At 54.2% G+C, this 56,670-nt stretch carries 55 protein-coding genes and 2 tRNA genes (1 of these 57 only partly in view); 25 read left to right on the top strand and 32 right to left on the bottom strand.

Translation table 11 applies throughout. The annotated features are described in order from the left end of the window. Positions 1 to 46 carry the 3' portion of a phosphoribosyl-ATP diphosphatase gene (locus WNY38_RS16070; protein ID WP_342858377.1) on the top strand. It extends 272 nt beyond the left edge of the window, so only the last 46 of its 318 coding nucleotides appear in the window; its start codon lies beyond the left edge, outside the window; its stop codon occupies positions 44 to 46. A 23-nt stretch (positions 47 to 69) separates the two neighbouring features. Then, positions 70 to 591, top strand: a complete 522-nt coding sequence (locus tag WNY38_RS16065) for a YcxB family protein (RefSeq protein ID WP_342858376.1) — start codon at positions 70 to 72, stop codon at positions 589 to 591. 28 nt (positions 592 to 619) lie between these two features. On the opposite strand, the gene WNY38_RS16060 is transcribed toward WNY38_RS16065, so the two are convergent. The 3 genes from WNY38_RS16060 to rlmB all read right to left on the bottom strand — a co-directional run bounded on the left by WNY38_RS16060 (position 620) and on the right by rlmB (position 2,665). Further along, positions 620 to 1,066, bottom strand: coding sequence for a CoA-binding protein (locus WNY38_RS16060; RefSeq protein ID WP_342858375.1), 447 nt, complete (start codon positions 1,064 to 1,066; stop codon positions 620 to 622). A 238-nt stretch (positions 1,067 to 1,304) separates the two neighbouring features. Continuing rightward, positions 1,305 to 1,775 (bottom strand): YHS domain-containing (seleno)protein, encoded by a 471-nt coding sequence (locus tag WNY38_RS16055; protein WP_342858374.1) that lies wholly within the window; start codon positions 1,773 to 1,775, stop codon positions 1,305 to 1,307. Positions 1,776 to 1,885: 110 nt separating this feature from the next. Then, a complete protein-coding gene (rlmB, locus tag WNY38_RS16050; RefSeq protein WP_342858373.1) occupies positions 1,886 to 2,665 on the bottom strand; it encodes a 23S rRNA (guanosine(2251)-2'-O)-methyltransferase RlmB in 780 nt (259 codons plus the stop codon). 133 nt (positions 2,666 to 2,798) lie between these two features. On the opposite strand from rlmB, the gene WNY38_RS16045 reads away from it, so the two are divergent. The 4 genes from WNY38_RS16045 to WNY38_RS16030 all read left to right on the top strand — a co-directional run bounded on the left by WNY38_RS16045 (position 2,799) and on the right by WNY38_RS16030 (position 10,010). Beyond that, positions 2,799 to 2,882 (top strand) — tRNA-Tyr (locus WNY38_RS16045). A gap of 711 nt (positions 2,883 to 3,593) precedes the next feature. After that, entirely contained in the window at positions 3,594 to 4,532 is a 939-nt protein-coding gene (locus WNY38_RS16040) for a hypothetical protein (protein WP_342858372.1), read from the top strand. Between the two features lie 161 nt (positions 4,533 to 4,693). Continuing rightward, entirely contained in the window at positions 4,694 to 7,921 is a 3,228-nt protein-coding gene (locus WNY38_RS16035; RefSeq protein WP_342858371.1) for a hypothetical protein, read from the top strand. Between the two features lie 202 nt (positions 7,922 to 8,123). After that, the gene (locus tag WNY38_RS16030; RefSeq protein WP_342858370.1) at positions 8,124 to 10,010 is read left to right on the top strand and encodes a monovalent cation:proton antiporter-2 (CPA2) family protein; all 1,887 of its coding nucleotides are present in this window, start codon (positions 8,124 to 8,126) and stop codon (positions 10,008 to 10,010) included. A gap of 43 nt (positions 10,011 to 10,053) precedes the next feature. Here the strand turns inward: WNY38_RS16030 and cobT are convergent, their stop codons facing one another. Further along, a complete protein-coding gene (cobT, locus tag WNY38_RS16025; protein WP_342858369.1) occupies positions 10,054 to 11,058 on the bottom strand; it encodes a nicotinate-nucleotide--dimethylbenzimidazole phosphoribosyltransferase in 1,005 nt (334 codons plus the stop codon). Positions 11,059 to 11,153: 95 nt separating this feature from the next. On the opposite strand from cobT, the gene cobS reads away from it, so the two are divergent. Continuing rightward, on the top strand, positions 11,154 to 11,903 hold the full coding sequence (cobS, locus tag WNY38_RS16020) for an adenosylcobinamide-GDP ribazoletransferase (protein ID WP_342858368.1): 750 nt from the start codon (positions 11,154 to 11,156) through the stop codon (positions 11,901 to 11,903). A gap of 76 nt (positions 11,904 to 11,979) precedes the next feature. Here cobS and WNY38_RS16015 read toward each other — a convergent pair whose 3' ends face one another. The 5 genes from WNY38_RS16015 to WNY38_RS15995 all read right to left on the bottom strand — a co-directional run bounded on the left by WNY38_RS16015 (position 11,980) and on the right by WNY38_RS15995 (position 17,080). Then, positions 11,980 to 12,498, bottom strand: coding sequence for a CarD family transcriptional regulator (locus tag WNY38_RS16015; RefSeq protein WP_342858367.1), 519 nt, complete (start codon positions 12,496 to 12,498; stop codon positions 11,980 to 11,982). A 388-nt stretch (positions 12,499 to 12,886) separates the two neighbouring features. Then, entirely contained in the window at positions 12,887 to 13,225 is a 339-nt protein-coding gene (fdxA, locus tag WNY38_RS16010) for a ferredoxin FdxA (RefSeq protein WP_342858365.1), read from the bottom strand. 56 nt (positions 13,226 to 13,281) lie between these two features. Then, positions 13,282 to 13,668: an RNA-binding S4 domain-containing protein gene (locus tag WNY38_RS16005; protein WP_342858364.1), complete on the bottom strand. Its 387-nt coding sequence runs from the start codon at positions 13,666 to 13,668 to the stop codon at positions 13,282 to 13,284. A gap of 3 nt (positions 13,669 to 13,671) precedes the next feature. Continuing rightward, positions 13,672 to 16,500 (bottom strand): helicase-related protein, encoded by a 2,829-nt coding sequence (locus tag WNY38_RS16000; protein WP_342858363.1) that lies wholly within the window; start codon positions 16,498 to 16,500, stop codon positions 13,672 to 13,674. Positions 16,501 to 16,531: 31 nt separating this feature from the next. Next, the gene (locus WNY38_RS15995; RefSeq protein ID WP_342858362.1) at positions 16,532 to 17,080 is read right to left on the bottom strand and encodes a hypothetical protein; all 549 of its coding nucleotides are present in this window, start codon (positions 17,078 to 17,080) and stop codon (positions 16,532 to 16,534) included. 96 nt (positions 17,081 to 17,176) lie between these two features. Between WNY38_RS15995 and WNY38_RS15990 the strand changes: the two genes are divergently transcribed. The 3 genes from WNY38_RS15990 to WNY38_RS15980 all read left to right on the top strand — a co-directional run bounded on the left by WNY38_RS15990 (position 17,177) and on the right by WNY38_RS15980 (position 20,564). Next, positions 17,177 to 17,467, top strand: a complete 291-nt coding sequence (locus tag WNY38_RS15990; RefSeq protein WP_342858361.1) for an SCP2 sterol-binding domain-containing protein — start codon at positions 17,177 to 17,179, stop codon at positions 17,465 to 17,467. 92 nt (positions 17,468 to 17,559) lie between these two features. Further along, a complete protein-coding gene (locus WNY38_RS15985; protein WP_342858360.1) occupies positions 17,560 to 18,516 on the top strand; it encodes an alpha/beta hydrolase in 957 nt (318 codons plus the stop codon). Between the two features lie 176 nt (positions 18,517 to 18,692). Next, on the top strand, positions 18,693 to 20,564 hold the full coding sequence (locus tag WNY38_RS15980) for a M3 family oligoendopeptidase (RefSeq protein WP_342858359.1): 1,872 nt from the start codon (positions 18,693 to 18,695) through the stop codon (positions 20,562 to 20,564). Between the two features lie 67 nt (positions 20,565 to 20,631). Here WNY38_RS15980 and WNY38_RS15975 read toward each other — a convergent pair whose 3' ends face one another. From WNY38_RS15975 to WNY38_RS15955, 5 genes are all read right to left on the bottom strand, one after another. Then, positions 20,632 to 21,072 carry a GFA family protein gene (locus tag WNY38_RS15975; RefSeq protein WP_342858358.1) on the bottom strand — a complete coding sequence of 147 codons (441 nt, stop codon included), beginning with the start codon at positions 21,070 to 21,072 and terminating at the stop codon, positions 20,632 to 20,634. Beyond that, complete coding sequence (locus tag WNY38_RS15970) at positions 21,073 to 21,390, bottom strand: DUF4389 domain-containing protein (RefSeq protein ID WP_342858357.1); 318 nt, start codon at positions 21,388 to 21,390, stop codon at positions 21,073 to 21,075. 2 nt (positions 21,391 to 21,392) lie between these two features. Continuing rightward, positions 21,393 to 22,394 (bottom strand): Gfo/Idh/MocA family oxidoreductase, encoded by a 1,002-nt coding sequence (locus WNY38_RS15965; protein ID WP_342858355.1) that lies wholly within the window; start codon positions 22,392 to 22,394, stop codon positions 21,393 to 21,395. Positions 22,395 to 22,508: 114 nt separating this feature from the next. Beyond that, entirely contained in the window at positions 22,509 to 23,405 is an 897-nt protein-coding gene (gene rpoH, locus WNY38_RS15960) for an RNA polymerase sigma factor RpoH (protein WP_342858354.1), read from the bottom strand. Between the two features lie 236 nt (positions 23,406 to 23,641). Continuing rightward, complete coding sequence (locus tag WNY38_RS15955) at positions 23,642 to 24,679, bottom strand: RluA family pseudouridine synthase (RefSeq protein WP_342858353.1); 1,038 nt, start codon at positions 24,677 to 24,679, stop codon at positions 23,642 to 23,644. On the opposite strand from WNY38_RS15955, the gene WNY38_RS15950 reads away from it, so the two are divergent. Further along, entirely contained in the window at positions 24,678 to 25,016 is a 339-nt protein-coding gene (locus tag WNY38_RS15950; RefSeq protein ID WP_342858352.1) for a DUF6476 family protein, read from the top strand. The genes WNY38_RS15955 and WNY38_RS15950 overlap by 2 nt on opposite strands. 267 nt (positions 25,017 to 25,283) lie before the next feature. Further along, positions 25,284 to 25,577 (top strand): putative quinol monooxygenase, encoded by a 294-nt coding sequence (locus WNY38_RS15945; RefSeq protein WP_342858351.1) that lies wholly within the window; start codon positions 25,284 to 25,286, stop codon positions 25,575 to 25,577. Positions 25,578 to 25,919: 342 nt separating this feature from the next. Here the strand turns inward: WNY38_RS15945 and WNY38_RS15940 are convergent, their stop codons facing one another. Beyond that, positions 25,920 to 26,723 carry an inositol monophosphatase family protein gene (locus tag WNY38_RS15940; protein ID WP_342858350.1) on the bottom strand — a complete coding sequence of 268 codons (804 nt, stop codon included), beginning with the start codon at positions 26,721 to 26,723 and terminating at the stop codon, positions 25,920 to 25,922. Between the two features lie 663 nt (positions 26,724 to 27,386). On the opposite strand from WNY38_RS15940, the gene WNY38_RS15935 reads away from it, so the two are divergent. After that, positions 27,387 to 28,937, top strand: coding sequence for a GNAT family N-acetyltransferase (locus WNY38_RS15935; RefSeq protein ID WP_342858349.1), 1,551 nt, complete (start codon positions 27,387 to 27,389; stop codon positions 28,935 to 28,937). Between the two features lie 251 nt (positions 28,938 to 29,188). Here WNY38_RS15935 and yaaA read toward each other — a convergent pair whose 3' ends face one another. Further along, entirely contained in the window at positions 29,189 to 29,956 is a 768-nt protein-coding gene (gene yaaA / locus WNY38_RS15930) for a peroxide stress protein YaaA (protein WP_342858348.1), read from the bottom strand. 207 nt (positions 29,957 to 30,163) lie between these two features. Further along, positions 30,164 to 30,240: transfer RNA gene (locus WNY38_RS15925), tRNA-His, on the bottom strand. 193 nt (positions 30,241 to 30,433) lie between these two features. Between WNY38_RS15925 and WNY38_RS15920 the strand changes: the two genes are divergently transcribed. Continuing rightward, the gene (locus tag WNY38_RS15920; protein WP_342858347.1) at positions 30,434 to 30,622 is read left to right on the top strand and encodes a DUF6324 family protein; all 189 of its coding nucleotides are present in this window, start codon (positions 30,434 to 30,436) and stop codon (positions 30,620 to 30,622) included. Positions 30,623 to 30,652: 30 nt separating this feature from the next. Then, entirely contained in the window at positions 30,653 to 31,516 is an 864-nt protein-coding gene (locus tag WNY38_RS15915) for an aminoglycoside phosphotransferase family protein (RefSeq protein WP_342858346.1), read from the top strand. Positions 31,517 to 31,551: 35 nt separating this feature from the next. On the opposite strand, the gene WNY38_RS15910 is transcribed toward WNY38_RS15915, so the two are convergent. Then, positions 31,552 to 32,082, bottom strand: a complete 531-nt coding sequence (locus WNY38_RS15910) for a DNA topology modulation protein FlaR (RefSeq protein ID WP_342858345.1) — start codon at positions 32,080 to 32,082, stop codon at positions 31,552 to 31,554. Between the two features lie 302 nt (positions 32,083 to 32,384). On the opposite strand from WNY38_RS15910, the gene WNY38_RS15905 reads away from it, so the two are divergent. Beyond that, positions 32,385 to 32,798, top strand: coding sequence for an SRPBCC domain-containing protein (locus WNY38_RS15905; RefSeq protein ID WP_342858344.1), 414 nt, complete (start codon positions 32,385 to 32,387; stop codon positions 32,796 to 32,798). 317 nt (positions 32,799 to 33,115) lie between these two features. On the opposite strand, the gene WNY38_RS15900 is transcribed toward WNY38_RS15905, so the two are convergent. The 4 genes from WNY38_RS15900 to WNY38_RS15885 all read right to left on the bottom strand — a co-directional run bounded on the left by WNY38_RS15900 (position 33,116) and on the right by WNY38_RS15885 (position 35,309). Then, the gene (locus WNY38_RS15900; protein WP_342858343.1) at positions 33,116 to 33,430 is read right to left on the bottom strand and encodes a hypothetical protein; all 315 of its coding nucleotides are present in this window, start codon (positions 33,428 to 33,430) and stop codon (positions 33,116 to 33,118) included. A gap of 237 nt (positions 33,431 to 33,667) precedes the next feature. After that, positions 33,668 to 34,159 carry a transcription antitermination factor NusB gene (nusB, locus tag WNY38_RS15895; protein ID WP_342858342.1) on the bottom strand — a complete coding sequence of 164 codons (492 nt, stop codon included), beginning with the start codon at positions 34,157 to 34,159 and terminating at the stop codon, positions 33,668 to 33,670. Next, positions 34,156 to 34,698, bottom strand: coding sequence for a 6,7-dimethyl-8-ribityllumazine synthase (locus WNY38_RS15890; RefSeq protein ID WP_342858341.1), 543 nt, complete (start codon positions 34,696 to 34,698; stop codon positions 34,156 to 34,158). Before WNY38_RS15890 ends, nusB begins: the two co-directional genes overlap by 4 nt. After that, positions 34,698 to 35,309 (bottom strand): riboflavin synthase, encoded by a 612-nt coding sequence (locus tag WNY38_RS15885; protein ID WP_342858340.1) that lies wholly within the window; start codon positions 35,307 to 35,309, stop codon positions 34,698 to 34,700. Before WNY38_RS15885 ends, WNY38_RS15890 begins: the two co-directional genes overlap by 1 nt. Positions 35,310 to 35,543: 234 nt before the next feature. Between WNY38_RS15885 and WNY38_RS15880 the strand changes: the two genes are divergently transcribed. From WNY38_RS15880 to WNY38_RS15870, 3 genes are all read left to right on the top strand, one after another. Beyond that, entirely contained in the window at positions 35,544 to 36,800 is a 1,257-nt protein-coding gene (locus WNY38_RS15880; RefSeq protein WP_342858339.1) for a capsule biosynthesis protein CapA, read from the top strand. Positions 36,801 to 36,979: 179 nt separating this feature from the next. Beyond that, positions 36,980 to 38,110: a polysaccharide biosynthesis/export family protein gene (locus WNY38_RS15875; protein WP_342858338.1), complete on the top strand. Its 1,131-nt coding sequence runs from the start codon at positions 36,980 to 36,982 to the stop codon at positions 38,108 to 38,110. 7 nt (positions 38,111 to 38,117) lie between these two features. Further along, complete coding sequence (locus WNY38_RS15870; protein ID WP_342858337.1) at positions 38,118 to 40,106, top strand: capsular polysaccharide biosynthesis protein; 1,989 nt, start codon at positions 38,118 to 38,120, stop codon at positions 40,104 to 40,106. Position 40,107: 1 nt separating this feature from the next. On the opposite strand, the gene ribD is transcribed toward WNY38_RS15870, so the two are convergent. From ribD to WNY38_RS15855, 3 genes are all read right to left on the bottom strand, one after another. Then, positions 40,108 to 41,220: a bifunctional diaminohydroxyphosphoribosylaminopyrimidine deaminase/5-amino-6-(5-phosphoribosylamino)uracil reductase RibD gene (ribD, locus tag WNY38_RS15865; RefSeq protein ID WP_342858336.1), complete on the bottom strand. Its 1,113-nt coding sequence runs from the start codon at positions 41,218 to 41,220 to the stop codon at positions 40,108 to 40,110. A gap of 6 nt (positions 41,221 to 41,226) precedes the next feature. Next, positions 41,227 to 41,694 (bottom strand): transcriptional regulator NrdR, encoded by a 468-nt coding sequence (nrdR, locus tag WNY38_RS15860; protein WP_342858335.1) that lies wholly within the window; start codon positions 41,692 to 41,694, stop codon positions 41,227 to 41,229. Positions 41,695 to 41,840: 146 nt separating this feature from the next. Beyond that, entirely contained in the window at positions 41,841 to 42,260 is a 420-nt protein-coding gene (locus WNY38_RS15855) for a secondary thiamine-phosphate synthase enzyme YjbQ (protein WP_342858334.1), read from the bottom strand. 114 nt (positions 42,261 to 42,374) lie between these two features. Here WNY38_RS15855 and WNY38_RS15850 point away from each other — a divergent pair, with 114 nt between their 5' ends. Beyond that, positions 42,375 to 42,893 (top strand): hypothetical protein, encoded by a 519-nt coding sequence (locus tag WNY38_RS15850; protein ID WP_342858333.1) that lies wholly within the window; start codon positions 42,375 to 42,377, stop codon positions 42,891 to 42,893. A 22-nt stretch (positions 42,894 to 42,915) separates the two neighbouring features. On the opposite strand, the gene WNY38_RS15845 is transcribed toward WNY38_RS15850, so the two are convergent. The 5 genes from WNY38_RS15845 to dnaG all read right to left on the bottom strand — a co-directional run bounded on the left by WNY38_RS15845 (position 42,916) and on the right by dnaG (position 49,016). After that, entirely contained in the window at positions 42,916 to 43,413 is a 498-nt protein-coding gene (locus WNY38_RS15845) for a hypothetical protein (RefSeq protein WP_342858332.1), read from the bottom strand. 36 nt (positions 43,414 to 43,449) lie between these two features. After that, positions 43,450 to 43,722, bottom strand: a complete 273-nt coding sequence (locus WNY38_RS15840) for an HlyU family transcriptional regulator (protein WP_342858331.1) — start codon at positions 43,720 to 43,722, stop codon at positions 43,450 to 43,452. An 88-nt stretch (positions 43,723 to 43,810) separates the two neighbouring features. Continuing rightward, positions 43,811 to 44,611, bottom strand: a complete 801-nt coding sequence (locus tag WNY38_RS15835; protein ID WP_342858330.1) for a hypothetical protein — start codon at positions 44,609 to 44,611, stop codon at positions 43,811 to 43,813. Next, on the bottom strand, positions 44,612 to 46,609 hold the full coding sequence (gene rpoD, locus WNY38_RS15830) for an RNA polymerase sigma factor RpoD (protein ID WP_342858329.1): 1,998 nt from the start codon (positions 46,607 to 46,609) through the stop codon (positions 44,612 to 44,614). It abuts the gene before it with no gap. Between the two features lie 184 nt (positions 46,610 to 46,793). Then, positions 46,794 to 49,016, bottom strand: a complete 2,223-nt coding sequence (gene dnaG / locus WNY38_RS15825; protein ID WP_342858389.1) for a DNA primase — start codon at positions 49,014 to 49,016, stop codon at positions 46,794 to 46,796. 591 nt (positions 49,017 to 49,607) lie between these two features. Here dnaG and WNY38_RS15820 point away from each other — a divergent pair. Genes WNY38_RS15820 through WNY38_RS15810 form a run of 3 tightly spaced genes read left to right on the top strand, consistent with a single transcriptional unit; the run spans position 49,608 to position 52,375 of the window. Next, positions 49,608 to 51,245, top strand: coding sequence for a pilus assembly protein TadG-related protein (locus WNY38_RS15820; RefSeq protein WP_342858328.1), 1,638 nt, complete (start codon positions 49,608 to 49,610; stop codon positions 51,243 to 51,245). After that, the gene (locus WNY38_RS15815) at positions 51,242 to 51,790 is read left to right on the top strand and encodes a TadE family protein (protein ID WP_342858327.1); all 549 of its coding nucleotides are present in this window, start codon (positions 51,242 to 51,244) and stop codon (positions 51,788 to 51,790) included. The genes WNY38_RS15820 and WNY38_RS15815 overlap by 4 nt, the downstream gene beginning before the upstream one ends. A 12-nt stretch (positions 51,791 to 51,802) precedes the next feature. Then, complete coding sequence (locus WNY38_RS15810; protein ID WP_342858326.1) at positions 51,803 to 52,375, top strand: TadE/TadG family type IV pilus assembly protein; 573 nt, start codon at positions 51,803 to 51,805, stop codon at positions 52,373 to 52,375. A gap of 200 nt (positions 52,376 to 52,575) precedes the next feature. On the opposite strand, the gene WNY38_RS15805 is transcribed toward WNY38_RS15810, so the two are convergent. Next, on the bottom strand, positions 52,576 to 53,124 hold the full coding sequence (locus tag WNY38_RS15805) for a hypothetical protein (RefSeq protein WP_342858325.1): 549 nt from the start codon (positions 53,122 to 53,124) through the stop codon (positions 52,576 to 52,578). A gap of 270 nt (positions 53,125 to 53,394) precedes the next feature. Here WNY38_RS15805 and WNY38_RS15800 point away from each other — a divergent pair, with 270 nt between their 5' ends. Then, positions 53,395 to 53,682, top strand: a complete 288-nt coding sequence (locus tag WNY38_RS15800; protein ID WP_342858324.1) for a hypothetical protein — start codon at positions 53,395 to 53,397, stop codon at positions 53,680 to 53,682. Positions 53,683 to 53,818: 136 nt separating this feature from the next. Then, positions 53,819 to 55,129, top strand: a complete 1,311-nt coding sequence (locus tag WNY38_RS15795; protein ID WP_342858323.1) for a homoserine dehydrogenase — start codon at positions 53,819 to 53,821, stop codon at positions 55,127 to 55,129. 185 nt (positions 55,130 to 55,314) lie between these two features. Here the strand turns inward: WNY38_RS15795 and WNY38_RS15790 are convergent, their stop codons facing one another. Further along, positions 55,315 to 56,568, bottom strand: a complete 1,254-nt coding sequence (locus WNY38_RS15790) for an MFS transporter (RefSeq protein WP_342858322.1) — start codon at positions 56,566 to 56,568, stop codon at positions 55,315 to 55,317. Positions 56,569 to 56,670: the final 102 nt, after the last annotated feature.

Raw genomic sequence — 56,670 nt, 5'->3', positions numbered from 1 at the left:
TGCTGGCGTGTCTGGCATCGCTGAGAAAGCTGCCCGCAAACCTTAAACCTGTTTTATGAGACGTGATCCATGCCCCTGAATTTTGTCGCCAAACCCACTGATTTCGACATGTATAAAGGCAGCAAAGAGGTTTTACGCGCGCGCAGTTCTTGGCTGTATCGCTTGCGGTTTGTGTGGTTTCCGATTTGCGCTCTCGGCCCACTTGCAGCCATGTATTTTTTGCCAAACGGCCTGCCGATGTGGATGACAAACATCACACCCATTTTGGCGATGATGAGTCTGATGTTGTTCATGTGGGTGATGCTGCAAAAGCGCATTGCGCGCAATCACTCCATTAAAAACGCGAAGTCTTTTGTGACGCCTACGGCCTATACCCTTGATGAAAAAGGCTTTACCCAAGAAAGCGCGGTCGAGCTGCACCGTGTGCGCTGGGACGCGTTTATCGCTGCACAAAACACATCTCAAGGCATTGCGCTTTTAATTGCCGATGCCCAATTCGTTACCATCCCCAAAACCGCGTTCGAGTCCAAAGAGGCGCAAGCGAAAACATTAGTTACGATTCAAGACTGGATCAAAGCCGCCAAGGTTTAGCGTGCCGTAAGCCTAGCCGATCAAAGGCTCAGCTTGTGAAAGGCAAAAGGCCAAGACGCGGAATTTCAATGTTCGGACAGCGATCCATCACCACTTCAGCCCCTTGCGCACGGCCCAGGGCGGCAGCTTTGTCATTGATGATATCAAGCTGCATCCAGATCGTTTTAAGACCGCGCAAATGCTCCAGTGCCTCTTCGACAACCGGTAAAACATCTTCAGACCTTCTGAAGATATCTACCATATCAACCGGTTCAGTGATTTCGCGCAAAGTGGCCACGCATGTTTGTCCAAACAGCTCTTTGCCCGCCTGCCCCGGATTGACGGGAATCACCTTATATCCGTGAGCCGTCAAAAAATTGCCCACGCGGTTTGACGCCCGCTCAGGTCGCGGCGAAGCTCCGACCATCACGATCACACGTGTCGAGGTTAGGATACGTGCAACGTCGGGGTCACTCAGACGATCTACATAGCTCATAAGATAAAGATAGCGCTGCTTTTGAAAAAAACACCAGTGTTTTGCGCAAAAAAAGCCCGAGCCAGGGGAGAGGCTCGGGCAAAGTGTGGAACGAGGGACAATGGAGCAACGCGCGGGTTCCAATACGCGTCTCGTGTTATACAGTTAGGTCTCAAAGGGTCTTATGGAAGAGCGTGTAATATATTTGTGAACACACTGTTAACACGCGTGATCAATAGACTGTTTCGAAATTCAACACTTATTGCGCGCTCAATGCCGGCCAGTTGGCTTCAGCCAAGGCGATGTTGGCATCCGTGTCTTCCAACCAAATGGTGCGCACTGTTTTATTAAAGTTCAGGTACAGCTTGCCGTTGTGAATGGTCCAAGCCTCTGGGTCACCGTCTGCCAGACCACCCTTGGCAGCTGCATAAGCGCAATATCCGCCAAATTCTGGTGCATAGGCTGTTGGATCGGCGACGAATTTGTCTTTGTTCTCAACAGATGAAAAATGCCAGACCTCACCAGCCCATTCAGCTGCATGGGCCGCATCGCCTTGCACATAGGCGTTTTCAGTAAAATAAGCGACGGGATCAGCACCACGAATAGCGACACCATCTTTGGTGTAAATTTTCATCGAGGCGGTATCACCAGCAAAGCTGGCGAATGGGGCCAAAACGGCACCCGCAACGGGGACAATGGCAAGAGAGAGCAGAGAACGACGTGTGATCATGGTGATTTCCTTTTGTGTCTGACAAAAGGATGAGGGTTGGGGAACCCAAAGAGAAGCCCCCCAACGCAAGCGTGACTGCGCGTTATCGAACGTCAGTCAACGTCACGGATTTAACGTTTGGACGCGGAATACAGTGCAACAGCAGCGGCATTTGACACATTGAGCGAGCCAAAGTCGCGTTTGTAGGGAATTTTCACCAACACATCACAGGTCTCTTTGGTTTTTTGACGCAAACCTGGCCCTTCAGCCCCCATCACAAGTGCGACAGGTCGCCCCGACAAGTCCGCCAAGGCATCATCCAACTCGACCTCAGCCGTACCGTCTAAGCCCAAACAAACGAAACCCATGTTTTGCAATTCGGTCATGGTGTCCGACAAGTTGCGCACCCGCAGGTAAGGCTGACGTTCCAGCGCACCGGACGCGGTTTTCGCCAAAGCGCCGGTTTCAGGTGTCGCGTGGCGCGCAGTGGCAATCACGGCTTCGGCCCCGAACACTTCGGCAGAGCGCAAAATCGCGCCCACGTTATGCGGGTCAGTCACTTGATCAAGCAAGACAACCGTTGGCACGCCCTCGCCTGCGCCCAGACAAATCTCTTCGACGGAACCCCAAGCCAAAGGTTTGACTTCCAAAGCTGCACCTTGGTGTACAGATTGGGCATCAATCGGCACGTCAAATTTGCGCGGCTCGACAATTTCGGGATCCATACCAGATTTGTCGATGTCTTCGGCCAATCTGTCATAGGCGTTTTTGGTCACAACCAGCTTAAGCTTTTCACGATCAGGGTTGCGCAAAGCATCGCGCACCGCGTGCAATCCAAAGAGCCAAACCGTTGTTGCGGCGGCTTTGCGTTTGTGTTGCTCTTTTTCGACGACCCATTGGGGTTTTTTCATGACCAGATATCCCGTTTTTGCCTGCGTCCCTTCCTTGCCTTGCTGTTTGTTGAGATACAAGCAATTTTCCTGTTGACGCCCCCCCACTCCACTTGTATCCACCCCGCACACAACGGTGCTAACGCACCCGAGTGGGCGACGGGCTGCAAGGTGCGGCAGCGGATTGTAACTCCGCCGGGGAGACCCACGCCTGGTTCGATTCCAGGGTCGCCCACCACTTATCCCCCTCTAAAATTTAAGAGATTCCTTTGGGACATTGGTGGCCCTTATTACGGGGGTTTGCGCATATCGTGCGGATGCGCTCAGCTGACTTGCTCAATTAATTTGTACAGCAGCACGCGCATAAGTGGCGGCTTCAACCGTCTCATCGCCGAACGTCACCCTCACATTGATGGCTTCAATCGTCTGCGGCGCAAATGGCACCAAAATCGCATCCAGCCTTTCGACCTTTAGCGCGTTGGGTCTTTAGCGCGGTGGGTTGCGCCTCATCAATGTAGCAAGATTCAGCAACAAATTCGATCATCTCGCCGCCGTTGACTGCATAGTTGACTGCATATTCGATTTGGGAATGCCACAAGGCCACGCCAAAAGGTTGCTAAAGTACAAAAGATCACGCCCCTCATACAATCTAACCGCAATACAATTTACTTTGATCGCCTATAAAATAGGCTTCACTTCCGCGGTGGTTGTAAAGTTCGCACCAAAAGCAGGCGAAATCGTTGTGGACGCCAATGCGATAGGCAAAAAACGTGTCATGAAAATCATCTTTTACACAAGGTGCATTTGTCGTCTTTCGATCACGGGCAAATCAGCCTATAGTTAAAGTAATTGTGGTCCTGATCAGAGAGATGATAGACACAGTATGCTAGGTACGTCTAAAAAGCCGAATTCATTCAATATTGTTGTGATAGGCCAAAACGGGCGCCTCATGTATGAAGCTCTTTTGTTCGCCGCATCATTGCGACAAAACGATCCTGATTTTAAAGGACGTTTGTTTATTGCAGAACCGCAACCCGGCCCCAGTTGGAACGGAGATCCGCGAATCCGTCACACGGATTTGCTGTCAGCGCTCGCTCGTCTAGGTGCTGAAATTTTGCCATTCGAGACCGTGCATTTCGGACAGTCTTACCCTTATGGCAACAAAATCGAAGCGCTCAAAGCCTTGCCCGAAGGCGAGCCTTTCGTGTTTTTCGACACAGACACTTTGATCACAGGCCCTGTGTCCGGCGTGCCGTTTGATTTTGACCGTCCTTGCGCCTCTCTCAAAGCAGAAGGCACTTGGCCGGAGATCGAACTTTACGGTCCGGGGTATGGCGAAATTTGGAAATCGCTTTACGACAAATTCGGGTTGGAATTTGAATCGACACTCGATTTGAACCAGCCAGATGAGTATTGGAAACGCTACATGTATTTCAATGCGGGCTTTTTCTTTTACAAATGCCCGAAACTCTTTGGCGAACGCTTTACCCAATATGCGACAGAAATCTTAGCCGATCCGCCCACAGAAGCCATGCTGCAAAGTTTCGATCCCTGGTTGGACCAAGTTGCCTTGCCGCTGGTGATTCATTCTTTTGGCGGCGAACGCTGCACGCTGCCTGAGAACACGCTAGATGGTGCGCTATCGTGCCATTACCGCACATTCCCGCTTTTGTTCGCCCGAGAAAGCGACGATGTGGTCACCAAACTGCGCCAAGCGTCTGAGCCCAACTGGATCAAGAAAGTGCTCAAAGAATATGAGCCCATCAAACGTATTGTCTATCAAAACAAAGGCGATAGAATTCGCGACATGTTTGACCGCGAAAACCTGCCCCGCCGCGAAAAGATGATCCGCAACCGTATTAAAAAAGCCAATATGTGGATGCGATAATCTAAATTTGCGTACGGTGCCTGTAAGTGCCATCTATCCGCGACAAACCGCCAAGTGACAAAGTTCAGTTTTTCTTTGATTGCGCGGGGTCTTAAGGTAGCTGTTGTACAGCACAGTCACCGGCCGCATCTTGCGCGGCAAAAGCAGGTTACGCGAAGAGTATGAAGCCGAATTTCGCTCTAAATTTCACCCATACGGGCATCACGTTGTTGCATCGCGCCTCCAGCGGATGGCATGCCATGGGCGAAGTGTCGTTGGAAGACCCCGAGTTGCACGCCACTTTGGCGCGCCTGAGAAGCACTGCGACCGCAATTTCGGCCGCTGGGCTGTCCACAAAATTGGTCATTCCCAACAGCCAAATTCTGTATCGCACCATTCCAGACGCTGGACGGAACAAATCCAAGCGCAAAAAAATCATCGAAGACGCGCTGATTGGCGCGACCCCTTATGCGTTGGATGAGCTGGTCTATGATTGGAACGTTGCAGGTGATGACATACAAATCGCTGTGGTTGCGCGCGAGACTTTGGAAGAAGCCGAAGGATTTGCCCGTCAGCATCGTTTTAATCCGCTATGTTTTGTGGCCATCCCCGAAGACGGAACCTTTGATGCTGAACCATTCTTTGGCCGAGCTAAAACCGCGGACGCGCTGATCGGGAAGGGCACGAAAATCGACCGTGACCCGATGGCTATTCAAGTTTTGACCTCCCATCGCATGACGCAATCAAGGGCCACCCCTGTATTGACAGCTGCCATCGCAGATGACCATTCGTCCACCGATGAGGTCGTAAGCGCATTAGAGACTGAGACTGAGACTGAGACTGAGACTGAGACTGAGACTGAGACCAGTGTGACAACTGGCATAAGTGTCAACACACGATCACGGAGGGGGGACGTCGATCAAGACTCGCCCGCAAAAGTTGAGCCCAATCCAGAACCTCAAGACTTAATGCCAGACAATATCGTCGACACAACGCCCAGAACAGATGAAGGCACGAGTGCAATCATTGGGGACGTCGATGAGACAGACACCTTAACAGCAAAAAGCGACCCCAACGCGCCGAATCCTGAAGACATCGCGCCCATCACAGAGAACGCGGATGACACTTCACATCATGCCGATGCCGATGCCGATGCCGATGCCGATGCCGATGCCGATGCCGATGCCGATGCCGATGCCGATGCCGATGCCGATGAACCAAAGCCAGCGCCTCTCCGTTCGAGCAAGCAAAAAAACGCAGCAAATACGAAAGGCATCGACACAGATCCGCGCGCAATCGCGGCCGGCGAAGACTTGAACAATGTCATCGCACCAAAGCCAGACAGCACAGCTACAGATGCCCTAAACCCTGACACGGTGCCCCCTGCAGGGTTTCAATCGATGCGCGCCTCTTTGGCGGCAACACAACCCGATGATGCGCCAGATGCGTCGGTCTCACGTTTGTCAAAAGCCCCCTCACGCGTTTTATCGACTGTCGCCCCACCACCAGAGATTAGCGTGCCAAGCCTACGCGTCACAGACAAAAGCATTCCAAATGACGACGGCGCGCCGATGGCTGAGGCAATCGATGATGCACCGCTCAAACCTCGGGGCGGCAGCTCGGGCGGTATTTTGCGAGCGCAAAAAGGCGAAGACGTCAAACCCAACAAGTCTGCGCCGCTTCCCGAACCGCCAGCGATGCCAGCCCTCACCGCGCGCCGCGTCGAAACCATACCGGCAACACCAGAAAAACAACGTTTCCAGATCGGCGCCCCCGGAACGGCCAAGCGCGAAGATCGCGCTGGCTTAGATACGGCGGTTACTCTCGAGACTGCCCCCAAACCTACAACCGCTGCCTTGCGTACAAAACTGGCGCAAGGCGGCACAACTGCGATGGCCACGCTGCAAGCCCGCAACACAAAGAAAGCAGCGCAGGCGCAGGCCAAAATGGAAACCAAGATGGCGCTGGACAGTACGTCTGCCCCCCTTGAGGACCTCAGCATTGAGACTGACACTGGCCCCAAACCTCTGTCGGACAGCGCGGCAGGCCTTTTGATCACCGAGGGCGCAAGTGCGCCAAAATTCAACGTTTTTGGCGCGCGCAAAACCGCACCAAAACCCAAACGCGTTTTTCTTGGGATCGCGCTCACGGTTGGACTTTTGCTTTTTATGGCGCTTGTGGCACTATGGGGGTCTTTGAGTACGTCAGACATCTCCGCCCCGGTCATAGACGCCACGCAGATTGAAACCACCTCGCAGATTGCACCGAGTTTAGCCCCAAACCCGGATGAAACAGATCTGCTGCAAGAGCTTGAGACGTCTGTTCGGACCGATACAAACAAAGATGATGTTGTGGATTTGGCGTTTGAGCCCCCATTGCCGTCAGCGGATGAACCTGTTGATTTGGAGGAGATCGCACGACAATATGTAGCCACCGGGGTCTGGCCATTGGCACCAGACAGCGGTTCAATCGTCGAAGAAGATAACACTTCAGATCTATATATTGCCTCAATTGATCCAAAAATTCTGTCGCAAGACGCGGTGGCATTGCCCGATGCCCAGCCTCATCAAATCGACGCACAACCCAGCGCAACAGCGGGGCCAGCCCCAGCAGGCACCACCTATAACTTTGATGAACGTGGGCTGGTGCGTGCGACACCCGAAGGGGCGATCACCCCGTCAGGTGTGACGGTGTTCGCGGGCACGCCACCAACCGCACCAGCCGTCAGCCCAAGAGGTCGCGACGCGGCCCCCACTGATACAGCAAGCACCGAAAGCGCTTCAGCACGTGCTCTTTTGGAAGGACTTTCCCCGCGTTTTCGCCCTGAAGGCTTGATTGAGCGCAGTGAACAGGCAAATTTGGGCGGGTTGACGCGCGCCCAGCTTGGTGCGTTTCGTCCCAAAGTAAGACCACAATCGGCGCAACAAAGCGCACAATCGGACGCTGAAGCCGAAGGGGCCACCGCCCCTTCACCCACTGCCCCTATCGTTACAGCTTCACTTCTCCCCGCGCCGCGACCACAAAACATTGCTAAGCTTGTAGAAACCGCCCGTGCGGCTGAGGCCGCAGCCCAAGCTGCAACTGGGGCCGCTGGCGCAACAAGTGACAATGCCTCAGCCTCACGCGTGACTGCGGCCATCCCCGCGACCCCAATCCCCAACAACCCGACTGCGGCCACAGTTGCACGCGCAGCAACAGTCAAAGACGCGATCAACCTGCGCAAAGTCAACCTGATAGGCGTCTACGGGTCCAGTTCAGATCGACGCGCCTTGATCCGTTTGCCGTCGGGGCGTTTGGCCAAAGTCAAAGTCGGCGACCGTGTCGATGGGGGCCGCGTTCAATCCATTTCGAACAGCTCGCTGGTTTACGTCAAAGGCAGTAAGTCCATCACTCTCAAAGTGGGTGTGTAAACCCATCACTTTCAAAGTGGGCGTGTAAACCCTCTGCGGATTTACGCGGCCTTTTTTATGCACTGTGTTTTTGCCGTTTCGACATTTGCAATTGTCGCAAAACATCATTGCTGCGCTCCCTTGAAACATTAGGGTATATGAAACCTGCGACGCAGTAGGGTGAGCGTAACCTCGCGCCCCGATCACAAAGGACATTTCTAAGATGCTCGGTATTCTGACACCGTTTTTCATCTACCTTAGCGCAATTGTAATCGCGGTGCCTTTGGCCCGGCGTCTGGGCCTGGGGTCAGTCTTAGGATATTTACTTGCAGGGATCATAATCGGGCCGATTTTAGGTCTGATTCAGCACGACGAGAGTGAAGACTTGATGCATTTCGCTGAATTTGGCGTGGTGATGATGCTGTTTCTCATCGGGTTAGAGCTGGACCCCCGCGCGCTTTGGGAAATGCGACATAAATTGCTTGGACTTGGCGGTTTGCAAATATTCTTAACTTTGGGCGCTGTCGCTGGAGCTGCGATATTGATGGGTCTTGCGTGGCAAACGGCTGTGGCAGTTGGAATGATCCTATCTTTGTCCTCTACAGCGGTCGTCTTGCAGACATTGTCGGAAAAGAAACTAATGCAAACCGGTGGTGGCCGCGCATCGTTTTCGGTGTTGCTAACGCAAGATATAGCAGTCATTCCGATGATTGCCATTTTGCCGCTTTTGGCCGTCGGCAGTCTTTTGTCGATCAACCCTGACGGATCTATTTCGCGCGGCGCGCAAACGGTGGCCCATGACGATTTGACTTGGGTTCAAACCTTGCCAGCTTGGGGGGTGACCTTAGCCACTTTGGGCGCTGTCGCGTTGATCATTTTCGCTGGCGTTTATCTGACACGGCCCTTTTTCAGGTTTATCCATGCGGCAAACCTGCGCGAACTTTATACGGCAGTGTCTTTGTTCATCGTGGTTGGAATCGCCCTGTTGATGAGTTCTGTCGGCCTATCACCTGCTCTTGGCACCTTTTTGGCTGGCGTGGTTTTGGCCAACACCGAGTTTCGTCACGAATTGGAAAGCTCGATTGAGCCTTTCAAAGGTCTTTTGCTGGGTCTGTTTTTCATCGCCGTGGGCGCAGGTATAAACTTTACGATCCTGTTCCGTGATCCTTTTGAAATCATTGCATTAACAATTGGGTTAATGCTGCTCAAGGGTGCGATTTTGCTGTTAATCGGACGTCTATTTTCGCTGCGCACCCGCGGACAATGGCTACTTGCGCTGTCCTTGGCGCAAGCCGGTGAGTTTGGCATGGTTTTGACCACGTTCTCGTTGCAGCAAGGGGTGTTGGAGCTTTGGTTGGGCGAGCGTTTGTTGTTGATTATCGCATTATCGCTGTTGTTTACGCCCCTGTTTTTCATGTTTCAAGATTATCTACGCGCGCGCATTTCTGCCAAGATGGAAGACAATCAGAAACATGACGAAATCGATGACAAACAGAAAATCATCATCGCTGGGATTGGCCGCTTTGGCCAAATCGTCAACCGTTTGGTACGGGCCTCGGGGTTTGAAACAACTGTGATCGATCATGACCTTAAGGTCATTCAAGTGATGCGAAAGTTTGGTATCAAAGGTTTTTTTGGCGACCCAACGCGCCCAGATTTGCTGCATGCTGCGGGACTTGAGAACGCGAAAATCTTGGTCGTGGCGGTGGACGATACGAGTGCAGCGCTCAAACTGGTGGAATTTGCCCGCAAAGCCAATCCAGATATTATCATCATCGCCCGTGCCCGTGACCGCATGCATGTCTATGAGCTTTACAAGGCGGGGGCCGACAAAATCGTGCGTGAGATGTTTGACTCGTCACTGCGCGCTGGTCGCTATGTCTTAGAAGAAATGGGGCTGTCGGAATTTGATGCCGCTGAGAGCGAACAAGCTTATTATCAACATGATCGTCGCGCGATGCGCGAACTGGCGGAGCTTTGGCAACCAGGCAAGCCGTTGTCAGAAAACCCCGCTTATATCGAAAGATCAAAAGCCTTGGAAATCGATTTGGAAGCCGCCCTTTTGGCCCAATTGCAACAAGGGCGCGACACAGAAACCAAGTCTTCCTAACGTGTGTGGAGCACAGCGTACATCATAGGTTTCTGTCGCTATGCTATTCCTCAGACACACCCGCTTCAGCGAAAGTTGCCATGCCAGAATGACAAGCCACAGCCGCTTTGATTAAAGGCAAGGCCAGTGCGGCCCCTGAGCCTTCGCCAAGGCGCAAACCAAAGTCGATCATAGCCTCTTTGCCCAATGCAGCCAGCAAACGCCCGTGACCCGATTCCGCTGATGTGTGCCCCGCGATACAATGATCGAGCGCGCCAGATTGTGCCTGTTCCAAAGTCGCAGCAGCCGCACAACAGATGAACCCATCCAAGATTACCGGAATGCGCAAATCACGCGCGCGCGCAATCGCGCCCGCCATCGCCGCAAGTTCACGCCCGCCCAAAGCGGCCAAAACCTGTAGTGCACCTAAGTCACCAAACTTGGCCACGCCTTTGGCAACCACGTTCTGCTTAATCTTAAGGCCCGCGTCATCCACACCAGTGCCGCGCCCTGTCCAATCAGACGCCGCGCCGCCAAACAGCGCGTTGCAAATCGCAGCCGCAGAGGTGGTATTGCCAATGCCCATCTCGCCCACAACCAACAGGTCTGTGGTATCGGACACGGCGTTCCAGCCAACGGCCAAAGCAGCAACACAATCGGCCTCGGACATGGCAGGCTGAACGGTGAAATCATGAGTCGGACGGTCCAGTTCAATCGCATGCACAGACATCGCAGCGCCTGCGTTTTTCGACAGTTGATTGATCGCAGCCCCACCATGTTCAAAGTTGATCACCATCTGCGCGGTCACTTCTGTGGGAAATGCGGACACGCCCTGCGCCGTTACGCCGTGATTGCCTGCGAAAATAATCACTTGAGGGGCTTCAATTGTGGGGCGCGCATCCCCCCGCCAAGACGCATACCAAATCGCGATGTCTTCTAAGCGTCCCAAAGACCCTGCGGGTTTGGTCAAGGTGCTATTGCGATCGGCGGCACCTGCTTTGCTTTGTACATCCGCTTGCGGGGCTGCGGCCAAAATCGCCTGAAAAGCGTTGAGAGTGGTGAAACGCATGGGACGGCTCCGTCATTGTCTTTAAGGTGCGGTTTGTCTATCTGCTTGAGCGACGCGATTATAGAACAAACTTGCCGCAGGGAGCATATTAGCCCATGACGTCCACCGCTTTTCGTCCCCAATTGGGTGATATCAAAACCGCATTCGCCCTGTTGACCCGACTGCCCGTCAAAGCCAGTTTTGAGCGCACAGCCGAGGCCACATGGGCTTTCCCACTTGTGGGAGCTGTTGTTGGGCTCATCACTTTGACCATTGCCTTGCTGTCAGACTGGATTGGTTTGGGCCTTGGCGTCTCAACCGGTTTGGCCATCGCGGGCGCTGTGTTCATCACCGGCGCCATGCATGAAGATGGGATCGCCGACAGTGCGGATGGGCTTTGGGGTGGCTGGACCCCTGCGCGTCGTTTGGAAATCATGCGTGACAGCCATATCGGCACTTATGGTGTTCTAGCGTTAATCATGGTGATGTTGCTGCGGTTTTCTGCCATCTCAGTCGTGATGAACAACTTGCATTTGGGCACTTTGGTCGCCGCTGCAGTGCTGTCGCGCGCGGCTATGCCCTTTGTCATGACATTACTGCCCAATGCCCGCGATGATGGCTTGTCGGTGCAAACTGGCCGCCCCAGTGGCACCTCAGCTGCTATCGGCGCTGTGATCGCTCTTGCTTTGGCTTGGCTGAGTATCGGTTTTGTGCCGATGGTCTGTGCCGCTAGCGCTTGCGGTCTGGTGATCGTGGCAGTGATGAAAATCGCCACAGCAAAAATCGGTGGTCAAACAGGTGATATTTTGGGAGCGACGCAAATTCTATGCGAGCTTTGCGTGCTGGCGATCTGTACGACACTTTAAATGCGCCAGCCCGCAAAAGAAAACCGCCGCAAGATCAAGTCTTGCGGCGGTTTTAAATTTGTAAGCTGCGGGTTGTTTAAGCCGCGGCAGGTGCGCGTGAGACCAAAACGTCCGTAATTGTCTTGCCAGCTTCGACTTCATCCGTGTTGGCCACAGCTGCCACTTCGCGTGTCAAACGCTCAAGGGCTGCTTCATACAACTGACGCTCAGAGTATGACTGTTCGCGCTGATCGTCTGTGCGGTGCAAATCGCGCACCACTTCGGCGATGGCGATCAGGTCACCTGAGTTGATCTTTTGCTCGTATTCTTGCGCGCGGCGCGACCACATAGCCCGTTTGACTTTGGCTTTGCCTTTGAGCGTTTTCATAGCGTGCGCCACGACGTCAGGCGACGACAAAGAGCGCATGCCCACTTCGTCAGCTTTGTGCGTTGGAACGCGCAGTGTCATTTTGTCTTTTTCAAACGCGATGACGAAAAGTTCGAGAGATATCCCAGCGATTTCTTGCTCTTCGATAGAGACGACTTTGCCGACGCCATGCGACGGGTAAACAACGAAATCATTGGGGCTGTAATCTGGTCTATTGGTCTTGCTCATAGTCAATCTGGTTCCTCAAAGAACAGGTATTAAAGACCTTCGACTTCACGCTGCTTTGCCATGACTGTAGGCAAGACGATCTGACCTTGGGGTCAAATTTGACGCGAAAAACTCAAGCCCCAGTCAAACGATGCTTGTGGGGTTTGAGATCGATATGTCCTGATGTTGTTGGTCTATCATACCAAAAAACCGCGCCATTTAAAAGCTTCGCATTAGCATAGCAGCAAGTTTCGGCCTGTTTTCAAGGCGATAAAGAGAAAAAATGCGGCTAATTGTGAAGATTTCGCAAAATTAAAGCCCCCGCATGTAACACATAGCGAGGGCCTTCAATGTGATATGATTCGCACTAAAGGCGCGGGCCAAAAACACCTGAACTTAAGGCGTTGTATCATCCGCCTTCGCCGGGCGCTTCAGAGAAGTCGGTTTCAAGTTTGTTCTCTTGACCGTCTTTGTCTTCATAGCCAGGCATTGGGTCTTTTTTCGACAAGATCACAGGCCAAGCCTCGGAATATTTGCGGTTGAATTCAACCCATTTTTCCATAGCAGGCTCGGTGTCAGGGCGGATCGCGTCAGCCGGACATTCAGGTTCACAAACACCACAGTCGATGCATTCATCGGGGTGAATGACCAACATGTTTTCACCCTCGTAGAAACAGTCCACCGGACAAACTTCTACACAGTCAGTGTACTTACAAGAAATGCAGTTATCGATCACGACGTAGGTCATTGCGGCTCATCCAGAAATTCAAGTTCGGCCTTTGCTAACGCCCATTGCCAAATCATTCAAGCATCTCGAAACATATCTTTTGGGGAAAGAAGACCAGTGCGACGATCTTTCTTAGTTGGACGACCTTTTCCCTCAAATTTAGGCGATTGTGGAACGAATTCCTTTGTCTCGGGAACAGGCGTAAGATCCTCATACAGCATCTGCGCTTCAGGTGCGGGCCCACGTCGCGTGCCGCAGGCGATCACGCGCACGGTTTTGATCTCTTTGGCTTGGGTAAAGACGAGCACGTCCCCTGCCCCGATTGCCACAGACGGCTTTGCCACTTTGTTGGAATTCAATCGCACGTTCCCACCACTGACGACCTTGGTCGCAAGCGAGCGGGTTTTGAAAAAGCGGGCATACCATAGCCACTTATCGAGGCGTATCGTGTCCCGCTTTTCCAAGGTTTAGGTCTTGTCTTTCAAACCCATCAACGCGGCTGCGAAGGGGTTGTCAGGATCAATCGCTTTTTCTTTACGCGCAGGACGCGCGGAGAAAGACTGCGGCTTGTTGCCAGTTTTAGCACCATCGCGGCCACCATCACGGTTTGGTTTGCCACCGTCGCGACGGGGTTTGCCTTTGCCTTGTGGACGACCTTTGCCTTTGGCTTCACCGTCTTGACGGTTGTCTTGACGACCTTCTTGGCGGCCCTCTTGACGACGTGGCCCACGGTTTGCACCGCGATTGCCACCCCATTTGAAGGTGTAGAAGACTTCCATGTCTACAGGCGCCGCATCCGCAGCGGGTGCTGCTTCAACTTCGGCCTCATCTGTAGGTGCGTCTTCGGCTTTTGCCTCTTCTGCAGGTGCTTCAACAGCCGCCTCGCTAGGCTTTTCAGGGGCAGCTTTGACTTTGACCCGTTCGCCTTTTTCAGCAGCATAGCCAAGACCCGTCATCAGATCAGAGAATTGCTCAAGTGTCATGCCCGTGATCGACAACATGTCAGGGTTGGCTTCAAATCCAGCGCGGCTGTCTTTGGTGCGCAGCAAATCTGCCAAGCGTTCCAACATATCGATGCGAATCGCGCGCGCGCCAGCCAAACGGTAGCCAGACATCGCGTAATAACCTTCGGGCGCATGTACAGCAGCCGGAATGGTCACCAAACCAGGGGGCGGACTGTCAGGGGCCACATCGTGTTTGGCTGACAAAGACCACAAAAGCAGACGCAAACGTGTAGGCGCTGGCTTCAAAATAGCTGGCATAAAGACAGTGAACTGACCAAAACGAATACCGTGTTTGCGCAGGGCACCACGGGCTTCTTGATCCAGTTCTTTGACCTCAGCTGCCACAGCGCCACGCTCAATGACGCCGAGGTTTTCTTCCAAACGGAAAGCAAACCCGCGGGCCAGACCTGTCAGCGCTTCGTCTTTGGACATCGCAAGCAATGGCTCGAACAATGTCGCAACCTTGCGGTCGATGAAATGCTGCAACCGGCGCGTGACCTTATCGATCACGTCTTGGCCAGCGACCTCGTCAACGAATGCAACAACACGTGGACGCAAGGCGCTATCGCCAGCCACCAGTTTCCCGACAGCATGTTCGCCCCACATGAGGCCACCCTGTTCGGTGAAATCCATTTCTGTGTCCGGTGCATTGTAGAACCGGTCAGCACGCAAATGGAATTCAGGCGCCAACACAGCCACAGCCGCTTGGGCCAATGTCTTTGCTTCGTCCGCGCCCGCAGTCGCATCTTGACTGAAACGGAATCCCTCTAGACGGCCGATGAGTTCACCCTCAACCATCACTTCACCTTTATCGTTCACGTCGGCCACAAGGCCCTCCTTCTGCTTCAACCGCCGGAGGAGCACACTCGTCCGCCGGTCAACAAATCTTTGCGTCAGCGCATTGTGTAGCGCGTCGGACAATCGGTCTTCAACTGCGCGGGTCTCGGCGCGCCAATGCTTTTCATCGTCGACCCAACCCGTGCGCTGCGCAACATACGTCCAAGTGCGCACATAGGCGAGTCTTTTAGACAATGTATCGATATTGCCTTCAATCCGGTCAATACGTTTGATCTGAGACGCCAACCAATCGTCGGGAATCCGCCCAACCCCATGAAGGAAATCAAATATTCGTTCCAAAAGACTGGTGTGTTCGCCGTGCGAAATACCGCGAAAATCAGGGATTCGGCAGACATCCCACAAAAGTTTTACGTCTTTACTGCCCCGAATACGCGGCCGCACGGTCTGCAAGTTCCCCAGCGTTTTAAGTGACGCTAAGTCATCTGCTTCCCTCGCTTTGATCAGACTTGGATCGTTCGGCGGCTGCTCAAGCGAGCCGATTAATGTGTCAATTGTGCCAAATTCAAGCCGTGGATTGCGCCAAACCAGTTTTTTGATCGGCTCGAATCTGTGGCTTTCAATCGCCTCGATCACCATCTCGTCCAAAGGCGAGGCCTCGCCCGTAACACCAAAAGTCCCATCCGTTTGATAGCGCCCAGCGCGCCCCGCGATTTGTGCCAATTCATTGGGCTGCAAAGGCCGCATCCGTCGCCCGTCAAATTTGGTCGTGGCCGAGAACGCCACATGGGTCACATCGAGATTAAGCCCCATGCCGATGGCATCTGTGGCCACCAGATAATTGACCTCGCCGTTTTGATACATCTCGACTTGGGCATTGCGCGTGCGCGGGCTTAACGCGCCCATGACAACCGCCGCGCCGCCTTTTTGACGACGCAGCAATTCTGCGATGGCATAGACATTTTCAACCGAAAACCCGACAATTGCCGCCCGTTCAGGCATCCGGCTTAGTTTTTTCGAACCTGCGTAGGTCAGCTTGGAAAATCGCTCGCGTTTCATAAACTGCGCTTTGGGTACAAGTTCGGCGATGACAGATTTCATCGTTTCAGAGCCTAAAAACAGCGTCTCATGGGTGCCGCGCGCATGCAGCAAGCGATCTGTGAACACATGGCCGCGATCAGGATCGGCACAAAGCTGAACTTCGTCAATCGCTAGAAAATCAGGGCCGATATCCGTAGGCATCGCCTCAACAGTGCAGACCCAATATTGCGTGCGCGGCGGCACGATGCGTTCTTCGCCTGTGACCAGCGCCACCACGGACGGCCCGCGCATAGCCACTATACGATCATAGACCTCGCGCGCCAAAAGGCGCAGCGGCAGACCGATCACACCGGAGCGGTAACTCAACATCCGCTCAATCGCGTAATGTGTTTTGCCCGTGTTGGTTGCACCCAACATGGCGGTAATACGGGCGGAGTGCCCCATTGCGCTGCTCATGGCACCTGCCTTTTTAGTCTTTGGATGTCATTTAAAGCGCGGCACCGCTAAGTGCCAGTTCCAGACGCTCGATTCTTTGATCAAGCCCTCCCATATGCGGATGAATGTTTTGGATAACGTATAGAATCTTCAACGCATTATCCGCCTGATCCAGTTCTTCTAGTATCAGCGCCATGCCAGACAAAGCGCCGAAATGACGCGGCTCTAACGTTAAAGTAGCGCCAATATCGGCCATAGAAGCCCCGTAGAGACCCGCGTGATAAAAGGCAGTCGCGCGCGCATTATACCCTTCAGCAAAGTCAGGCGCGTGATCGATCAAGGCTGTGAGATGCTCTATCGCCAAAAGCGAATCGCCCATTTCCATCGCCTCTATTCCCCGCTCAAGCAACAGATCCATCGCATCAGAGCCAGAGCGTGCCATTTCAGCATAAAGATTGTGTTCTATTGCCCCCGCCTGCGATTCATCCGCCGTGGCCAGCTTATCAAACAGCCCATCCAATTTGCCCGCATCCACGGCAAGCGCGCTTTGAGCCCAGCACAGACACAAAGACGTAACGATACATTTGAGAAACAGTTGCATTCGGTCCATAATATTTATGAGTGTAGCTTCTTGGCTCTTGTGGGCAATGCCCCATATGTAATTGTAGCCAAAAACAACCAAACCAAAGGAAAACTTATGAGCGATATCCTAACGGCAGCCGTTACAGCTTTGAACGAAAAAATCGATGGCGGCTTTGCTGCGGGCGTCGCGAAATTTGTCATCACCGGCGAAGGGTCTATCATTGTTGACGCAGATGGAGCGCGGGCTTCTGACGACGCAGCAGACGTGACGCTGACGGCAGATGTTGAGACATTCCAAGGCATGATGGAAGGCGACGTGAACCCCACTGCCGCCTTCATGCAAGGCAAGCTTACTGTTGATGGTGATATGGGCATGGCGATGCAGCTTGGTTCTGCCTTGGCATAACGCTTAGCGTTTTTTAAACCTTGCCGCGTCACAGTGGCCGGGTCTTTACTTGGTCGATTTTTATCACTCCTTTCATTGCCTTGAGGTCCATTATGGAAAAAGCTCCTTTTTTCGAGAACGTTTGTGATGGCCCTGAGGGCGGCAGCGCCTATTGGCTGACCACCGCTGATGGATTGCGTATTCGTGCGGGCGTTTGGCCTCACGCTGGCGAGACAAAAAGCACAGGCCAAACCAAAGGCACTGTGTTCATCTTGCCAGGGCGCACGGAATGCGTTGAAAAATACGGGCGTGCGGCGACGGACTTGGCCCAGCGCGGCTATGCTTCTTTGGCAATCGATTGGCGCGGGCAAGGTATCGCGGATCGCATGTTGGCGGATCGCAGCATTGGCCATGTGGAACATTTTGATGACTATCAACTTGATCTTGCCGCTGTGCTCAACATGGCGCGCGATCTTGATCTGCCCAAACCGTGGTTCATGATCGGTCACTCCATGGGCGGTGCTATCGGCCTGCGGGCATTGCTTGAAGGTGCGCCTTTTGAGGCCGCTAGTTTTTCTGCGCCTATGTGGGGCATCGGGCTAACTTCTGTGCAAAAGGTGATGTTGCAGTTCTTGGCCCCTATTTTGGCTCTGTTTAATTTGGACCGCCAACGCGCCCCCGGCACCAAAAGCGAAACCTATATGATGGGGCAGGATTTCGAGGGCAATACCCTCACCAGCGATGCAAATATGTATGCCTATATGCGCGCACAGGTTGCGGCAGAACCCAGTCTGGGGCTTGGTGGCCCATCCACGCGCTGGGTGCGCGAATCCATTGCTGAGAACACGGATATCGATACATTTGCGTCCCCCGATGTGCCAATTTTGTGTTTTCTGGGAATGAACGAAGCCATCGTTAACACAGATGCCGTGCGGGCCCGCATGGCGCGCTGGCCCCGTGGCGAGCTGATCGAAGTGCCAAAGGCCCAGCACGAGATTCCCATGGAAGTGCCTGAGACCCGCAAGCAGTTCTTTGACCGCTCTTGCGCGTTGTTTGACGCCAATCTGTAACCCCGTTGAACGCCAGCCAATCTGAACGCCAGCCAATCGATTTTGCGCCGCACGCACTTTGATGAGCCGGCGCGGCTGACAAAATTTTGTGATCCTCTTCAATCTCTTGACCTCAATGGGTTGCAAATCAGGGCGCTGCGTCCCTAAGTGTTGGGCATAGGAACAGGAGAAATTTCATGCGTTTCAGCTATACATCCGCCCTCGGTGCCCTCGGCCCCCAAGCCTTTGACACCCGCGCTTATGACAGCCGCGTGTTTGATGCGAGCACTGGGTCGGCCGCAGGCGATTTCGGCGATCTGCCCGATTGGGATCTCAGCGATCTCTATCCTGCTGTGGATTCGCCGGAAGTGAAACGCGATTTGGATTGGCTGGAAGAGGCTTGCGTGTCTTTTGCAAAAGATTTCGAAGGCAAGCTGGCCGATCTTGACGGCGCAGGCATGTATGACTGCATCTTGCGCAACGAGCGCATCAGCCAAGTGGCGGGGCGTCTTGGGTCTTATGCGGGGCTTTTGTATTACCAAAACACCGTCGATGGCGATCGCGCGAAATTCTTTTCCGACATCCAAGACAAGATCACCAATTTCACAGCGCCTTTGGTGTTTTTCTCGCTCGAAGTGAACCGCATTCCTGACGAAGCGGTCGAGGACATGTTGCAGCACGCTGATCTGGCGCGCTACCGTCCTATTTTCGAGCGCATGCGCAAAATGCGCCCTTATCAGCTGTCTGACGAGTTGGAACGCTACGAGCACGACATGTCTGTGGTCGGCGCTTCCGCGTGGAACAAACTGTTCGATGAAACGGTTGCCGACCTGAAATTCACCGTGGACGGTCAAGAACTTGGCCTAGAGGCCGCGGCCACATTGATGTCTGACCAAAACCGCGACACCCGCGAAGCCTCTGCCCGTGAAGTGGCCAATGTCTTGGGGCAAAACCTCAAAACCTTTACCCGCGTGCACAACACGCTGGCGAAAATGGGCGACGTTGAGGACAAATGGCGCGGCATGCCGACCCCGCAAACGGGCCGCCACCTGTCCAACGATGTCGAAGCCGAAGTGGTCGAGGCCCTGCGCGATGCAGTCGTCGCCGCCTACCCCAAGCTGTCGCACCGTTACTATGAGCTTAAACGCAAATGGCTTGGCCTTGATAAGCTGCAAGTCTGGGACCGCAACGCGCCTTTGCCGCTGGAAGACGACAAAGCCATCCAGTGGGATGACGCGCGCGATATGGTGATGCAAGCCTATGCTGGCTTTCACCCGAAAATGGCCGAATTGGCAGAACCGTTTTTCACCAAAGGCTGGATTGATGCGGGCGTGAAAGAGGGCAAAGCCCCCGGCGCCTTCGCCCACCCCACTGTCACCGACGCGCACCCTTACGTGATGCTTAACTACTTGGGCAAACAGCGTGATGTGATGACGCTGGCGCATGAGCTTGGTCATGGCGTTCACCAAGTCTTGGCCGCTGATCAAGGCGAACTGCTATCAAGCACACCGCTGACCTTGGCCGAAACCGCGTCTGTCTTTGGCGAAATGTTGACCTTCCAACAGCTGCTCAAAGGTGCGAAAAATCAAAACGAACGTAAGGTCTTGCTGGCTGGCAAGGTCGAGGATTCGATCAACACGCTGGTGCGCCAAATCGCGTTTTACGACTTTGAATGCAAACTGCATGACGCGCGCAAAGGTGGCGAACTCACATCAGACGCCATCAACGCGTTGTGGATGTCTGTGCAGGGCGAAAGCCTTGGACCTGCATTTGAATTCATGGACGGCTATGAAACCTTCTGGGCCTATATACCCCACTTCGTTCACTCGCCATTCTACGTCTATGCCTATGCGTTCGGCGATGGCCTCGTGAACGCACTTTACGCGGCGTATGTGGAAAATCCAGACGGGTTTGAAGACAAATACTTCGACATGCTCAAAGCCGGCGGATCAAAGCACCATACTGACCTCTTGGCCCCCTTCGGCCTTGATGCCTCTGACCCCAAATTCTGGGACAAAGGCCTGTCGATGATTTCAGCGATGATCGATGAATTGGAAGCGATGGATTAAATCCACCGACATATGAGACTGTAAGATTAGAAAAGCCCCGCCAAATTGGTGGGGCTTTTCTTCCGTTCTAGGCCTCGCCGCTGTCAGCAGCCTCAAAGCGCAGCACACCTGCAAGGCGCGGTCCGGCTTTGGTATCGCTGGTATGGTGATTTACCCCATCAAAGACATCGACCTCTTTGAAATCAAAGGGGCTTACGCCCTCAAGACAGGCGACATTAACACCAAATTCATTGGGGTTTGAGCGCCTTTGGTGATGGGTATAAATCCCGCATTTCGAACAAAAGTAATGCTTTGCGGCTTTCGTGTTGAATTGGTACAGCGTCAGGGCCTCTTGGCCTTGCACAAAATTGATCCCATCCAAATTCGCCGAGACAGCAACCGCCCCGCGCATGGTACAAATCGAACAGGTGCAACGCCGCGCCGATGCGAAACCTTCCGGCAAGGTCACGTCGAACTTAACCGTCCCGCAGTGGCAAGAAGCGTGAAAAGTCTCAGCTGTACCCACCATTTAATCCAGTTCCGTCCAAGGCCAAGGTTTCACCTCTGAAGCAGCGGTTTGATAGCGGATGGCTTTGGCCATCCAGATGCCCAGATCGGTGCCCAGTTCCGCGATGCGCGTGTTAGGGGTGTTTTTGCCGAACAGCACGAACACCAATTGCAGCAAGGTCAAAAGCATCAATAGTGTCTTGGACAAGCTGATCATGATCGCGATAAGGATCATAAAGAAAATCCGGTGAAAGATGTTTTCCTCAAGATGCTCAGGCGTCTTAGGCGTCATGTTCTCGAGGTCAGGCATAACGTCGTCAAATTCATGTGGGTCGGCCATGTTTAATCCTTTGAACTTCGTGCGCTTTGGTCAGCTAAGAAAACAGCGTCTATCATCGATTGTGTGCCACGCGCGTTTTCCAAGGTCCAAGGATAATCAGCATGAGCCGACGTCCCTGCCCGAATAGCAGCACAGAAATTTTCAACTTGGCTTACATAGTGGTTCTGTCCGCTGAAATGTTCAACCATTTCGTTGTTGGATGTATCTGCCAAACGTAACCGCGTTGGGCCGAACAGATTGGCGTTGAATGGGGTTTCCACTGTCAACACACCCGTTTCGCCGTGAAAGCGGACCTCTTGCGCAGGACTCATCCGCATCGAAGTCAGGGCGTGATAGGAAAACGTATCAAACTGCACGCTCACTTCGGCGAAGACATCCACATCGTTTTCATATCGAATATTGGTATGGGTTATTGCGCGCGGTTCCTGCCCCGTGGCCCAGCGCGCGGCACCGTAGGTGTAAACGCCGATGTCGCGGATAGAGCCCCCGCCCGTTTCAGGACGATTGCGAATATTGCTCATGTCACTGTTGTTATAGGAAAAAACCGTATCGACATGCATCAATGCGCCAATAGCACCTTGGGACAACAGCTGTTTGGCGCGGATCCATTGCGGATGATGCACGATCATAAAGGCCTCGGCACACAGCAGTCCCGACTCGTCGCGCAAAGCGATCAGATCATCTATCTGATCCGCCGTCATCGCGATGGGCTTTTCCGTCAGCGCATGTTTGCCAGCGCGCATCGCTTTGAGCGTCCAGTCCACATGAATGTGATTGGGCAACGGCACATAGACCGCATCGATATCATCACGCGCGAGCAAAGCGTCGTAATCCGTTTCGATCTCAAGCTCTGGGCAAAAGCTTTGAAAGCCTACAGCCTTGGCAGGATCAGAGGTGGCAAGAGCCACAAGCTGCGCGCCCTCAGACCTGTGTATTGCCCGCGCCATATGTTTTTTGGCAAAATTCGCGGCACCCAAAATGCCCCAACGGATCGCACTGCTCATGATCGTATTTCCTTACCATTTGCACAGACCATTACAGAGCATGCGCCAAAGGAAAAGGGGTGGCATTCACCACCCCTTTGCAAAATGAAACTGCAAAACACAACCATCTGTCGGTTATGCATCTTCAAACGCACCGCTTTCGACGGCGAGATCTTTCATGCGAGCCTGAAGTTTCTCAAACGCTCGAACTTCAATCTGGCGGATCCGTTCACGCGACACCGAATATTGCTCGGACAGAGCCTCAAGCGTCACGGGTTTGTCTTCCAAACGGCGCTGCCTAAGAATGTCTTTTTCGCGATCGTTGAGCACATCCATCGCTTGCATCAGCAAGGCGTGGCGGCTTTCCATTTCGTCTTTGGCCTCGTAATCACCGGCTTGGTCCATGGTCTCGTCTTCGAGCCAATCTTGCCACTGCGCGGTGCCGCCGTCTTCTGAGCCAACAGTCGCATTCAATGACGCGTCCCCACCAGACAAGCGACGGTTCATCGAGATGACTTCAGCCTCTGTCACACTAAGATCATTCGCGATGCGTTTGACGTGATCAGGGTGTAGATCGCCATCTTCCAAAGCGCCGATGCGGTTTTTGGCTTTGCGCAGATTGAAGAACAATTTCTTTTGCGCAGACGTCGTCCCGAGCTTCACAAGGCTCCAAGACCGCAGCACGTATTCTTGGATAGAGGCGCGGATCCACCACATGGCGTAAGTGGACAGACGAAACCCCTTTTCAGGATCAAAGCGTTTGACCGCCTGCATCAAGCCCACATTGGCCTCGGACACGACTTCGGCTTGCGGCAAACCATATCCACGATAGCCCATAGCGATTTTGGCGGCCAATCGCAGGTGAGACGTCACAAGACGGTGCGCGGCACCGCTGTCTTCGTGATCCACCCAGCGTTTGGCCAGCATGTATTCTTCTTCGGGTTCCAGCATGGGGAACTTACGAATGTCTTGCATATAGCGGTTGAGGCCCTGTTCGGGGCTCGGGGCTGGCAGATTTGTATAGTTACTCATTGTCGGGTCACTCCCATGTCGGATGCCTAATGTTACAGGCCTTAACATGCAAATAGGTATACGGTTATAGCGATTCAAGGGCTAGAGAGACAAAAAACGGGCTTTTTGTTCGCTAACATCTATCTGTAAACGAACGATGAACCCGTTTCCGTCGCTGGTCTAGCAATAGAATGCCAGATCACAGCAACGTGCACAATTGCTACAACTCTACCCGAAACGCGCAAGGATCGTGCGCATTAGCGCAGGCCCTCGATCAAGTCATTCATATCTGCGGGCAAAGGCGCCTCGAAACGAATATCTTCTTCGGTCACAGGGTGTACAAATCCCAAAACAGCCGCGTGCAAAGCCTGACGCGGGAAGGCTGCGATGGCCTCTAATGAGGCCTCAGAAATCCCAGCTTTGTGCGACAGCTTGCGTTTGCCGCCGTAGGTCTGGTCACCGATCAACCCGTGGCCTGCATGGGTCATATGCACGCGAATTTGGTGCGTGCGCCCTGTTTCCAACCAGCATTCCACCAAGGTCAGCTGATGCGGCAAACCGTATTGTTCCAACACACGCGCGCGGGTTATGGCGTGACGCCCCTCACTAAAAGACACCGCTTGTTTTTGACGATCCGTCTTGTGACGCCCCAGCATGGTGGTGATGCGCATGATGTTCGAGCCTTCAAAGCTCACGCCTTTGACGCCGCGCAGACGCGGGTCCATCACATCGGGCATGCCGTACACCAGCGCTGTGTATTTGCGCTCGACTGTGTGCTTCTCGAATTGTTTCGCCAAGCCTTGGTGGGCCACATCGCTTTTGGCCACGACCAACAACCCCGAGGTGTCCTTGTCGATACGGTGCACAATGCCGGGGCGCTTTTCGCCGCCAATACCCGACAGGCTGTCACCGCAATGATGCATCAGCGCGTTGACCAAAGTGCCCGAGGGCGAGCCCGGTGCCGGATGCACCACCATGCCCACAGGTTTGTTGATCACCACCAAGTGTTCGTCTTCAAAAATGATATCCAGCGGAATGTCTTCGGCCACCAAATGACTGTCCACAGGTTGCTCGACGGTGATCACCACGGATGCACCTTCGGCAATCTTGGCCTTTTGATCCAGCGCCGGTTTGCCGTTGACCACAACAGACCCGTCCGCGATCAATTTCGCCAAACGCGACCGCGATAGGTTCGCATCCGCTGGCACATCGCGCGCAATCGCCTTATCAAGACGATTAGGCGGGTTTTCCGCGATGGTGAATTCAACGGTGATAAGTGGAGCGCTAAGAGACATGACTGATCCGGTACAGGGCGACCATAAGGATTTGGACGCAGGTGTTGACCCAAAAGCAATGGCAGGGCTGACGCTGATGCGCAGGCTGGTCACATCGCTCTTGGTGGTGATGATTTTGGGGTTCCTACTCCTGATCGGGCTGCTTGTCACCCGTTTCCCCACACTGAACAGCACTGTGAGCTTTGATTTGCCCGAAAACATCGCTTTGCCAGCAGGAGCCACCGCGCAAAACTTTACGCGCGGAGCTGATTGGGTGGCAATTGTGACGACAGACAATCAGATTTTGATCTTTGATGCTGTGAGTGGAGATTTGCGTCAGACTGTTGGGATTGAGTAGCGGTAGGGCGACATTCTGTATTTGGCCACAGGGATGCACAGGACAGCCCTGTGGCGCAAGTTTGCTACTTATTGCAGCTCTCCCCGCCCAAAGTGGACCTTAGTGCATTGCATAGCTAGCTGAAGGCTTGAGCCCTTCTTGCCAAATGCTGCACGGAGGTCGAATGGCCAGTTTCGGGTGTAAGGGGCGGTGAAAGGTCCTATAATGGCGACTGAACCTCTCTGGAAAACTGTTGCTCAGAGAAGTTAAAAAGAAAGGAAATATTATATGGCAGACGTTCATGTTTTCGCAAAGATCCAACCAAAAGCGGATCACTATGATGAAGTGCTTGCAGCACTTCGAGACATATTGCAGGCCACTCAAGCAGAATCTGGTTGTAAGAGGTTTGAACTAAACGTGGGCGAAGTCGATGATAAGTCGCTCTACCTTGTGGAGGTCTGGGAAAGCGCCACTGCATTGGAACAGCACCATAAAATGCAGCACACCCTAGAAGCAGCGGAACGCATTGATGGAAAACTATCCGCGAGCACAGAAGTCGTGAAAATGACCCCAGCTATCTAGAGCTTGAGACCATCAAACGTTTCGTCCAAGGCGAACCTTCCTTGCTAGCATCAAAGGGTGACTATGTCCCGCAAAGTCGCCCTTGGTGCATGACGCAGTGAGTCTCCGCAATCCTCCCTATGGGGCCTTTTGATAGGTTAGCAATATCAGACCCATGGGGCGCAGAGGGGCGCAAACCTGTCGCCCGCCAAAAACCTCCCCCCTAACCATCCCACGAAAGCACCAGTGTTGACCCATCCGATATCGCCGCATCAAACCCATAGCCGCCAGTATCGAAATCGCGCAGGTGTTTGACCTCGTGGATGCGGTGCTCAAAGACCACAGGCCTGTTCGCTTTTCAGGCTAAACCCGTTCTTGCGCGACTTGCAGCGCAGCATCAAACTCTGGGAACATGCTGCTGACAATCCCCACGATATTGCCCGCATCGATGCCCTGCGGATCGGCCCCCAAGGGTTTGACCAGACCGCCCGCTTCTTGCACCAAAAAAGCGCCCGCGACGAAGTGCCAAGCCTTTAGGTTGCGGTTCCAATATCCGTCCAATCGCCCTGCGGCGACATAAGCGAGATCAAGCACTGCGGCCCCCAACTGACGCACGCCCGCACAGTCATTCAAAAGCGCGCCCAGCGTGGCAAGCGCCAGAGGCAGATTGTCTGATCCGCTGGGCGGCATTCCCGTCGATAGAGTGCCTTGGCTCAGCGACGCTTTGCCAGAGGTGTGAAGGCGCGTTTGCCCGTTCAGCCAAGCCCCCCCGCCTGTCGTCGCCGAAAATAATTCGTCCTTGAACGGGTCGTACACCACCGCGGCAATGATCTGGCCTTTATGTTCCAAAGCAATGGAAATCGCCCAATGCGGCAGGCCGTTTTCGAAATTGGCTGTCCCGTCCATCGGATCGACAATCCAACGCCTCATAGGCTCTGCGCCTATAAGTTCGTCCGCGCCTTCCATCAACAGGCCATAGGCAGGAAAGGCTTTGATCAGCGCGCCACTGACCTCTTGCGCCACATGTTGATCAAGATCCGCGACAAAGGCTTTCGCATCGGCGACATCAATAGACAGGCTTTGGATTCTGGAAAACCCATCCAGCATGGCACATCTGACATGCCGCACAGCTGACATCATCACGTCAAGTTCTGCGCTGGTTTGCATCCTGCATTCTCCGCGGATAATCAATTGAATTTGCTTATTCGTATATATTTTCAGTAATTTGAGCGCGCTTCATTTGCACCCTTTCAAAGAACATCGCATGACATGTCCACCTGTGCAACCTCTCCAGAATTGATAGTGAACATGCCTTAGAGACTTTCTTTCACGTCAAAGTGTTTCCTTTCTTCACACTGCAACATTCGGCACGATGGACGAAAAGCTGGTGCTTTTATGGTTTTATGGTTTTTCTGTGCGATCACGGCGCTCAACGCACACTAGGCGTGGCAGTCCTGTTTGAGCGGCTAAGGCTGATCGGTCTGCTTTTCATCCGTTTTCCAACAATGACTAGCTCTGTCAGTTTTTATGTGCTCGAAACCATCGCTTTACCCGCATATGCGACGGCGAAAACTTCACCGATGCGGTCGATTGGATGGCCGTTTTAAAGACGAGTCATGAAATTTTGATCTTTGATGCCGCATCAGGGACCTGCGTCAGCCCGTGGTGATTGATTAATCGTCAAAGGATCGCTGCAGCACGACATTATTGCTTTTATCGGGCTGCGACTTAGGTCACTCATATCGAAACCAAATGTCTCTGGCTGCCCATGTCTGCGCCTGAGACCCTAACCCATTCCGTCCAACGCGGTCATATCGAAAGTTTATTTGAATGCCATCGTCCAAACCCAAGTCTACCGTCGTCGTGCGCAACCTCAATCACAACGATATCGCAAGCGTCAGATCATTGGTCGAACGCGTCTATCCCGACGAAGATACCTATACCGTCAGTATGCTTGTTGGACAGTTGAACCGATTTCCCGATGGGCAGTTTGTCGTTTTGATTGATGACGAAATCGTCGGCTATGCGGCAACCTTTCGCATCTCAGAATCCGAAGCCTTTAAGCCGCATGATTGGATCGGCGTGACCGGCAATGGCCACCTGTCGCGTCATGATGAGAACGGTGATTGGCTCTACGGTATGGAGGTTTGTGTTGATCCAAATCGTCGACGCCTGAAGATTGGGAACCGCCTATACAATGCGCGTATGCAGCTGTGTCAAGAGCTGAGCCTAAAAGGTATTCTGTTCGGTGGGCGCATGCCTGGGTTTGACCGTAAAAGAAAACAATTCCCAACCCCTGCAGACTATCTACAAGCGGTGATCGACAACAAAATCAAGGATTCCGTGATTTCATTCCACCGTCGCATGGGGTTTGAACCCACGGGGGTTTTGCCCAATTATTCACCCGAAGATACCCCCTCTGGCGGCCACGCGACACTGATGGTTTGGAGAAACCATGACTACGTAGCGCCCTCCGAAACCGGTACAGTCGGGCGCGTTAACCGCGATCTGGTTCGGATTGTGTCGGTGCAAAAACAAGCGCGGACGATCAATCACATCGACGAATTCTTTTCCTCTGTGGACTATTTTGTCGAGGTCGCCGCCGATTACAAAGGCGATTTCGTGCTGTTCCCTGAACTGTTCACGCTTGAGCTTTTGTCCTGCGAAGCCGAAGTCACACCTGACGTGGCGATCAAACGCATGACGCAATACACTGAACGTTTTGTGCAGCATATGACCCAGCTTGCAGTGCGCTGTAACATCAACATCATTGGCGGCTCTCACCCGACCCAAACAGAGGATGGCGACATCCAAAACGTGGGCTACGTATTTTTGCGTGACGGCTCGGTGCAGATGCAGGAAAAACTGCACCCAACCCCTGATGAAAAATATTGGTGGAGCATCTATGGCGGCGATGAAATCAATGTCATCCAGACCGATTGCGGCCCGATTGGTGTGATGATTTGCTACGACAGCGAATTCCCTGAAATCGGCCGCAGGTTGGCTGATCAGGGTGCGCAGATCCTTTTTGTGCCTTATTGCACTGACACGCGCCAAGGGCACCTTCGTGTCAAATATTGCTGTCAGGCACGCGCCGTCGAAAACCAATTGTTTGTGGCCACCTCAGGCTTGGTTGGTAATTTGAAAAACGTCGCGAACATCGACATCAACTATGCGCAATCGGCGATCTATACCCCAAGCGACTTTAGTTTCGCCCGTGATGGTATTGCAGCAGAAGCCACAGAAAATACTGAAATGGTCGTGGTGGCCGATGTGGACCTGTCAAACCTACGCCACGCCCGCGCTCAAGGTGCAGTGCGCAACCTCAAAGACCGCCGCCTCGATCTATACAACGTCAAATGGAAAGAACCGCGCCGGTAGAGGCAGCAGGAAAATTCATGGCGGGCGCGCAAAACGACGCGGGCCTGCCGTGGCTTTGATGGCGATTGTTACGACAGACAATCCAATTTGGATTTTTGATGTGGCGCGTGGAGATTTTCGTCAGACTGTTTTGGAATTGCGGTCGTGAGCACTCCACATATCTGTCTGGCTCCCGGTTGAAAGATAAATTTTCTTACAACGAGAACACAAATGTCTCACTTGATCTTCAGTCATATTATTGAAGCTCGCCCCTAGCTATCGCGCGAAAACACCAATGTTGCGTCGTCTGATTTCGCCGCGTCATACCCATAGCCGCCACTGTCGAAATCGCGCAGGTGTTTGACCTCGCGGGTGCGGTTTTCGACGATGAAGCGCGCCATGGCACCGCGGGCGCGTTTGGCGTAAAAGCTGATGGTTTTCTCGACCCCATCGCGACGCTCCAAGAACACGGGCGTGATCACTTTCGGGGTCAGGACATCTGTTTTCACCACAGAGAAATACTCGGTCGAGGCGCAGTTGACCAAAAACTCAGACTGGCTGGCCTCAGCCGCCTCATTCAAGCTTAGCGCGACTTTATCGCCCCAAAACGCATATAGATTTTTGCCCTTGGGCGAGGCCAATCTGCTGCCCATTTCCAAACGGTAAGCTTGGATCGCGTCCAGTGGCCGCAAGATACCATAAAGCCCAGACAAGATACGCAGGTGATCTTGCGCGTAGGGGATCGTTTCCGCTTCAAGGCTGACCGCATCCAGTCCCGTATAGGTGTCGCCATCAAACATATACATCGCCTGTTTGGCCGTATCGACGTCAGGCGTGTCAGAGAAATTTGCGAAACGCTCCACGTTCAATTCCGCCAGTTTTTCACTGATCCCCATCAATTTGCGCAAAGCCGCCACATCCAACTGGCGTGCAATATCAATCAGCTCTTTGGTCTCAGACGTAAAGCTGGGGGTCGTGCGATCCACACCCACAACAGGATCCATGTTCAATTTCTTGGCGGGGGAAATGACAGCTAACATTTTGGATCCTCTCGGCATCGCAAACGGGAATCGTCCCAGACGCGGCGTGGTTGTGTTTGGATCTGTTTTTGCCATGAGTTGCGGGGAAAAACCACGGGGCAAATGGCGCGAATGGCACGTTTGCGGCTCACTTTAGCGTGCACATACAAAGATGGCATGCAAATACTGCCCTCAGCGTCTGGCATTAATTTTTTTTGGGGGGGAAAGTGGTACCACCTCCTGGTCTCGAACCAGGGACCTCCTGATCCACAATCAGGCGCTCTAACCAACTGAGCTAAGGCGGCACTTGTGGGGTGATTTACGGAACGTACGGGATGAATGCAAGAGCAAGATTGCGCATTTTGGTGATTTTTTCGCATGGCCCCTGCCCGCGCCTTTTTACACTGCCATTCGCACTGTCACCGCACGCACGCAGCGCGCCCTTGCGCAAGCGGCACTTTGGGCTTATTTCAACCTGCAATCCAAAGGAGCGATACAATGAGCATCAATAAAGAAAGCGACGTCGAGGCAAACATCCAAATCGGCCCCACCACGCTTGGCATGGTGCGCATCTATATCGAAGGCGAAGGCATCGAAATTCCGATGGATTTCACCCCAGAAGAAGCCGAAGAAATTGCCGAGGAAATCCGCGCCGCCGCCGCACAAGCACGCAGCATCGATAAGTAAGCGCGCAGATTTATCGCAGGGGGCGAGCACATGAGTGAAGCGAACAGAGCCGCGGCCCTGCCCTCTTCATATCTGCTGAAACACTATCAACTGAGCGCCCCGCGCCTCTTGGCGCAGACACCGCGCGCAAACTTATGGCAGGTGCGCAGGGCAAACGGCGAAGACGCGGTGCTCAAACACCTCACTGATGAGGGCGCCGCCTCAGATGAAGCGCGCGCAGGCGAAGTGCTTGCACAGTGGGCCGGCCAAAACGCCGTGCAGATTTATGCCTCTCATAAAACCGCCTCGCAGAACATCAGCTTTTTGATCGAATGGCTGGGTGGGCCAAGCTTGGGGGATCTGGCCCGCGGCGGTCAGGACAGTTTAGCCACGGCGCAGCTGGCGCAGGTTGCCACCGCTCTGTCTCGCCCTGCCGTAGCCGGATTTCCAGACTTAAGCACCAATGGCACCGAGCTGTTGGCCACGCCCCTCAGCGCCCTGCCCCCAACCCATCGCGGCGTTTTCGCGCTGGCACAAACGCTCTGGCCCAAACTTTTGGCCAGCACCACGCAACCGCACTTGCTGCACGCAGATTTGCACCACGATAACATCCTGAAGGGTCCGCGTGGCTGGTGTGCGATTGATCCGCGCGGCCTCAATGGCGATCCAGCTTATGAGTTTGCCAATGCCTTTCGTAATCCCACCGGCATGGGCGACAAAACCGCAGATCCTGCACGCATCTTGCATATGGCTGGGAGTTTTGCCGCGCACTCCGGCTTAGATCAGGGGCGCATCTTGCAGTTCGCCTTCGCGCATTGCGCCATGTCAATCTCATGGACCCTCAAACACAGCCCGGCCCCAAAAGGCGATTTGCGTCTCTTGGATCTCTTCGCCGCACTCATCGCCGCCCCATAGACGATCTGCCGTGAGCGCCCCCAACATGGCCGCCTTCAGCCCTCAGCCCAAGCTTTCACAGCGGCATCAAGATCTGCGCGCGTGCGGCAGTGCCAGACCTGTGCGGCGCTTGCGGCGTTCAAACGGGCCGCTTCTAAGCTGGAGGCAATTTTACGGCGGAACTTTGATCGATTTTTGAAACTGCGCAGGGCAAATTTATATTGTTGAAGCGGCCAATCTACATTGCCGTCTGGCAATTCAGCACGCGTTTTTCCAAAGTTGCGCCAAGGCCGCGTCAGCAAACGCCACACCCTGACATATTCAGGCGGATCGATCCAAAGGACGATTTCGGCGCGCGCAAGGGCTTGATCGAGCAGGCTTGGTCCACCCTCTAAGATCCACGCTTCCCCTGCGATGACCTGAGCGAGCTCTGCGTCAATCTCGGGTCTTGGGCGCTGGGACCAATTGCGCGTCAGCTTGATGGCATCAAAAGAGACCACCGCAATGTCTGGGTGTGCCGCGTTCAAACGCGCCGCAAGGTGGCTTTTCCCAGTACCGTTCGACCCCGTGACAATCAGCCTTTGCATTCTCAACCTCCCTGCCGCTATCCCTATGCTTGCAATCCATATGCGCAAGTGACCTGTGTTCCAAGACAATCATGCCATCACAGCACGTCTCGGACCGAGGGCTTTGCGCAAAACATCCAAGGCCGCTTGCCCAAGGGGGGCGGATCGCGGTAGAGAGCGTCAACCGCATTCATTTGCGCTGCAAACGGCCTTGCGCCTGTTCTGAGATGGCCTTTGGCCGCGACTGGGATGATCGTCTGTCCGCCATGACATGTGCGTCCTGCCTCAGCAGGCGTCACACCACAGATAAAAAGGCCTGTCCCATGACCGACAACACCATTCGCAAAGCCATCTACGTCAAAGCATCACGGGTTCACATCTGGGATCACCTGACCAAGCCTGAGCTGCTTAAGACGTGGTTTCATGTGCCGTCAACCGAGCTGACCATGGGCGAACCCTACGAGATGTTCGGACGCGAGAGCGGTGAGAAACTGTGCTGGGGTCGTGTACGCGACGCGACGCCTTATGACCGTCTGGAATACACGTTTTCAATGGCGCAAACCAACGGCGTGAAATCCAAAGTGATCTGGTCACTCAAAGAGGTCGAAAACATCACGCGCCTGTCTTTGGTGCATTCTGGCCTGCCGCGCAAAGCCGAAGAGCTTGGACTGACGCTGGCGCTTGATAAAGGCTGGGACGATCACATCGCCGCGCTGCGTGTGGCCTTGGACGCTTAAACTTTAAAACGACCAGATCGGTTTAAGTGCACTGATTTTGTGACAAACTGCATGCGGCCCCTTGCCGAGGGGCTGCACAGGCACTAGGTATTGAGACGGCGGGATCTGCTCGGTTCGTTCACATGGGCGCAAGACTCCGGTGGCCTTACGCAACCGTACGGGAGCTGGCTCTGTCCGGACCCTGGTCCTTTTACCTGGCGCCCACCTGATATAATCAGGCTTCGGGAGCATACGCGTCGCTACGACTGCTGCGGTCCCCCGCCACCTTTTCCATTTGACCCTGCGCTTTTAAAAACCGCGCTCTTATAGGCTGCGTTTCAAAAGCGTTTACGCGCGTTTTGCGTAGCTTTGACACGGACCGGTACATCAAACACCGCATCCCGCTTGCCACCTTGATCGCCATCGTCGTCGCGGTCTGCCATGCCCATCACAGAGATGGCGAATTGCACCCCTGAAAACACGATGCCGTTTGAGACCCAAAGTACCACAACAGCCAAGATTCCCATGTCGGAATGGGTTATCAGATGCCACAGATTGGCGACATTAAACGCCAAGAGCGCCCCCACGAAGGCGGCTGCGATGGCAAAGCCGATCAGGACTTGGGTAATATACAGACGAATGAGTTTTGGCATGGGATACTCCTGCCCTGTGCGCGTCATTGGAAGGAACGCGTTTGGGGCGCATGAGGATTGCGGCATAAAAAAGGGTAGGCTTTTGGCCCACCCTGTTCAATTTCGCAAAATGTCGCGGTGTGTCTTACGCCTTAAAAGCCTCAAGCCTAACTTCAGCACGATATTTTTGTTTGTACGACCCCTAGGCCTTAAAGGCTTCGGGACGTACTTCAGCATGTTTGTTTTGCTCGCGCGACCTTACGCCTTAAAGGCTTCAGGGCGCACTTCGCGGGCCATATGATCCAAAACAGCATTCACGAACTTGGACTCTTTGCCATCAGGGTAGAACCCTTTGGCAACGTCAACAAATTCGTTGATCACAACTTTGGGCGGTGTGCGACCAGAAATCAACTCGCCACCCGCAGCACGGAACAAGGCCCGCATCGTGCTGTCGATCCGACCGATGGGCCATTTCGCCACCAAAGCGCGGTCTGTCATTTGGTCGATTTTAACCTGATCATTCACGGCCAGCTCGGTGATTTCGTGAAACAGATCGGCATCGCCATCGATGAATTCGCCCTCTTCTTCGGTTTTTAGGCCAAAGAAGTGGTCGTAAAACTGGCGACGGACTTTATCCACGGTCATATCCGAGGCTTCCATCTGAAACAGGGCCTGCACCGCGTAAAGGCGGGCGGCGGATCTCATGTCGCGTTTTGAGGGCGGCTTCAGGTGTGAGTGATCTTCGGTCATGCGATATTTGGTCCCGTGTTTTCGCCCGCAAGGCGGATCGCGCCGGTGTTAAAGCCAACGCCCTTGCTCGGACGAGCCCATTTGCGGGAAAGTGCGACAAGATGCAAGGCCGCAGCCGCAGCTACGCCACCTTTATTACGACCTTTTGCCTCTGCGCGGGCCTCAGCCTGCGATTTTGCCTCTACAGCCAAGATCCCGTTGCCGATGCACAGGCCTGACAGGCCCATCATCTGCAAAGCGTGCGACGAATCGTTGCTTGCGGTCTCGAACAGCGCAGTTTCCCCGCGCACAAGGCAGCCAAGCGCCACGTAGCCGTCGAAATTCGACATACGTTCCGCGATGGCGATGGCTGTTGGAATTTCGCCCACGCTGGGCACTTCGATCATGTCAGAAGACACACCCGCGTCCTCAAGCGTGGCTTTGGCGCACAGCAAAAGTTCGTCAGAAATATTTTTAAAATACGGTGCAACCACGATCAAAAGCTTCACAGGCGCATCAAACACCGGCAGGTCCAAAATATGCGGCTCAGGATTGGACATCACTTATCCCAATCTTGCAGGCGCGCCACGTAACGCGCAACGGTGTCGATCTCAAGGTTGATCCGGTCGCCCACTTTCGCTTTACCCCAGATTGTCACCTCTTGGGTGTGCGGGATCACGTTGATGCCGAAATCGCAGCCATCGACTTCGTTCACCGTCAGCGATGTCCCGTTCAAGGCGACAGACCCTTTGCTTGCTATAAATTTTGCCAAGGCTTTGGGCGCACGAAACGTCAAACGCGTGCTGTCGCCCTCGTCACGCATCTCGATCAAATCGGCCACGCCATCCACATGACCCGATACGATATGCCCGCCCAATTCGTCGCCCAGTTTCAAAGCGCGCTCTAAATTCAACGGCGCGCCAACAGTCCAATCGCCAATATTGGTCAGATCCACACTTTCTGCCGAGATTTGCACATCAAACCAGTTTTGCGGCACGCCTTGCCATGTGGACCCAAGCGCGATCACCGTCAAACACACGCCGTTGCAGGCAATCGAGGCCCCAATATCAATACCGTCGATGTCATACGCACAGCCAATGCGCGCGCGCAGATCACCCTCTTGTTTCATATCAAGCACATGACCGATGTCTGTGATGATCCCTGTAAACATAGCTGTCTCCGTCTTTATCCAGATCGGGGCACACACGGCCCGACGTCGTTGCCCCTAGACCTATCGCCCCCCTTGCTTGCTTTCAAGTGCACAAGGTTGTTTCCAGATGGTCACAAATCCGCCCGATTCGTCCGTCATTTAGCATTTTGAAGCAGACTTATCTGTGCAAAACTTTATCACAGGCTTATGACAGAACACAGCTCAGACCACTCCTCAGATCAGCGCGTCTTTCTGATGCTCCAAGGACCGCATGGTCCGTTCTTTTGGAAGCTTGGTAAAATGCTGCGTGCAGCGGGAGCTGAAACATGGCGTGTAGGGTTTAACGCGGGCGATCGCGCGTTCTGGCTCTCCACCAAGAGCTTCATTCCTTTTGTGGGCAAACCCGAGGACTGGCCCGACGATTTCGAGGCCTTGGTCAAAGACAAATCCGTCACAGATATCGTTCTGTATGGTGACACCCGCCCGATGCACGCCCTAGCTGTGGAACGCGCCAAAGCGCTTGGCCTGACCATTCATGTTTTTGAAGAAGGCTACTTGCGCCCCTTTTGGTGCACTTATGAACGCGGCGGGTCCAACGGCAATTCCGAATTGATGTCGCTCTCTGTGGACGACATGCGCACAGCCTTGGCCAACGCCGAGCGCGACAATATCGAAGCCCCCGCCCATTGGGGCGACATGAAACATCACATCTTTTATGGCGCTTTGTACCATTGGTTTGTGATGTTCCGAAACGGGGCGTTCAAACACTTCAAACGCCACCGCGAAATGTCTGTGTTTCAAGAATTCTATTTGTATTTCAAACGCTTGGTCATGATGCCAAGCCATTACTTGCGCCGCGCCTGGTCCACGCGTCGGGTCAAAAATGGTGGCTACCCTTATCATATCTGCTTGCTGCAACTGGAACATGATACCAGTTTTCAAGTGCATTCCCCTTATGAGACCATGCCAGAATTCGTCACGGTTGTGATCGAAGGTTTCGCCGCGGGGGCCCCCCGCCACCACCATCTCGTATTCAAAGGGCACCCTTTAGAAACAGATCGACGTAACATGAAATCCGAAGTGCGCCGCATCGCGAAGAATCACGGCGTGCAAAAACGTGTGCACTATGTGCGCGGCGGAAAACTATCTCAGCTGCTTAATTTCGCGCGTTCTGCCGTGACGGTCAACTCCACCGCTGGCCAACAGGTGCTGTGGCGCGGCTTGCCTGTTAAAGTGTTCGGGGCTGCGGTGTATGACAAACCAGAATTCGTCTCGCGCCAACCTCTTCCTGAATTTTTCAAACAGGCCGTACGGCCTGACAAACGCGCCTATGGCATATATCGTCAGTTCCTTTTGGAAACCAGCCAAGTGCCCGGCGGATACTATTCGGCTGCGGGGCGCCGCCAGCTGCTAAGGCTTGTTGTTGACATGATGTTGGCACCAGAAGCCCCTTACGAGGCGCTTATAACCGGCAAAGCTCCACCAAGATTACCGCTACAAGCCGGAAAATAGACACTATATCTGGAGCGAGCCAAAATGAAATCCACATTCCCTGCGCACAAGCTGCGCCCCTGCAACACATTCTGAGCTCTGTGCGCAACAGATGACGTCTGGCTAGATTTTTGCGATGAACTTCATTACGGTGGTCTGCAAAATACGAGCGGACTTAACGGCTCAGAGGAGACCGAGCAGTGACATTTATTAGATCGCGCACTTTGCGTGCCACAGCGGTATTTTGTATCGTGGCAAGCCTTTCGGCGTGTGGACTCCCCAGATCCGGCCCCACTAAGAAAGAAATTTTCGCAGGCTCAGTTCTGCAAGACGGTGATTCTTTCGTGGTAACAGTGACGGACCGCGTCAACTTAGCCGCTGGCGTCACACCCTCACTTGGGTTCTCCAGCAGCTTCACAAACGCTGGCACATTGGGATCTGACACCATCCAAGCTGGCGATGTCTTGTCTCTTACCATTTGGGAAAACGTTGACGATGGACTTTTGGCTGGCCAAGGTGCGAACGCAACGGTTCTGAGCGAAGTTCAAGTGGACGGATCCGGCTTTATCTTTGTGCCTTATGCTGGCCGCGTGAAAGCTGCGGGCAACAGTCCTGAAGCCATCCGCCGCATCATCACCGAAAAACTCGACACGCAAACACCTGATCCACAAGTGATGGTCACACGTGCCGCAGGCGACGGCGCGACGGTATCAATCACCGGCAAAATCAACGGCCAAGGCGTCTACCCGATTGAACGCCCAACCCGCACTCTAACAGCAATGCTGGCCGGCGCTGGCGGCGTATCTGTTGAGCCGTCTTTGGCCCAGATCAAAGTGATCCGTGGTGGCGAAACCGGTTCGGTCTGGTTCGACGATCTGTTTGATGACTCGCGTTACGATATCGCGCTGCGCAATGGCGACCGGATTTTGGTCGAAGCTGATCAACGATCCTTCACCGCACTTGGATCAACAGGCACACAAAGCCGTGTTGCCTTCGAGACCCGAACATTATCCGCTTTGGAAGCCATCGCTCAAGTCGGCGGTTTACAGACCAACAGCGCTGATCCAACCGGTGTGTTTGTATTGCGCAACGAGACTGACCAGATCGCAGGCCAAGTTTTGGGACGCGATGACTTGGAAGGCACGCAGCGCCTTATTTACGTGCTCAACCTGACAGAACCCAACGGCTTGTTCCTTGCGCGTGATTTCGTGATCCGCGATGGCGACACCGTCTACGTGACCGAAGCGCCCTACGCCCAATGGACCAAAACGCTCTCAGCGATCACAGGTTCAGTTAGCGTAGCGGACGACATTGCAAGCGCGGTAGATTAGTCAAAACATGCTCCACGAAGCGCCTGATCAATCCGTCCGAGCCCAAGTGCCCGGGCGGATTTTACTGTCCGACCCTGCGATAGCACGCATACCTAAAATCAAACAGGTTCTCTCTGCGGCTGGCTGGACACCCCATCGCAAGTCGCCCCAGCCCGATGATGCGCTCGCACTTATAGCAACAGCCCCCGCGCAAGACGCCCGAGCGGCTTGGATTGGGGCGGCATTCATTCCAGACCAGCCCTGCCCACAAGAGGCGCGCCCTGCCCCTGTGGGCATTGCTATTGACACCCGCGGCCCTGTTCATGATGCGCGCCAGCCGTCTGATCTTGAGATGATTTTGGCCAAACTGCCTTTGGACGATGCCGCCATCTTGGCCCGCGCGCGCCATGTGGCAGAACGCCTGCCGATATCGAAATTGTGTGAATATCCAGTGCTATGCAGCCAAGCTAAGCTGCCAAATGTTCCATATGTTCTCGTTTTAGATCAGCCCCAAAGCGACCCAACTTTGCCTACTGAGCCTAAAGCCACCAATGACCTGCGCGAAATGTTGGTGCTGGCGCATGAGGCGCATCCTCATGCCAACATCTTGGTCTATTCGCCCAATCGCGATGGCGCAGGATCTGTCGAGGGGCATTTTGACGGTGCCGATGCTTCGCCAAATATCACCATTTTCACCGATCCTGCCAATCCATGGGATCTGTTCGAGCTGGCCACAGCCGTGTACACCTTATCCTCTCCGCTCGGCTTTGATGCGATCCTTGCGGGGCACAAACCCTTTGTCTTTGGCCAGCCTTGGTACGCGGGCTGGGGCCTCACCCAAGATCAGACCCCGATCTATCGCCGCACACGCCAACTGACCCGCAGCCAACTCGTCGCCGGTGCCCTATTTCATTACTGTCAATGGTATGATCCCAAGGCCAAAACGCTCTGCGAGATCGAGCAAGCGTTGGCCATTCTTGAAGCCCGCAATCGCGCTGCCTTGGAAGACCAGAACGGCTATATCGCCTCTAATATTCTGCGCTGGAAACGTCCTCATATGCGGCGGTATTTCGGTCATAACGCGATCACCTTTAGCGATAAGACCGCTGAGATCGCGCGTGAAACCGACCTTGATCGCATTCATATGGCTTGGGGCGCGACAGCCAGTGACGCGCCCTTGCGTGTTGAGGACGGGTTCCTTAGATCGCGCGGCTTAGGCGCAGCACTGGTACGCCCGCTGTCTTTGATCGCCGATGACACAGGCCTATATTTCGATCCAACGCGCCCCTCGAAACTAGAGGCGTTCATTACGAAACGCGCCCAGTTGCCAGACCACGCGCGCGTTCGAATTGAACTGCTTATCGCCCGTCTCAATGCAGCAAAGCTCAGCAAATACAACGTCGGCCAAGGCTGCCCGCCCCTGCCAGAAGGCTATAAGATTTTGGTCGCGGGTCAGGTCGAAGACGATGCTTCGATCAAACTTGGCGCAGGCGAGATCACCACCAATCACGCGCTTTTATTGGCCGCGCGCGCGGCCCACCCTGAGGCGATGATCGTGTTTAAACCTCACCCCGATGTCGAAGCAGGCCTGCGGCGTGGCAAGGTGGAAAATGCAGCTGACATTGCCGATGTGATCGCTCATGAAGCCGACCCAATTGCGCTGATTGATGCCTGTGATGCTGTCTGGACCATGACCTCTTTGATTGGCTTCGAGTCCTTGATACGCGGCAAGCCCGTCACCTGTACTGGCGCGCCGTTTTACGCAGGTTGGGGCCTGACCACCGACCTTGGCAACACGCCGGCAAGGCGCGGCGCACAACCAAGCCTATTGGGCCTAGCCCATGCCACTTTGATCGATTACCCGCGCTATTTTGATCCCGACACCGGCGCGGCCATCGCGCCCGAACAGGCCATAGATGTCTTGCTGAAAGCTCCAAGCGGGCGCAGCAAATTAGCGCAATCTGCCTTGGCAAAATTGCGTCAATTGCGTGCAAAACATCTGGGGTTAGATCGCTAGTTTACGAACGACGCCAATGCGTTAAAGCGTCAGGGCCTAAGATTTCTGAATGGGTGACGTGATAGCGCTTTGCCTGTGCCAGACGGGTCAACCCAAAGCCACCAAGGCTTGGTGTGCCGTCCGCGCCAATGCCAAGCCCGGCCGTAAACAGCGCCACTTGATCCGCCAAATCGGCTTGCAAAAGCGACGCAGCCATTGCCCCGCCACCTTCGCAGAATACACGGGTCAGGCCTGCGTCGCCAAGCGTCATCAGCGCCGCTTTCGGGTCAAGCTGCCCTGCAATCAAAGGCACTTCAAACAAGCGTGCGCCCAAATCTTGCCAAGTGCGTTTCAAATCAATGTCAGCGCGCGGGCCATGGAGTAGCCACACAGGCACCTCACCCGCCGTACGCGCCAAATGCCCCGTCAAAGGCAAATCGAGCGCGCGCGACATCACCACGCGCACGGGCTGGCGATCAACGCCCAGATCCCGCACAGTCAAGCTAGGGTCATCAGCACGCGCTGTGCCTGCTCCTACCATCACGGCGTCATGATTGGCACGCATCGCGTGCACACGTCTGCGGGCTTGCGGCCCCGTGATCCACTGACTTTCACCTGTGGATGTCGCAATTCGACCATCCCATGAGGTGGCCAGTTTCAAGGTCACCATCGGGCGCCCTTCAGTTATACGCGTTAAAAATCCGATTTGCGCGGCCTGTGCCTCGGCTTGCAGCACGCCAAAATCAACCGCGATGCCAGCGGCGCGCAGCATATCCAAACCACGCCCGTTGACACGCGGATCAGGATCGCCAAGCGCCACCACAACGCGGGCCAGACCTGCGTCGATCAAGCCTTGGGCGCAGGGTGGGGTTTTTCCAGTATGCGAACAGGGCTCTAACGTGACATAGGCCGTGGCGCCGCGTGCCGCAGAACCTGCCTGTGCCAAAGCCATGGTTTCCGCATGCGGGCGCCCGCCATCTTGTGTCCAGCCGCGGCCAATCACACGATCCGAGACCCGACCAGATTTGACAATCACACAGCCCACTGACGGATTTGGCCAAGTGCGACCAAGACCACGCGCGCCCAAGGACAGCGCATGGCGCATGTGGCCCACGTCCTCAAAAAGATTCGACATGGTGACTTACTCTTCGCCTTCGGTGGGTGGGCGTAACTCGCTGACAAACTTGTCGAAATCGTCAGCCGCTTGGAAGTTTTTATACACGGATGCAAAGCGCACATAGGCCACCGTGTCGATCCGCGCGAGGCTTTCCATAACAATCGCACCGATATTTTTCGATGGAATGTCTGTTTCGCCCATGCTTTCCAAACGCCGCACGATACCTGAAATCATCTGATCCAAGCGTTCAGGCTCGATGGGCCGTTTTTGCGTTGCGATACGAATAGAGCGCTCAAGCTTACCGCGATCAAATTCTTCGCGGCGACCATTGGTTTTCACCACCACCAAGTCACGCAATTGCACACGTTCATAGGTTGTAAAGCGCCCTCCGCAGGCGGAACAAAATCGTCTGCGACGGATCGCGACGTGGTCCTCGGCCGGACGGCTATCTTTAACTTGTGTATCTACGTTACCGCAAAACGGACAGCGCATGGGCGTCCCCTTTTCTAAGTTTACTGCCTCGATCTCGTAGGATCTTTGCCCCACTTATCCACAGGTACTATAGGTCAGCCGCCACACATTGGGTAGATAGAAAATCAGCCACAAGATGTAGCCCAGCGATGCGTTGCCAAAGAGACTCAGCGCAGCATCGCAACGACCCGTCGCAGATGCGGACGGATGCGATGTTCGAAAAGGTACAATCCTTGCCAAGTTCCCAGTGTCATTCGACCAGAAATTACGGGAATACTTAAAGTTGTCGGCAACACAGCGCATTTGATATGTGCGGGCATATCGTCCGGCCCCTCATAAGTATGGGTCAAGTACCCCATGCTCGGGTCAGTCGTCGGCGGCACCAAGCGGTGAAAATAGGCCTGCAAATCGTCCTGTACTTCGGGGTCGGCATTTTCTTGGATCAGCAGGCTGGCAGAGGTGTGCTGCACCATCAGCGTCAACACCGCCTCCATTGGCCCCTCGCCCGCCACCCAAGTGCTGACGTGATCCGTGAATTCATAAAGGCCCGCCCCCCGCGTGGAAATTTCAAAGTAATGGTGACTCAAACGCTGTGCTCCCTTAGTGTTGCGACAATCATATGTGTTAACCTTAAGTGTTTGTGGCCCATATCAAAGGCCCGTCGAGCCGCGTTCAGAACCATCTTGTTTGAAAGTGATTTTATGATACGCGTTTTCGTCTTTTTCGTCCTTTCCGTCACGTTTCTAAACGGCTGTGTGTCCACGGATGATCAGGCCTCCCCCCCAACGACAACGATGGAAGCGCTCGCGCACGACTTGCAAATCCTTGGGGTAAAACCACGCTTCATTGCCCTGTTGGCCAAAGAAGGCGCACAGGCAGGCGTGCGCAGTTTTAGACCCCTGCCCAAGATCTATAATGTTGGGCGTACAGCTGGCAAAGCGCGCTTGTATGGTCTGACCAAGCGCAATGGTGTGGTCTATTTGGATACAGAAACCGACGCAGGCCGCACGCCGTTTATCATCTTGCATGAAATCAGCCACGCGGCCCATTACGGTGGGGCGTGCGGCGGGCATAACAGTCCTTGGGCCGATGATTTTGCAGCCCGTGCGGCAAGGTTTCAGGCGCAATTCCCGAACGCACGCTGGCTTGGTCAGCCCCCCGTGCAAATGGCCCGTGATTTGGCGCGCCAATATGGTGTTGGAAGTCATAAGTGCCCGTAATTCCGCTTAGCGTTCAAACGCGCTATTCGCAGGTCCCAGCCGACAAAACATCAGCCGTGTCTTTGCGGCAATAGCCTGCCTCTTCCATCGCGAACCTGAGCGTGTCCAAATCAGAAAAGCTGTCACCTGTACAGGTGAGCGAAGCCAATTCTTGTTCGCCGCGCAAGACCTCTAACCCGCTGCTTTGCGTCTGATCTATTTTGTCATAGGCGGCATAAAGCACGTAGGAAAACTGGCCGCTGGGCAGGGTGATCCTGTCCCAAATCGTGCGCCCGATCCCGTTCCACGGCTGCATGGTTATCGCGTCAAACCCGCGGGTCAGCTCAAGTTCGGGGGCCGCACTGGGACCAAACCGATAGGTCACGCTTTGGTCGTCCGTGGTCATGCACAGCTCGACCCGTTTGCTGCCTAAAGAACAAGAAAATAGCTCGATCTGATTGCCTGCGCAGACGGCCAACGCGGGTGCTGCAAAGGCCATCATCGCGGTGAACATGGCGACAGTTTTGAACGCTCGTTTCATGATGGGAACCTTACGCACGACACACAGGTGTGTGTGTCAATCAAAGACCCGATCGCCCATTTGGTCGATAAAGACTTTGGATTTGTTGATGCTGGCTTGAACCGCTTCGTCCTCGGACGCAAGCGTATCAACGCGCATCAGATTGTGTACTTTGACCTCGCCGTTGATGTCTTTTTCGATCCTTGCCGCAATGCGAAACCCGCCTTTGGCAGGGATAGGATCGGGGAAAATCAGGAAGTCTTTGTAGAGCTCTGGTTCAATATCTTTGACCTTAGGCTTGCCGCCAAAGAGTTTTGAGAGAAGTCCCATGTTGCTATGCCTCATGTCGTTTTGATTTAGGGGAGTGTGGCGTGTGTGGTGGCGAAGGGCAAGATAGCTATAACCACATCTAGTCAGATTAACGCTTAGGAAAAAGCCGCTCTTTTTGACGCCCCCAAAAACTGACCGCGCTCCTAAGCCTCAATTTAGATTCCCAGACACTAATCGTTTCGCCGCCTTTACGTTTAGATTGCATTTCCGCAAAGTGCTTTGCTTGCAACTTCTGTTTCTTATCACGATCCGCTTGTGTAGAAATTTCTGACTTGATGCTAGAATAACCACTGGCAATGTTCTTCCAATCGTCGCGCAACTTTTTCATTTGTTCTGCCATTTGCAACTCAGGCGAACGACTTCCCAGGCTCGACATATTTTTAAGACCCGTCAAATCAAAAGAATAAATTAAATTTTCACGCCGCTTGGATAAAGGATGCCGTTTCCAGCTTGTAGTGATGGTTGTTTTAAAGTCTTTGACCGCGTCGAAGTCGCTGGCGGAACTTGTGAGCGTCTGGCCCGGTCGGAGAATACTAATATTGCTAAATGGCGTATCCTCAGCTGCTTTAAGTTGATTATCCGGAATTGCAGGATCAAACGAAACTTGAATATCAAACGCAGGCGCATTGCCCGCATTGCACACAACCAAGTCCATATGCCGCAGGGACCACTGATTTATCTCTAACGAAGCAACGACTTGAGCTTGCGATGAGGCCTTTGCCATAGCGTTTGTAGCTCGCGCCAAAACCCAAGTAAGCACTGCCAAAACGATGGTAGCGATGGCAGTTACAACTGCCATCGCTGGCTCAGCCCATGTAGCTGTAAGGAGCCCATTGAAAAATTCTAGCGTTTTAGAAACGCTATCAGATATCAACAAACCTAGGTCCATTTACTGATCCAAGAAACTCCGCAGCTTGCGGCTGCGACTTGGGTGCTTCAATTTCCGCAAAGCCTTCGCCTCAATCTGACGAATACGTTCGCGGGTCACTGAGAACTGTTGGCCCACTTCTTCCAGCGTGTGGTCGGTGTTCATGCCGATGCCGAAACGCATCCGTAGGACCCGTTCTTCGCGTGGTGTGAGGGACGCCAGAACCCGTGTGGTGGTTTCTTTGAGGTTTTCCTGAATAGCGGAATCCAAAGGCAGGATCGCGTTCTTGTCCTCAATGAAATCGCCGAGTTGTGAATCTTCCTCGTCGCCAATGGGCGTTTCCAAAGAAATAGGCTCTTTGGCGATTTTCATCACTTTGCGGACTTTTTCCAAAGGCATTTGCAGTTTGGCTGCCAATTCCTCGGGTGTCGGTTCGCGGCCAATTTCGTGCAACATCTGACGGCCTGTGCGCACAAGTTTGTTGATCGTCTCGATCATGTGCACAGGAATACGGATGGTGCGCGCTTGGTCAGCGATAGAGCGCGTAATCGCTTGGCGGATCCACCACGTCGCGTAGGTCGAGAATTTGTACCCACGACGGTATTCAAACTTATCAACCGCTTTCATGAGGCCGATGTTGCCCTCTTGAATGAGATCGAGGAATTGAAGACCACGGTTGGTGTATTTCTTGGCGATGGAAATCACGAGACGCAAGTTGGCCTCGACCATTTCTTTTTTCGCCTGACGCGCTTCTTTTTCGCCTTTTTGCACCTGTTGAACGATGCGGCGGAATTCAGAGATATCAACACCAACGTATTGACCAACGATGGCCATTTCGCCGCGCAGTTCTTCGATTTTTGGCGTGAAACGCTCGATCAGCATCTGCCAACCGCGACCGGTTTTCTCGCCCATACGCTCAAGCCAGTTTGGATCAAGCTCAACACCACGGTAGGCGTCGACGAATTCACGACGGTTGATCCGCGCTTGGTCCGCGAGTTTCACCATGTTGGAATCGATGGACATGATACGACGGTTGATGCCGTAAAGCTGGTCGATCAAGGCTTCGATACGGTTGTTGTGCAGGTGAAGCGAGTTCACCAAAATCACGATTTCCGTGCGCAGCGCTTGGTATTCGGCCTCGTTGGCTTTCGAGAAAGACCCGTCTTCGTTCAAGGTCGCGGACATGCGCAAATCTTGCATTTCAGACAGACGCGCAAAGTCGTTGGAGATGTTCAAGAGCACTTCCAAAACCTGTGGTTTCAAAGCGGCTTCCATCGCGGCCAAAGACATGTTGGCTTGTTCGTCTTCATCGTCATCATCATCGTCAGAGACAATCGGGTTGCCATCGGCATCCAACTCAGGGGACGCAGCCTTTTCAGCTGCAGGGGCCGCAGCCGCGCCCGCAACACCAGGGGTCACAACGCCGCCGACAACGTTTTCTTCATCGTCGCCATCGATGCCTGTGCCAAAGGTGGCCTCAAGGTCGATCACGTCGCGCAGTAAAATGTCTTCGGTCAAAAGCTCGTCATGCCAGATCGTGATCGCTTGGAAGGTCAAAGGGCTTTCGCACAGACCGGCGATCATCGTGTTGCGACCAGCTTCGATCCGTTTGGCGATCGCGATTTCGCCTTCGCGCGACAACAGCTCAACAGAGCCCATCTCGCGCAGGTACATCCGCACAGGATCATCGGTGCGATCAAGCTTTTCGGTTTCAGAATTCGCCAAGGTGAGATCGCGGTTTGTATCCGCTTTCACCAGATCGCCACCGGCGATGACTTCTTCTTCTTCTTCGTCTTCGATAATATTGATGCCCATTTCAGACAGCATCGACATCACGTCTTCGATTTGCTCGGAGCTGACCTGTTCAGGTGGCAGAACTTTATTAAGCTGATCGTAAGTGATGTAGCCTTTCTCACGGGCTTCCGCGATCATCTTTTTGACCGCCGCTTGGCTCATATCGAGACCAACATCTGCTTCTGCGACGTCGGTTTTTTGATCGTCGTTGTCCTTAGCGGCCATCCGGCTCTCCTCAGTCGAAAACGTTTCCTGCGACCCACCTATCTAAAACAGGCGAATCAATGGCTTTACGAATCATGTCACGCGAATCAACGATTCGCCACCCGTTTACCCATATTTCCTTAACCGCCCCTGCACCAGAGGGTGCCGCGCGATGAGTTTTATATAGTTTAACGCAACCAAAAGGCTACTTAGCCCCACCTTGCGCGCCTTTTCCCTTTGAAATCCGCGCAATCAGATCATCCAAAGCGCGACGTTCGTCGCGTTTCATCTCAGCGCCATTGGCACCGATATCGTATTCAGCGCGGTCCTCTGCCTCGGCTTTGGTCGCACGATTGCGCGCCTCTGCGGCTTGCGCCAAGCGCCATGTGACGTTTTCATCATCCGCAGACACCATATCTAAGATGCCATCACTCAGTTCCGTCGAATAGCCGCGGCGCGCCTTGAGCTTGGCCAATTCTTCGGTCAGGCACATCTGCGCCGTCTCGACATCTGGGCGTTGCACTTGGGACGCGATTTGCACATGGGGATGCGCCATCAAACGATCAAGGGCTGGTTTGCCACAATCAGACAGAACCTTGTCCCATAGGGCTTGTGGATCGGTCTCATCGGCATGGGTCAGCAGCGCGTGAAGTAGGCTGGCGTGCTCGGCGTTGGCGGGATGCAGCGCCTCGAGCCGTGCATCAAATTCAAGGATTACGGATGGATTGCGCAGCGCCGTGGCCAAGATCACCGCCTCGCGCAGAAAATCCACATAGCTGTCATCAGACGAAGCTATAAGCGAGGTTTTGGTCGAAAGCACAGGCACGGCAGGCAATTTGAACGACTTGGTTTTGGGGTCCCATTCGCGTTTGGGGCGCGCCTCGAAATCGTTTTTGCGCTTGCCGCCTGCCCTGTCATGTCCAGCTTCGTCACGCCCAGCGCCGCCAGTGCCCCCGTTTTGGCCAGACCCACTGTTTTGGCCAGACCCAGAAGGCGCATCATTGTAGCGTTCATCATACCCCGCATCATAGCCGCCGTGATCCATGCCCGCATATCCCGCGTCATAGCTGGGGGGCGGTGGCGCGGCGAAATCTGGCACCATGGCAAAAGGATCGCTGCCTTGGTCCAACTCGCTTTGCGTGCGTTTGGATTGAAACAGCTCGAACCGCATGTCTTTGAGAATTTCACCGTAATGGCGTTTGATCGAGCGATCTTTGATCGGGGTGATGGCATCGCGCAGCGCTTTGTCCAAGGACGCGCGGCGCTCAGGACTGTCGAACACTTTGCCCTCGGTTTCGCGCTGCCACAGCAAAGCGACCATGGGCACAGCGGCCATCAACACGGCGCGCATCCCTGCGCGACCTTCGGCTTTGATCAGGTCATCTGGGTCTTTGCCTTCGGGCATAATGGCAAAGCGCAGGGATTTTCCGGCCTCGAGCAAAGGCATCGCCAGATCGATCACCCGCATGGCAGCGCGCAAGCCTGCTTTGTCGCCATCTAGTGCGATCACCGGTTCAGGATGCATCCGCCACATCAGTTGCAATTGGCGCTCTGTCACGGCAGTCCCCAGTGGGGCCACTGTGGCCTCAAACCCAGCTTCTGACAGAGCAATGACATCCATATAGCCTTCGGCCACAACCAAAGTTTGGCCTTTGCCGCAGGCCGTGCGCGCGCCGCCGTGGTTGTAAAGCGCAGCCCCCTTGTCGAACAACAGCCGCTCTGGACCATTCAGATATTTCGCCCGCGCGTTCGGATCCATCGAGCGCCCGCCGAATGAAATGGCGCGGCCTCTTGCGTCACGAATGGGGAAAATAATGCGGTCGCGGTAAAAATCGTACGCCCCGCGCCCATCGTCAGGCTTGGCCGCGACGCCCGCCTCGATGGCCATCTCTTCTGAGACACCATTGGCTTTGAGATGCGCCAGCAATGCATTGCCGTTTGGCGCATAGCCGATCTCGAACCGGTCCCGCGTGGCCTCTGACATGCCGCGCCCGTCCAGATAATCGCGCGCAGACCCACCGCTGGCTTGGGACAAGGACATGCGAAAGAACCGCACGGCGGCCTCAGTGACCTTGGCCAGTTCAGTGCGTTTGTCGGATTTTTCTTGCGCCACAGGATCGCGTGCAGGCATCGGCATGCCCACTTCGCCCGCCAAAATTTCGACCGCTTCCATAAAACTGGCGTTTTCGGTTTCGCGGATAAAGGAAATCGCATCGCCTTTTGCGTGGCAGCCAAAGCAATAGTAAAAGCCTTGTTTGTCATCGACGTGAAAGGAGGCGGATTTTTCTTGGTGAAACGGGCACGGCGCCCACATGTCACCTTTGCCTTGGTTGGATTTGCGCGCGTCCCACATGACTTTGCGTCCGACCACTTGGGTCAGGGAACTTCTGGCGCGCAGTTCATCTAGGAATCCGGGTGGCAATGACATGGACATATTATCTGCGCCCGCGTCGCCAGAGTCCAGCGCGGCTCTGCGTCTTTGCGCTGAGAACCGCGCCCCTCAGCTGCCCAGTTTGAAGACGGCAGCATGTCTTTCAAATGACAGGCTGAAACGTGGTCATGAAGTATGGCCAATTGGTTAACATGGCCTTGCCAGTCGGCGCCAATGCGCGCCCGCAAGACGTCGACGATTCGTGTGTTGATTCGTAATTTGGCAAGGTGCACCGCCACAACGCGGCGCCCAAGTGTCGACAGTATGGCTTTAATATGATGCCCCAAACGCTTTGTGGCACCCTTATGTTCAATGGAAAGCAAAAATGAACATAAGTTCTAAAAATGAATAAATATCCACGAAAATAGCACAGAGTCAGTGGGTTTCGTTTTACTTTGTTAACGCCATAAGCGATATTGGCGTGTCGATGTGGGCCTTAAGCAAGCCTGTGAAGCATCGGCATTTGGGAAATGGGGGCACCACAACACAATATTAGTTGGTGCGACAATGTTTGGGACGACACAGAGAACTCGGGGCACCGCTCATAAAGCGCGTTCAGCCAAGACACGTGAATGGTGTCAGGCTGGAGTGAACCGAACCAAGTCAATCGCGCGCCTTTATGCGCGGAACGAAGATGGATCTCTCATCATCTTCGGGCTTTTTACGTTTGTAATCATTATGGTCCTGACGGGCATCGGTGTGGACATTGCGCGCCACGAAACGCTGCGCACCGAGTTGCAAGGCACAGCCGACCGCGCCGTTTTGGCCGCAGCCAACAGTTCATCAACAGACGATGCCACAGCCGTTGTCGAAGATTATTTTGAAAAGGCAGGCTTATCGAGCTACCTGTCAACCGTTGACGTCGAAAGCGCGGGCTCGGGCTCAAGCGTGACCGTAACCGTTGATGCCAGTTTTTCGACCTATTTTTTGCACTTCGCGGGTTTGGACACCTTAGAGCTCAACACCTACAGCACCGCCGAGCAAGGCATGACCGAGCTTGAGGTTGCGCTGGTGCTCGATGTGTCTGGCTCTATGGGCAATGATGACAAATTGACAAATTTGGCGACCGCAGGTGCAGAGTTTGCAGAAACTGTATTCGACAACTCTGAAGAAGATTCAGCGACCATATCGGTTATCCCTTATGCGACGCAGGTCAATGTTGGTTCAATCATCGCATCGCAATTCTCGCTCGAAGACAGCCACGATTCCTCTTACTGTTTCAACTTTACTGAGGATGATTTTTCATCAAACACGGTCGATTTGATCACGGATGATGACCCAGAGTCCTACGTCCAGACGGCCAATTTTGATCCTTGGTACTACAACGACACATACGTATACGCGGATGCAGAGTTGTCGATGGTGGTGTGCAACCCCGACGAAAACAACCAAGTGTTGCCCTTCTCGACCACTTATACTGAGGTCTCTGACAAAATTGCAGGGCTCACGGATGACGGCAACACATCCATCGATGTCGGCGTTAAATGGGGCATGACCTTTTTGGACCCATCCTTTCAAGACGTGACAACGGAATTGATTGCCCAAGGCGAAATCGATGCGTCAAACGCAGGTCGCCCCGTTGAGTATTCTGACACCGCGCTCAAAGTGATGGTGGTGATGACGGACGGCACGCATACATCGCAGTTCTATATCCCTGATGAGTACCGCTCTGGTGAATCAGACATTTACATTGATGCAGACACAGACCGCGTATCTTTCGCTGCCGATTATGAAGAGTGCACAACGACAACATCGACCTCCTCTGGCCGTCGGGGGAGAACGACCTCGACAACAACCTGCGAAGACGTGGACGGTTACTACGCACCCTACGACGAAGAGTATTACGACGCCCCCTATGGTGGATGGGATGACGTACGCCTGTTGGATTGGTCTGAAGTTTGGGATCGCTACACCATCAAGTCCCACGCCTACATGCGTTACGACGAATCTGGCGATTCAGACGATTACTACGACTGGATTGACTACACATACGCGTATGTCGACGACGACGACAAAGACGACCGTTTGTCAGACGCCTGCGATGCCGCGAAAGCCGAAGGTATTATCATTTTCACGATCGGCTTTGAGGCCCCTGACGATGCCGAAGAAATACTGGAAGACTGCGCCTCATCCTCATCGCATTACATAGATGTCGACGGTCTTGATGTGACGGACGCCTTTGCAGCTATCGCGACAAAAATCACCGAATTGAGGTTGGTTGAATGAATATGTTTTCGCGCCTAAAGCGGCTCACAAGACGTCATGCGCAAGACGATAGCGGGGCCACCTCGACCATCGAATTTTGTCTCCTGTTCCCGATTTTCATCTTTGTCATGATGGGGGGATACGAAATCGGCTATTACACTGTGTCCTCGACAATGTTGGACCGCGGTTTAGATTTAGCCGTGCGTGATGTACGTTTGGGGATCATGGACGAGGTTGACTTGGACACGATGAAAAGCAGCGTTTGCACCTATGCGACCTATGTCAGAAACTGTTCAGACAACATCAAGATCGCACTTGAACCTGTTGACGCATCCGACTTTGATGCGCCCACGACCTATGCGGAGTGTATTGACCGATCTGCCGAAGTGGATGTTTCCACGACATTTACAGATGGCAGCGAAAACGAGCTGATGTTGGTCCGTGTTTGTGTGAATGTTGACCCTATTTTTCCAACAACTTGGCTGGGTGCACAACTCGAGTCCTATGAAGGTTCTGGTTACGCTATGGTGTCGACCTCAGCTTTCGTTAATGAACCAAACACATAAGGGCGTAGCAGCATGACATATTTCCGCACACTCACGCAGCGCGCCGTCTGTTTCGCCCGCCGCTATAAAAACAATACCCAAGGTTCCATGAGCATCGAAGCTGTTTTGACGCTGCCCCTCCTCTTGTTGGGGTTGCTTTTTTCCTACACTTATTTCGCTGCGTTTCAGGTCAAAAGCACGGCCAACAAAGCCGCCTATACGGTCTCAGACTATATGTCGCGCCAAACGGATTCCATCGACTCTGATTTCATCGAAGGTTTGGCCAGCATTTACGGTTTTTTAACCAACACGGGGACTTATACCCTGCGCGTCTCGTCTGTGACATGGTCAGAAACCGACGGGGATGGTGCATACGAACTCGAGTGGTCCTATGCTGCCGACAGCGGCGACGCTCTCACCGATGAAACCCTCTCAGACATCGAGGACAGCATACCGTCTTTGACCAGTGGTGAAACTGTGCTGATTGTAGAAACAACCACAGACTGGGCGCCGATCTTTGAGGTCGGGCTCGACAGTGTGACGTTTTCTGATTTCGTCGCCACCAAGCCACGCTATGCAACGCAAGTGACGTTCGACGATAGCTAACACAGGTGCGGCAGTTGTTTTGCGACACTGTGCTCTGAAAGAAATGCGCTCTGAAAGAACTGAGCTCTGGCAAAAATGAGCCCAGACAGAACAGTCGGACGCGCCGTCGAAAGCTCAAAAAAAATGGCCGTCTCAGTCGAGGCGGCCATTGTTCATGTGGATGGGTGTAACGACACTCGCCTGCGATGTTGCCGACAGGCTTACGTCTCGGCTTGCTCGTCCAGGCGTCTGTGCACAACACGCGCGGCCAAAACATCCGCCATCGCTTTGCCAGCCCCAGGCGACGTGACGCCACCGACGCCGATGCGACGCCCAAGACGCCACCACAGACCAGGTGCCCAGCCGCGGCGCGACGGCATATTGTCATTCAGCACAATCACAAATCCGTTGGACGGCTTAAACGCGAACGCGCCGCGCTGCACGTGATGAATGTCGTCGATCTGGCACAGCACTCGACCGCCCTCTTCGCGGACATCTTCGGCCGTCATCAAAATATCGCGCGAGGTGGATACCCAAAGACGGTAGGTGCCATATAAAAGCACCGCCCCCATGGCGAGCAAAAACACCTTGCCGATCAACGCCACGGGTGGTGTCGTCAGCAAAATCCAAAAATGGATCAAGCCCAAGCCCCCCAATGTCACAACTGCAAACACCCGCCGAGGCATCGTCGCTGGCAACGCGAATACTTTCTCTTCGGGTTGATGCTCTGCAGACATCGCCTTGTAGCCGTCTTCATTTTGGTCGCTCATGAGACCCTCCTCAAAAGATGTGCCGCGTTAAAATCTTTCAACTGCCTAGCGTGCAGCGACGCAAACGAAAAGCGAAAACCGGCCCAAGCCCAGTTTGCGCCCAAGCTCAGCCCCAGTTCCATCCGGTTTTACGGCCGTGACGCATTGCTCCCCTGTCATGCGCAAGATAAGGTCTCAATAATTTTGTCCACCTCGAAAGTCCTTGTTATGTGCCGCTCATATATCAGCTTGCAGTCTGCATCAGCATGCCCCGTCAGGCGCGCCTTGGCCGTGGCTGTTGTCTGCGCGGCTCTCATCGGCTGCACATCGCCCCCAGACTTACAAGGGCGTGTCGCGAAAGCTGACAGCACAAGCCCTTGGCCCACACTGTTCACCACCGCGCAATTGGCACAATCGGTTACACCAGCTCTGACCGGGGCCAACACCGGCACGCAAGCCACCGCAATCTTGGCCGCGCGCGCCGCTGCCCTACGCGCCCGTGCTCGTGGACTGTCAGCGCCGGTTCTGGACAGTGCCTCACGAAAGCGCCTTTTGGCCGCTGTCGCGCGCCATCCCTAACCTGCCCGCGCCATACAAGCCTTAAGCCCTCATTTGTGGTCGCGCAGACGCTGCGGCTTCCCTCGCATTCAGTTGCACAGGCCCGCAGAAGTCGATAACAGACGTGCAAGTTAAATTTCATCGTTTGGAGCGCATCATGCCCGCAGAAAACCTCGCCAAAGCCCCCCTTCGTCTCGGAATTGCAGGATTGGGCACGGTCGGCATGGGCGTGGTCAAAATCGTGCAAGAAAAAGCCGATCTTTTGGCGCTACGCACAGGCCGCGACGTGGTTATTTCCGCAGTCTCAGCGCGCTCGAAATCCAAAGATCGCGGCTATGATCTGTCTGGCTACGCTTGGGAAGACGATCCCGTCGCCTTGGCCAAACGCGATGACGTTGATGTGTTTGTCGAGCTTATGGGCGGCGATTCTGGCCCCGCCAAAACCGCAACAGAAGCCGCTTTAGCCCTTGGCAAAGATGTGGTCACCGCCAACAAAGCACTCTTGGCGCATCACGGTCAGGCTTTGGCTGAAACAGCCGAAGAAAATGGCGCAGTTTTGCGCTTTGAAGCGGCCGTTGCTGGCGGCATCCCCGTGATGAAAACCCTCACCGAAGGGCTGGCCGGCAATGGCATCACCCGCATCATGGGTGTGATGAACGGCACCTGCAATTACATCCTCACCCGTATGCAAGCCACCGGCCAAGGTTATAACGCCCTGTTCGATGAATGTGCGCGTCTGGGATACCTCGAGGCCGATCCGCAGCTTGACGTAGGCGGCATTGATGCGGGCCACAAACTGTCGCTTTTGGCCTCTGTCGCCTTTGGCACGAAAGTCAATTTTGCCGCCGTGGAATTGGAAGGCATCGAACGCATCACCAATGAAGACATCGCCCATGCTGCCGATATGGGTTATAAAATCAAACTCTTAGGCGTAACGCAAATGTCTGGCCGCGGCCTAGAACAGCGCATGACACCCTGTCTTGTGCCTGATACATCGCCTTTGGGGCAGCTCGATGGCGGCACCAATATGGTGGTGTTGGAAGGCGATGAAGTGGGTCAAATTGTGTTGCGCGGGGCTGGCGCTGGCATGGGGCCGACGGCTTCCGCTGTGATGTCCGACATCTTGGATATCGCGCGCGGCACGCGGATCACCACATTCGGTCAACCTGCTGCCACTCTGATTGACGCCACCCCAGCGGTTGCCGCCACCCCTGCGCCTTATTACTTGCGGCTGGCACTTGTCGACAAACCGGGTGCCATGGCAAAAATCACCAGCGCCTTGGGCGATGCAGGCGTGTCTATCGACCAAATGCGTCAATACGGCCAAACCGACAACGCCGATGTCGCCCCCGTTTTGATCGTCACCGATCCAACCCCGCGCAGCGGTTTGGATGCTGCGATCGAGACAATGCAAGCCACAGGTGTTCTGGTCTCAGACCCCGTCGCGATCCGTATTGAGATGGTCTAGGGTTTCTTATTCGGCGCGCGCTTTGAACACGCGCGCCAAAGACCTGATCTGGCATCAAGGGTATCTTTGCCCGCTTAAAGCGAAGGTCCGTTACGGCAGACGTCAAGGTCTGCTCTAAGGTCTGCTCTGCGGACGAAGCGTAAATTCGCTGCGGCTGCGCCAATGTCCGCAAAGAAATGGACCGCCTATGATATGACAGCTCGTCGGGGTCTCATCCTGTTTAGTTGAAGCAGCAGCAAAAACGCCGTCAGTCCCAGAACACCCAATACAGCAAATACCGCTTCGGGACCGATGTATCCTAGAAGCATTGCCAGGACAGGGGCGGCGAGCGCGTTAATCAAATTCATCGGAAGCGCGATGGTGGCCATCGCTGCAGCGTAGTTCGACGTGTCATAGAAAACCAAGGGCATGGTCGCGCGCGCAACGGCAAAGGCACCGCTGCCGATGCCGAACAGTACAAGATAGCCCGTCACCGACACGATACCTGCGCCGCCGATCCAAATAACGCCCAGTCCAAACGGGATCATCGCGCCGCAAACCAGTGCTGTGGACAGACCATCCCATTTTTTCCCACCAAGTAAGTCGATGCATCGCCCCCCGACCTTGAATGCTCCGAGGAGCGAAGCCACTGCGACCGCCCCGCCCATGGTCATTCCCATGGCCCGCATGAGCTCGATGCCCACCGCCTCGACCCCGAAGGTGACAAAACTGTTCAATGTGATTGCCGCTACGAGGAAGAAAAACACGCGCCCCATACGGCGTTCTCCCTGAATACCCGTTGCAGTTGGTGCGCCCTCGGTAGCTGGCAGGCCGAACCAGATGCCCGGCCCCACAAAACAAATCATAAGCACCGCATAGATGGCGAGGGTATCGCGCCAGCCTACCAGATGGTCCAGAAAGGCGGTCAGCGGCAGGAATACACTTCCGGCCAGCCCTGTGGCCAGCATCAGCGTCCCGATGAAGCCGCGGGCGCGGTGCCCGGCATATTCGGCAAGATAGGCGTAAGCAGAGGTGGTCAGAAACATTGCGGCACCCAGACCGGTGAGCGCCCAGGCAGCCCAGTAGAAGGGCAGGTCGGGCGAAAGCGCAACGGCACCGAGGCCTAGCCCCACGACACCGGCCCCTATCGACATTACCCGTTGCGTACCGAACCTGCGAAACCCCCGACCCGCAAGGGGTGCGACAATGGCCATGGCAACAAACATGACTGAGCTCCCAAGAAAAGCCGTAGGCAGGCTGGTTTCCAGCTCCTCTGCAACCGCTTGCGCGATCACTGGCAAGACGCTCACGACTCCCCAACCGAGAATTTGGGTAAGGGCTAGAATTGAAAGGGCAGTTACTTGTTGGCGCATCGTATCTGCGTAATAGAATGATGTGACACTGGTGTAATGCCAGAGGGAATTCCTCTCGACGATGATAGTTTCAAAGCAGACCTTCATCCCCTCGTGCGGCAAACAACACCAAGGGCGGTGGCCTCAACTGGTCGGCGCAACACTTTAATCTTTAGGAAGAGATGGAGTGTTTTAAATGAAGTACCGTAC

The organism is Pacificibacter sp. AS14, from assembly GCF_038899935.1.
Taxonomy (GTDB): Bacteria; Pseudomonadota; Alphaproteobacteria; order Rhodobacterales; family Rhodobacteraceae; genus Celeribacter.
This window is presented reverse-complemented; position numbering and strand designations above follow the sequence as displayed.

What these genes read in the sequence shown, in the direction of transcription:
- WNY38_RS16065 (WP_342858376.1), top strand. Translation starts at nt 70, where the DNA reads ATGCCCCTGAATTTTGTCGCCAAACCCACTGATTTCGACATGTATAAA.
- WNY38_RS16060 (WP_342858375.1), bottom strand. Translation starts at nt 1,066, where the DNA reads ATGAGCTATGTAGATCGTCTGAGTGACCCCGACGTTGCACGTATCCTA.
- WNY38_RS16055 (WP_342858374.1), bottom strand. Translation starts at nt 1,775, where the DNA reads ATGATCACACGTCGTTCTCTGCTCTCTCTTGCCATTGTCCCCGTTGCG.
- rlmB (WP_342858373.1), bottom strand. Translation starts at nt 2,665, where the DNA reads ATGAAAAAACCCCAATGGGTCGTCGAAAAAGAGCAACACAAACGCAAA.
- WNY38_RS16040 (WP_342858372.1), top strand. Translation starts at nt 3,594, where the DNA reads ATGTATGAAGCTCTTTTGTTCGCCGCATCATTGCGACAAAACGATCCT.
- WNY38_RS16035 (WP_342858371.1), top strand. Translation starts at nt 4,694, where the DNA reads ATGAAGCCGAATTTCGCTCTAAATTTCACCCATACGGGCATCACGTTG.
- WNY38_RS16030 (WP_342858370.1), top strand. Translation starts at nt 8,124, where the DNA reads ATGCTCGGTATTCTGACACCGTTTTTCATCTACCTTAGCGCAATTGTA.
- cobT (WP_342858369.1), bottom strand. Translation starts at nt 11,058, where the DNA reads ATGCGTTTCACCACTCTCAACGCTTTTCAGGCGATTTTGGCCGCAGCC.
- cobS (WP_342858368.1), top strand. Translation starts at nt 11,154, where the DNA reads ATGACGTCCACCGCTTTTCGTCCCCAATTGGGTGATATCAAAACCGCA.
- WNY38_RS16015 (WP_342858367.1), bottom strand. Translation starts at nt 12,498, where the DNA reads ATGAGCAAGACCAATAGACCAGATTACAGCCCCAATGATTTCGTTGTT.
- fdxA (WP_342858365.1), bottom strand. Translation starts at nt 13,225, where the DNA reads ATGACCTACGTCGTGATCGATAACTGCATTTCTTGTAAGTACACTGAC.
- WNY38_RS16000 (WP_342858363.1), bottom strand. Translation starts at nt 16,500, where the DNA reads ATGAGCAGCGCAATGGGGCACTCCGCCCGTATTACCGCCATGTTGGGT.
- WNY38_RS15995 (WP_342858362.1), bottom strand. Translation starts at nt 17,080, where the DNA reads ATGCAACTGTTTCTCAAATGTATCGTTACGTCTTTGTGTCTGTGCTGG.
- WNY38_RS15990 (WP_342858361.1), top strand. Translation starts at nt 17,177, where the DNA reads ATGAGCGATATCCTAACGGCAGCCGTTACAGCTTTGAACGAAAAAATC.
- WNY38_RS15985 (WP_342858360.1), top strand. Translation starts at nt 17,560, where the DNA reads ATGGAAAAAGCTCCTTTTTTCGAGAACGTTTGTGATGGCCCTGAGGGC.
- WNY38_RS15980 (WP_342858359.1), top strand. Translation starts at nt 18,693, where the DNA reads ATGCGTTTCAGCTATACATCCGCCCTCGGTGCCCTCGGCCCCCAAGCC.
- WNY38_RS15975 (WP_342858358.1), bottom strand. Translation starts at nt 21,072, where the DNA reads ATGGTGGGTACAGCTGAGACTTTTCACGCTTCTTGCCACTGCGGGACG.
- WNY38_RS15970 (WP_342858357.1), bottom strand. Translation starts at nt 21,390, where the DNA reads ATGGCCGACCCACATGAATTTGACGACGTTATGCCTGACCTCGAGAAC.
- WNY38_RS15965 (WP_342858355.1), bottom strand. Translation starts at nt 22,394, where the DNA reads ATGAGCAGTGCGATCCGTTGGGGCATTTTGGGTGCCGCGAATTTTGCC.
- rpoH (WP_342858354.1), bottom strand. Translation starts at nt 23,405, where the DNA reads ATGAGTAACTATACAAATCTGCCAGCCCCGAGCCCCGAACAGGGCCTC.
- WNY38_RS15950 (WP_342858352.1), top strand. Translation starts at nt 24,678, where the DNA reads ATGACTGATCCGGTACAGGGCGACCATAAGGATTTGGACGCAGGTGTT.
- WNY38_RS15955 (WP_342858353.1), bottom strand. Translation starts at nt 24,679, where the DNA reads ATGTCTCTTAGCGCTCCACTTATCACCGTTGAATTCACCATCGCGGAA.
- WNY38_RS15945 (WP_342858351.1), top strand. Translation starts at nt 25,284, where the DNA reads ATGGCAGACGTTCATGTTTTCGCAAAGATCCAACCAAAAGCGGATCAC.
- WNY38_RS15940 (WP_342858350.1), bottom strand. Translation starts at nt 26,723, where the DNA reads ATGCAAACCAGCGCAGAACTTGACGTGATGATGTCAGCTGTGCGGCAT.
- WNY38_RS15935 (WP_342858349.1), top strand. Translation starts at nt 27,387, where the DNA reads ATGCCATCGTCCAAACCCAAGTCTACCGTCGTCGTGCGCAACCTCAAT.
- yaaA (WP_342858348.1), bottom strand. Translation starts at nt 29,956, where the DNA reads ATGTTAGCTGTCATTTCCCCCGCCAAGAAATTGAACATGGATCCTGTT.
- WNY38_RS15920 (WP_342858347.1), top strand. Translation starts at nt 30,434, where the DNA reads ATGAGCATCAATAAAGAAAGCGACGTCGAGGCAAACATCCAAATCGGC.
- WNY38_RS15915 (WP_342858346.1), top strand. Translation starts at nt 30,653, where the DNA reads ATGAGTGAAGCGAACAGAGCCGCGGCCCTGCCCTCTTCATATCTGCTG.
- WNY38_RS15910 (WP_342858345.1), bottom strand. Translation starts at nt 32,082, where the DNA reads ATGCAAAGGCTGATTGTCACGGGGTCGAACGGTACTGGGAAAAGCCAC.
- WNY38_RS15905 (WP_342858344.1), top strand. Translation starts at nt 32,385, where the DNA reads ATGACCGACAACACCATTCGCAAAGCCATCTACGTCAAAGCATCACGG.
- WNY38_RS15900 (WP_342858343.1), bottom strand. Translation starts at nt 33,430, where the DNA reads ATGCCAAAACTCATTCGTCTGTATATTACCCAAGTCCTGATCGGCTTT.
- nusB (WP_342858342.1), bottom strand. Translation starts at nt 34,159, where the DNA reads ATGACCGAAGATCACTCACACCTGAAGCCGCCCTCAAAACGCGACATG.
- WNY38_RS15890 (WP_342858341.1), bottom strand. Translation starts at nt 34,698, where the DNA reads ATGTCCAATCCTGAGCCGCATATTTTGGACCTGCCGGTGTTTGATGCG.
- WNY38_RS15885 (WP_342858340.1), bottom strand. Translation starts at nt 35,309, where the DNA reads ATGTTTACAGGGATCATCACAGACATCGGTCATGTGCTTGATATGAAA.
- WNY38_RS15880 (WP_342858339.1), top strand. Translation starts at nt 35,544, where the DNA reads ATGCTCCAAGGACCGCATGGTCCGTTCTTTTGGAAGCTTGGTAAAATG.
- WNY38_RS15870 (WP_342858337.1), top strand. Translation starts at nt 38,118, where the DNA reads ATGCTCCACGAAGCGCCTGATCAATCCGTCCGAGCCCAAGTGCCCGGG.
- ribD (WP_342858336.1), bottom strand. Translation starts at nt 41,220, where the DNA reads ATGTCGAATCTTTTTGAGGACGTGGGCCACATGCGCCATGCGCTGTCC.
- nrdR (WP_342858335.1), bottom strand. Translation starts at nt 41,694, where the DNA reads ATGCGCTGTCCGTTTTGCGGTAACGTAGATACACAAGTTAAAGATAGC.
- WNY38_RS15850 (WP_342858333.1), top strand. Translation starts at nt 42,375, where the DNA reads ATGATACGCGTTTTCGTCTTTTTCGTCCTTTCCGTCACGTTTCTAAAC.
- WNY38_RS15845 (WP_342858332.1), bottom strand. Translation starts at nt 43,413, where the DNA reads ATGAAACGAGCGTTCAAAACTGTCGCCATGTTCACCGCGATGATGGCC.
- WNY38_RS15840 (WP_342858331.1), bottom strand. Translation starts at nt 43,722, where the DNA reads ATGGGACTTCTCTCAAAACTCTTTGGCGGCAAGCCTAAGGTCAAAGAT.
- WNY38_RS15835 (WP_342858330.1), bottom strand. Translation starts at nt 44,611, where the DNA reads ATGGACCTAGGTTTGTTGATATCTGATAGCGTTTCTAAAACGCTAGAA.
- rpoD (WP_342858329.1), bottom strand. Translation starts at nt 46,609, where the DNA reads ATGGCCGCTAAGGACAACGACGATCAAAAAACCGACGTCGCAGAAGCA.
- dnaG (WP_342858389.1), bottom strand. Translation starts at nt 49,016, where the DNA reads ATGTCATTGCCACCCGGATTCCTAGATGAACTGCGCGCCAGAAGTTCC.
- WNY38_RS15815 (WP_342858327.1), top strand. Translation starts at nt 51,242, where the DNA reads ATGAATATGTTTTCGCGCCTAAAGCGGCTCACAAGACGTCATGCGCAA.
- WNY38_RS15810 (WP_342858326.1), top strand. Translation starts at nt 51,803, where the DNA reads ATGACATATTTCCGCACACTCACGCAGCGCGCCGTCTGTTTCGCCCGC.
- WNY38_RS15805 (WP_342858325.1), bottom strand. Translation starts at nt 53,124, where the DNA reads ATGAGCGACCAAAATGAAGACGGCTACAAGGCGATGTCTGCAGAGCAT.
- WNY38_RS15795 (WP_342858323.1), top strand. Translation starts at nt 53,819, where the DNA reads ATGCCCGCAGAAAACCTCGCCAAAGCCCCCCTTCGTCTCGGAATTGCA.
- WNY38_RS15790 (WP_342858322.1), bottom strand. Translation starts at nt 56,568, where the DNA reads ATGAAGGTCTGCTTTGAAACTATCATCGTCGAGAGGAATTCCCTCTGG.